The sequence below is a fragment of the Streptomyces sp. NPDC051133 genome, from assembly GCF_040682635.1.
Lineage (GTDB): Bacteria > Actinomycetota > Actinomycetes > Streptomycetales > Streptomycetaceae > Streptomyces.
In genome coordinates this window covers 1-56827 of the sequence record NZ_JBFBBK010000013.1, presented here as the reverse complement: position 1 = coordinate 56827, position 56827 = coordinate 1, and the positions used below count along the sequence as shown (strand labels likewise).

48 protein-coding genes and 2 pseudogenes (1 of these 50 cut by a window edge) are annotated in these 56827 nt (G+C 73.0%); 29 read left to right on the top strand and 21 right to left on the bottom strand.

Translation table 11 applies throughout. The features are described 5' to 3' along the window. The 3 genes from AB0N17_RS15695 to AB0N17_RS15685 all read left to right on the top strand — a co-directional run. On the top strand, positions 1-430 hold the 3' portion of the coding sequence (locus AB0N17_RS15695) for a peptidase C39 family protein (RefSeq protein WP_366011864.1). The gene continues 938 nt to the left of window position 1, outside the view; 430 of the gene's 1368 nt are visible here — the last part of the coding sequence; its start codon lies off the left edge, out of view; its stop codon occupies positions 428-430. A 108-nt stretch (positions 431-538) separates the two neighbouring features. Next, positions 539-679: an SCO1431 family membrane protein gene (locus AB0N17_RS15690; protein ID WP_366011863.1), complete on the top strand. Its 141-nt coding sequence runs from the start codon at positions 539-541 to the stop codon at positions 677-679. Between the two features lie 74 nt (positions 680-753). Continuing rightward, positions 754-1413, top strand: a complete 660-nt coding sequence (locus AB0N17_RS15685) for a TetR/AcrR family transcriptional regulator (RefSeq protein WP_366011862.1) — start codon at positions 754-756, stop codon at positions 1411-1413. Positions 1414-1468: 55 nt separating this feature from the next. Here AB0N17_RS15685 and AB0N17_RS15680 read toward each other — a convergent pair whose 3' ends face one another. Continuing rightward, positions 1469-2701 carry a glycoside hydrolase family 18 protein gene (locus AB0N17_RS15680; RefSeq protein ID WP_366011861.1) on the bottom strand — a complete coding sequence of 411 codons (1233 nt, stop codon included), beginning with the start codon at positions 2699-2701 and terminating at the stop codon, positions 1469-1471. A 352-nt stretch (positions 2702-3053) separates the two neighbouring features. Here AB0N17_RS15680 and AB0N17_RS15675 point away from each other — a divergent pair, with 352 nt between their 5' ends. Further along, on the top strand, positions 3054-4226 hold the full coding sequence (locus tag AB0N17_RS15675) for an acyl-CoA dehydrogenase (RefSeq protein ID WP_366011860.1): 1173 nt from the start codon (positions 3054-3056) through the stop codon (positions 4224-4226). Here the strand turns inward: AB0N17_RS15675 and AB0N17_RS15670 are convergent. Next, positions 4189-4431 carry a hypothetical protein gene (locus AB0N17_RS15670; RefSeq protein ID WP_366011859.1) on the bottom strand — a complete coding sequence of 81 codons (243 nt, stop codon included), beginning with the start codon at positions 4429-4431 and terminating at the stop codon, positions 4189-4191. The genes AB0N17_RS15675 and AB0N17_RS15670 overlap by 38 nt on opposite strands. Before the next feature lie 137 nt (positions 4432-4568). Between AB0N17_RS15670 and AB0N17_RS15665 the strand changes: the two genes are divergently transcribed. Beyond that, on the top strand, positions 4569-5669 hold the full coding sequence (locus AB0N17_RS15665) for a hypothetical protein (RefSeq protein ID WP_366011858.1): 1101 nt from the start codon (positions 4569-4571) through the stop codon (positions 5667-5669). 23 nt (positions 5670-5692) lie between these two features. Continuing rightward, positions 5693-6796 (top strand): phosphotransferase family protein, encoded by a 1104-nt coding sequence (locus AB0N17_RS15660; RefSeq protein ID WP_366011857.1) that lies wholly within the window; start codon positions 5693-5695, stop codon positions 6794-6796. Position 6797: 1 nt separating this feature from the next. On the opposite strand, the gene AB0N17_RS15655 is transcribed toward AB0N17_RS15660, so the two are convergent. Next, positions 6798-7232, bottom strand: a complete 435-nt coding sequence (locus AB0N17_RS15655) for a hypothetical protein (RefSeq protein ID WP_366011856.1) — start codon at positions 7230-7232, stop codon at positions 6798-6800. Between the two features lie 243 nt (positions 7233-7475). Here AB0N17_RS15655 and AB0N17_RS15650 point away from each other — a divergent pair, with 243 nt between their 5' ends. The 4 genes from AB0N17_RS15650 (at position 7476) to fxsA (ending at position 11607) form a co-directional block, all read left to right on the top strand. Beyond that, positions 7476-7916, top strand: coding sequence for an Lrp/AsnC family transcriptional regulator (locus AB0N17_RS15650; RefSeq protein ID WP_189951680.1), 441 nt, complete (start codon positions 7476-7478; stop codon positions 7914-7916). Positions 7917-8016: 100 nt separating this feature from the next. Then, positions 8017-9621, top strand: a complete 1605-nt coding sequence (locus AB0N17_RS15645; protein WP_366011855.1) for an amidohydrolase — start codon at positions 8017-8019, stop codon at positions 9619-9621. Between the two features lie 535 nt (positions 9622-10156). Beyond that, positions 10157-10954 (top strand): polyprenol monophosphomannose synthase, encoded by a 798-nt coding sequence (locus AB0N17_RS15640; RefSeq protein ID WP_366011854.1) that lies wholly within the window; start codon positions 10157-10159, stop codon positions 10952-10954. 77 nt (positions 10955-11031) lie between these two features. Further along, complete coding sequence (gene fxsA, locus AB0N17_RS15635) at positions 11032-11607, top strand: FxsA family membrane protein (RefSeq protein ID WP_366011853.1); 576 nt, start codon at positions 11032-11034, stop codon at positions 11605-11607. A gap of 100 nt (positions 11608-11707) precedes the next feature. Here fxsA and AB0N17_RS15630 read toward each other — a convergent pair whose 3' ends face one another. The 4 genes from AB0N17_RS15630 to AB0N17_RS15615 all read right to left on the bottom strand — a co-directional run bounded on the left by AB0N17_RS15630 (position 11708) and on the right by AB0N17_RS15615 (position 15178). Next, a complete protein-coding gene (locus AB0N17_RS15630) occupies positions 11708-12082 on the bottom strand; it encodes an RNA polymerase-binding protein RbpA (protein WP_009187548.1) in 375 nt (124 codons plus the stop codon). Between the two features lie 266 nt (positions 12083-12348). Then, the gene (locus tag AB0N17_RS15625; protein WP_366011969.1) at positions 12349-13695 is read right to left on the bottom strand and encodes an MFS transporter; all 1347 of its coding nucleotides are present in this window, start codon (positions 13693-13695) and stop codon (positions 12349-12351) included. 56 nt (positions 13696-13751) lie between these two features. Beyond that, complete coding sequence (locus AB0N17_RS15620; RefSeq protein ID WP_366011852.1) at positions 13752-14528, bottom strand: glycerophosphodiester phosphodiesterase; 777 nt, start codon at positions 14526-14528, stop codon at positions 13752-13754. Beyond that, entirely contained in the window at positions 14525-15178 is a 654-nt protein-coding gene (locus AB0N17_RS15615) for a hypothetical protein (protein ID WP_366011851.1), read from the bottom strand. The genes AB0N17_RS15620 and AB0N17_RS15615 overlap by 4 nt, the downstream gene beginning before the upstream one ends. 101 nt (positions 15179-15279) lie before the next feature. Here AB0N17_RS15615 and AB0N17_RS15610 point away from each other — a divergent pair, with 101 nt between their 5' ends. Continuing rightward, the gene (locus tag AB0N17_RS15610; RefSeq protein ID WP_366011850.1) at positions 15280-16788 is read left to right on the top strand and encodes a PLP-dependent aminotransferase family protein; all 1509 of its coding nucleotides are present in this window, start codon (positions 15280-15282) and stop codon (positions 16786-16788) included. Positions 16789-16832: 44 nt separating this feature from the next. On the opposite strand, the gene AB0N17_RS15605 is transcribed toward AB0N17_RS15610, so the two are convergent. Beyond that, positions 16833-18446: a hypothetical protein gene (locus tag AB0N17_RS15605; RefSeq protein WP_366011849.1), complete on the bottom strand. Its 1614-nt coding sequence runs from the start codon at positions 18444-18446 to the stop codon at positions 16833-16835. 40 nt (positions 18447-18486) lie between these two features. Further along, positions 18487-18681, bottom strand: a complete 195-nt coding sequence (locus AB0N17_RS15600; RefSeq protein ID WP_073899278.1) for a hypothetical protein — start codon at positions 18679-18681, stop codon at positions 18487-18489. Positions 18682-19011: 330 nt separating this feature from the next. Here AB0N17_RS15600 and AB0N17_RS15595 point away from each other — a divergent pair. From AB0N17_RS15595 to AB0N17_RS15575, 5 genes and pseudogenes are all read left to right on the top strand, one after another. Beyond that, a pseudogene (locus tag AB0N17_RS15595) lies at positions 19012-19405 on the top strand (ankyrin repeat domain-containing protein). Positions 19406-19704: 299 nt separating this feature from the next. Beyond that, the gene (locus AB0N17_RS15590) at positions 19705-21123 is read left to right on the top strand and encodes a HEAT repeat domain-containing protein (RefSeq protein WP_366011848.1); all 1419 of its coding nucleotides are present in this window, start codon (positions 19705-19707) and stop codon (positions 21121-21123) included. Between the two features lie 186 nt (positions 21124-21309). Beyond that, positions 21310-22437 (top strand): glycosyltransferase family 1 protein, encoded by a 1128-nt coding sequence (locus AB0N17_RS15585; protein WP_366011847.1) that lies wholly within the window; start codon positions 21310-21312, stop codon positions 22435-22437. After that, a complete protein-coding gene (locus tag AB0N17_RS15580) occupies positions 22434-23603 on the top strand; it encodes a glycosyltransferase (RefSeq protein WP_366011846.1) in 1170 nt (389 codons plus the stop codon). The genes AB0N17_RS15585 and AB0N17_RS15580 overlap by 4 nt, the downstream gene beginning before the upstream one ends. Then, positions 23600-24568 (top strand): SGNH/GDSL hydrolase family protein, encoded by a 969-nt coding sequence (locus AB0N17_RS15575; RefSeq protein WP_366011845.1) that lies wholly within the window; start codon positions 23600-23602, stop codon positions 24566-24568. Before AB0N17_RS15580 ends, AB0N17_RS15575 begins: the two co-directional genes overlap by 4 nt. Before the next feature lie 153 nt (positions 24569-24721). On the opposite strand, the gene AB0N17_RS15570 is transcribed toward AB0N17_RS15575, so the two are convergent. Further along, a complete protein-coding gene (locus AB0N17_RS15570) occupies positions 24722-25561 on the bottom strand; it encodes a putative hydro-lyase (RefSeq protein WP_366011844.1) in 840 nt (279 codons plus the stop codon). Further along, positions 25558-26877 (bottom strand): MFS transporter, encoded by a 1320-nt coding sequence (locus tag AB0N17_RS15565; protein WP_366011843.1) that lies wholly within the window; start codon positions 26875-26877, stop codon positions 25558-25560. Before AB0N17_RS15565 ends, AB0N17_RS15570 begins: the two co-directional genes overlap by 4 nt. A 127-nt stretch (positions 26878-27004) precedes the next feature. On the opposite strand from AB0N17_RS15565, the gene AB0N17_RS15560 reads away from it, so the two are divergent. The 5 genes from AB0N17_RS15560 to AB0N17_RS15540 all read left to right on the top strand — a co-directional run bounded on the left by AB0N17_RS15560 (position 27005) and on the right by AB0N17_RS15540 (position 35274). Then, positions 27005-27706 (top strand): GntR family transcriptional regulator, encoded by a 702-nt coding sequence (locus AB0N17_RS15560; protein WP_366011842.1) that lies wholly within the window; start codon positions 27005-27007, stop codon positions 27704-27706. A 90-nt stretch (positions 27707-27796) separates the two neighbouring features. Next, a complete protein-coding gene (locus AB0N17_RS15555; protein ID WP_366011841.1) occupies positions 27797-29326 on the top strand; it encodes a hypothetical protein in 1530 nt (509 codons plus the stop codon). 105 nt (positions 29327-29431) lie between these two features. Continuing rightward, positions 29432-30310 (top strand): hypothetical protein, encoded by an 879-nt coding sequence (locus AB0N17_RS15550; RefSeq protein ID WP_366011840.1) that lies wholly within the window; start codon positions 29432-29434, stop codon positions 30308-30310. Between the two features lie 39 nt (positions 30311-30349). Continuing rightward, positions 30350-35005, top strand: coding sequence for a hypothetical protein (locus tag AB0N17_RS15545; protein ID WP_366011839.1), 4656 nt, complete (start codon positions 30350-30352; stop codon positions 35003-35005). Between the two features lie 113 nt (positions 35006-35118). Then, positions 35119-35274, top strand: a complete 156-nt coding sequence (locus AB0N17_RS15540; protein WP_366011838.1) for a hypothetical protein — start codon at positions 35119-35121, stop codon at positions 35272-35274. A 135-nt stretch (positions 35275-35409) separates the two neighbouring features. Here AB0N17_RS15540 and AB0N17_RS15535 read toward each other — a convergent pair whose 3' ends face one another. Next, positions 35410-35943 carry a hypothetical protein gene (locus tag AB0N17_RS15535; protein WP_366011837.1) on the bottom strand — a complete coding sequence of 178 codons (534 nt, stop codon included), beginning with the start codon at positions 35941-35943 and terminating at the stop codon, positions 35410-35412. Between the two features lie 420 nt (positions 35944-36363). Between AB0N17_RS15535 and AB0N17_RS15530 the strand changes: the two genes are divergently transcribed. The 4 genes from AB0N17_RS15530 to AB0N17_RS15515 are packed head-to-tail and all read left to right on the top strand — an operon-like array spanning position 36364 to position 40666. Then, complete coding sequence (locus tag AB0N17_RS15530) at positions 36364-39180, top strand: nitrate- and nitrite sensing domain-containing protein (RefSeq protein WP_366011968.1); 2817 nt, start codon at positions 36364-36366, stop codon at positions 39178-39180. Next, positions 39177-39611, top strand: coding sequence for a roadblock/LC7 domain-containing protein (locus tag AB0N17_RS15525; RefSeq protein WP_366011836.1), 435 nt, complete (start codon positions 39177-39179; stop codon positions 39609-39611). Before AB0N17_RS15530 ends, AB0N17_RS15525 begins: the two co-directional genes overlap by 4 nt. A 9-nt stretch (positions 39612-39620) precedes the next feature. Beyond that, positions 39621-40016, top strand: a complete 396-nt coding sequence (locus tag AB0N17_RS15520) for a DUF742 domain-containing protein (protein ID WP_366011835.1) — start codon at positions 39621-39623, stop codon at positions 40014-40016. A 44-nt stretch (positions 40017-40060) separates the two neighbouring features. Next, complete coding sequence (locus AB0N17_RS15515; RefSeq protein WP_366011834.1) at positions 40061-40666, top strand: ATP/GTP-binding protein; 606 nt, start codon at positions 40061-40063, stop codon at positions 40664-40666. Positions 40667-40758: 92 nt separating this feature from the next. On the opposite strand, the gene glpK is transcribed toward AB0N17_RS15515, so the two are convergent. The 5 genes and pseudogenes from glpK to AB0N17_RS15490 all read right to left on the bottom strand — a co-directional run bounded on the left by glpK (position 40759) and on the right by AB0N17_RS15490 (position 46858). Continuing rightward, positions 40759-42279: a glycerol kinase GlpK gene (gene glpK, locus AB0N17_RS15510; protein WP_366011833.1), complete on the bottom strand. Its 1521-nt coding sequence runs from the start codon at positions 42277-42279 to the stop codon at positions 40759-40761. A 62-nt stretch (positions 42280-42341) separates the two neighbouring features. Then, positions 42342-43091: an MIP/aquaporin family protein gene (locus AB0N17_RS15505; protein ID WP_366011832.1), complete on the bottom strand. Its 750-nt coding sequence runs from the start codon at positions 43089-43091 to the stop codon at positions 42342-42344. 346 nt (positions 43092-43437) lie between these two features. Continuing rightward, positions 43438-45090, bottom strand: coding sequence for a GGDEF domain-containing protein (locus AB0N17_RS15500; protein WP_366011831.1), 1653 nt, complete (start codon positions 45088-45090; stop codon positions 43438-43440). A 134-nt stretch (positions 45091-45224) separates the two neighbouring features. Next, positions 45225-46415, bottom strand: coding sequence for a lipid-transfer protein (locus tag AB0N17_RS15495; RefSeq protein ID WP_366011830.1), 1191 nt, complete (start codon positions 46413-46415; stop codon positions 45225-45227). Then, a pseudogene (locus AB0N17_RS15490) lies at positions 46412-46858 on the bottom strand (zinc ribbon domain-containing protein). The gene AB0N17_RS15495 and the pseudogene AB0N17_RS15490 overlap by 4 nt, the downstream one beginning before the upstream one ends. A gap of 222 nt (positions 46859-47080) precedes the next feature. Here AB0N17_RS15490 and AB0N17_RS15485 point away from each other — a divergent pair. Both AB0N17_RS15485 and AB0N17_RS15480 read left to right on the top strand, forming a co-directional pair. After that, a complete protein-coding gene (locus AB0N17_RS15485; RefSeq protein WP_366011829.1) occupies positions 47081-47890 on the top strand; it encodes a M15 family metallopeptidase in 810 nt (269 codons plus the stop codon). 46 nt (positions 47891-47936) lie between these two features. Next, positions 47937-48470: an NUDIX domain-containing protein gene (locus AB0N17_RS15480; RefSeq protein ID WP_366011828.1), complete on the top strand. Its 534-nt coding sequence runs from the start codon at positions 47937-47939 to the stop codon at positions 48468-48470. Between the two features lie 10 nt (positions 48471-48480). Here the strand turns inward: AB0N17_RS15480 and AB0N17_RS15475 are convergent, their stop codons facing one another. After that, positions 48481-50841 carry a glycoside hydrolase family 31 protein gene (locus AB0N17_RS15475; protein WP_366011827.1) on the bottom strand — a complete coding sequence of 787 codons (2361 nt, stop codon included), beginning with the start codon at positions 50839-50841 and terminating at the stop codon, positions 48481-48483. A gap of 212 nt (positions 50842-51053) precedes the next feature. On the opposite strand from AB0N17_RS15475, the gene AB0N17_RS15470 reads away from it, so the two are divergent. After that, positions 51054-53021 carry an acetoacetate--CoA ligase gene (locus AB0N17_RS15470; RefSeq protein ID WP_366011826.1) on the top strand — a complete coding sequence of 656 codons (1968 nt, stop codon included), beginning with the start codon at positions 51054-51056 and terminating at the stop codon, positions 53019-53021. Positions 53022-53203: 182 nt separating this feature from the next. Then, entirely contained in the window at positions 53204-54100 is an 897-nt protein-coding gene (locus AB0N17_RS15465) for a hypothetical protein (RefSeq protein ID WP_366011825.1), read from the top strand. A gap of 104 nt (positions 54101-54204) precedes the next feature. On the opposite strand, the gene ptsP is transcribed toward AB0N17_RS15465, so the two are convergent. The 3 genes from ptsP to AB0N17_RS15450 all read right to left on the bottom strand — a co-directional run. Further along, positions 54205-55875: a phosphoenolpyruvate--protein phosphotransferase gene (gene ptsP, locus AB0N17_RS15460; protein ID WP_366011824.1), complete on the bottom strand. Its 1671-nt coding sequence runs from the start codon at positions 55873-55875 to the stop codon at positions 54205-54207. A 79-nt stretch (positions 55876-55954) separates the two neighbouring features. Then, a complete protein-coding gene (locus AB0N17_RS15455; protein WP_366011823.1) occupies positions 55955-56404 on the bottom strand; it encodes a PTS glucose transporter subunit IIA in 450 nt (149 codons plus the stop codon). Positions 56405-56646: 242 nt separating this feature from the next. Further along, positions 56647-56827, bottom strand: a 181-nt coding sequence (locus AB0N17_RS15450) for a hypothetical protein (protein ID WP_366011822.1), incomplete at its 5' end; no start/stop codon positions are given.

Genomic DNA, 56827 nt, shown 5'->3' with positions numbered 1-56827 from the left:
CTGCGGCAACTGGCCCTTCAACGCCGCCTACGCGGCCACCTACCACGGCCTGCAGGGCGTGGTCACCCGCCTCGCCTCGCTCGGCGACCTGGAGACGCTGATCGCGGCCGGCATCCCGGCCATAACGTCACAGTCGTTCCTGAAGACAGAGCTGACCGGCGCCGGCTACGGCACCTCCGGTCATCTGATGACGGTCATCGGCTTCACCGCGGACGGCGACGTGATCGCCAACGACCCCGCCTCGCCGGGCGACGACGCGGTGCGGCGGGTCTATCTGCGCCGGGAGTTCGAGAACATCTGGCTCAGGACCAAGCGGTACAACGCCTCCGGCAACGTCGCCTCCGGCACCGGAGGGGTCTGCTACCTGTACTTCCCGGCCCATCCGAGCCCGCGCCAGCGCAAGGCGCTCGCCGCGGTGGGCGTGCGCTGACCTGACCGTGTGAGCAAGCTCATCGCCGCGAACGCCGTCGCGGGTGGCACAGTGGACGGACGAAAAGGGGGGAATCCACGTGTACGTCCGACCTCTGCGAGAACCAGCATGACCGCACACCCGGCCACCGCCACCCGCGCCCGCACCGGCGGGCCCCAGGAAGACGGCCCGAAGATCCTCGAGCACCTCATGGGCTGGGTCCTCGTCGCGGTCGTCGCGATGTTCGTGACCCAGCTCGGCCTGCTCTGAACCGACGCCCTACGCGCGCGGCATGTTCTGACATACTGCGGAGGTCCCGCCGACCGCCTGGAACAGGGCCGACCTTGAACATGCCGCAGCAGCGTGCCGCCACCGGTCCCCGGGTGCGCGGCACCGAGCGCTCCGTCGCGCGTCGCGCCGAACTCATCGCCATCGGGCGGACGTTGTTCGCCGACACGTCCTACGACGCGCTGTCCATGGACGACATCGCCCGCCAGGCGCACGTCGCCAAGGGGCTGATCTACTACTACTTCGGGTCCAAGCGCGGCTACTACCTGGCCATCATCCAGGACTCCGTCGCCGGACTGGTCACCTTCGCCGCGAGCTCGTCCGAACTGCCCGCCGTGGACCGCGTCCACCGGACCATCGACAGCTACCTGCGCTACGCCGAGCACCACCAGGCCGCCTACCGCGCCATCGTCAGCGGCGGCGTCGGCTTCGACGCCGAGGTGCACGCCATCCGGGACGGCGTCCGCGAGGCGATCATCGACACCATCGCCGCGGGGGCCTACGGCCGCAGCGACATCTCCCCGCTGGCCCGGATGGGCCTGCTGTCGTGGGTGTGCGGCGTGGAAGGCGCGACCCTGGACTGGATCGACCGGCCCGGGCTGCCCCGTGACATCCTGCGCGAGCTGCTGGTGAAGACGCTCGGCGGAGCCCTGCGCGCCGTCGAGGAGCTGGACCCGGCCCACCCGGCCCCGCAGCCGGCCCGCCGGGACGCCTGAACGCGAGGGAGCGGAGGCTCGTGGTCCTCCGCTCCCGACCCCCCGTTTCCAGGGGCTACTTGATGGCCTTGATCAGCTCACCGTTCGCGGTGTCGCCGCTCAGCTCCCAGAGGAAGGTGCCGCCGAGGGCCTGCTGGTTCTTGTACGCCGTCTTCGTGGCGATCGTCGCCGGGGTGTCGTAACTCCACCAGTCGCTGCCGCACTTGGCGTAGGCGGTGCCGCCCACCGTGCCGGTCGCCGGGCACTTGGTCTTGAGCACCTTGTAGTCGTCGATGCCCTGCTCGTACGTGCCCGCCGCCGGGCCGGTCGCGGTGCCGCCGGGCGCCGCCTGCGTGACGCCGGTCCAGCCGCGCCCGTAGAAGCCGATGCCGAGCAGCAGCTTGGACGCCGGGATACCGAGTCCCTTGAGCTTGGCGATGGTCGCGGAGGTGTCGAAGCCCGCCTTGGGGATGCCCGGGTAGGAGGTCAGCGGGGAGTGCGGCGCGGTCGGGCCGGTGGCGTCCCAGGCGCCGAAGTAGTCGTAGGTCATGGGGTCGTACCAGTCGACGTACGCAGCGGCGCCCGCGTAGTCCGCCGCGTCGATCTTGCCGCCGCCGGTGGCGTCCGCCGTGATCGCGGCGGTGACGAGCGAGCTGCCGCCGAACTTCGCGCGCAGCGCCGCCAGTACGTTCCTGAACGCCTCCCGGCCGCTGGTGTCGCAGCTGTTGCCGCAGGCGTTCGGGTACTCCCAGTCGATGTCGATGCCGTCGAACAGGCCCGCCCACTTGGGGTTCTTCACCAGGTCGTAGCAGGACCGGGCGAAGGCGGAGGGGTTCTTCGCCGCCTCGCCGAAGCCGCCCGACCAGGTCCAGCCGCCGAAGGACCACAGGACCTTCAGGCCCGGGTGCTTCTTCTTCAGCTTCAGCAGCTGGTTGAAGTTGCCGCGCAGTGGCTGGTCCCAGGTGTCGGCGGCGCCGTCCACCGACTCGGCCGCGGTGTAGGCACGGTCGGTCGCCGCGTAGGAGTCGCCCATGGCGCACTTGCCGCCGGTGACGTTGCCGAAGGCGTAGTCGATGTGGGTGAGGCGGGCCGCGGAGCCGGAGGTCTCGATGTTCCGCACGTAGTACTTGCGGTCGTAGGTGCCCCATTCGGTGAAGTAGCCGACGACCTTGGAACCGGCCTTGACCTGGGGTGCGGCCGGGGCGGCAGCGGTCGCGGTGTTCGCGCCGGCCAGCAGTCCGGCGCCGAGGACGGTGGTACACGCGGCCGACAGCAGGGCCCGCATCCGGGAGCGGTGGGGAGAGTGCATCGGGTGTCTCCTCGTGGGGGGAGGGGAACGCGCGCCGATTGGCATGAACGCGGTAAAGCGTTGGTCATGCACAGTAGGAGGACTAGACCAGTTGGGTCAATGGTGCGGACCAATTTCGGGATACCGGAACCCCGTATTCCGGCGGCCCGGGACGCTCCGGCCCGGATTCTTGAAGTAAGCGGTCGTTAACTGGTGACGGGAGGTCGCCGATCGGGCATACTCACAGCGCAGCCGCTGGTCAGCAGCTTCCGAGACCCGGGAGCGGCCCCTCCGGCGAACAGGAACGACGAGGCGGAGCCGCCCCCACCCCACGGGCCGCCGCAGCGCCCGAAACAGGGAGGAGACCGACGCCATGTCCGACCGCGACCCGCAGCCGGTGGAGCGTCAATTGCCGACGGAAGAGGCGCGAGACCTGCTCGCCCTCGTCCGCGAGATCGCCCAGCGCGAGATAGCGCCGAGGGCGGCCGAGGAGGAGGACGCGGGACGCTTCCCGCGCGAGGTCTTCACCCTGCTCTCGGAGTCCGGCCTGCTCGGCCTGCCCTACGACTCCGAGTACGGCGGCGGCGACCAGCCCTACGAGGTCTACCTCCAGGTCCTGGAGGAGCTGGCCGCGGCCCGGCTCACCGTGGGCCTCGGGGTCAGCGTGCACACCCTCGCCTCCTACGCCCTCGCCACCTACGGCACCAAGCAGCAGCAGGTCGAGCACCTGCCCGCGATGCTCGGCGGCGGGCTGCTCGGGGCGTACTGCCTCTCCGAGCCCTCCTCCGGCTCCGACGCGGCCTCCCTGCGCACCAAGGCGGTCCGGGACGGCGACCACTGGGTGATCACCGGGACGAAGGCCTGGATCACGCACGGCGGGATCGCCGACTTCTACACCGTGATGGCCCGCACCGGCGAGGACGGCCCGCGCGGGATCAGCGCCTTCCTCGTCCCCGGTGACGCGCCGGGCCTCAGCGCGGCGGTGCCCGAGAAGAAGATGGGCATGAAGGGCTCACCCACCGCCCAGGTGCACCTCGACGGTGTCCGGGTCCCCGACGACCGACGCATCGGTGAGGAGGGCCAGGGCTTCCCCATCGCCCTGTCCGCCCTCGACTCCGGGCGGCTCGGCATCGCGGCCTGCGCCATCGGCGTCGCCCAGGCGGCGCTGGACGAGGCGGTCGGCTACGCCACCGAGCGCAGGCAGTTCGGCCGGCCCGTCGGCGACTTCCAGGGCCTGCGCTTCATGCTCGCCGACATGGCCACCCAGATCGAGGCCGGCCGCGCGCTCTACCTGGCGGCGGCCCGGCTGCGCGACGCGGGCAGGCCGTTCGCCAAGCAGGCCGCCATGGCCAAGCTGCACTGCACCGACACGGCCATGAAGGTCACGACGGACGCCGTGCAGATACTCGGCGGCTACGGCTACACCGCCGACTTCCCGGCCGAGCGGTACATGCGCGAGGCCAAGGTGCTGCAGATCGTCGAGGGCACCAACCAGATCCAGCGCATGGTCATCGCCCGTCACGTGGCGGGACCCGAAGGTCGCTGAACTGTCCCGTGCGGACCGTCGGGGCCGCCAGCCTGATCCACTCCGGATCGTGGCGGCCCGGCAGGGTGCGGCCCCCGTCGGCCCACACGCGCATCAGGTCACGGTAGATCGGCGGGTCCTGCGGCGCAGGCGGCGGAACCGATTCTGCGGGGCGCGGCACGAAGATGCGCCGCTGACGCCCGGTGGCCGAGTACATGGGGGTCATGCCCGGGCAACGCGACAGCGGCCGGTCAGGTCACCGCCCGGCGGAATCGCGCGTCAGTCCATACCCGTCCGGTCCCCCCTCTGGCCACCTGCGTCCGCCTGACGTACCGTCAGCTGACCGTCCAGCAGGGGGTGCCCGTGGCCGACGACCGTCCCGTACCGCTCGACGAGTACCCCGTGCACCAGGTGCCGCTGTCCATGAAGCACGTGGCGACCGGGGACCGCAACGCCTACGACCGCTGCATCTTCCACGTCCTCGACCACACCGGCCGCGCCCTGCTCATCCTCGGTCTCGGCGTCTACCCCAACCTGGGCGTGATCGACGCCTACGCCACCCTGCGCACCGGCGACACCCTGCACGCCGTCCGCGCCTCGGACGCCCTCGGCGAGGACCGCATGCGGCTCACCGTCGGCCCGCTGCACATCGAGGTCCAGGAGCCGCTGCGACGCCTGCGCCTGAGATGCGCGGACGACCGTCTCGCCTACGACCTCAGCTGGACGGCCGCCTTCCCCGCCCTGTGGGAGCCGCACCACCTCCAGCGCAGGGGCGACCGGCTCACCCTGGAGGGCCGCCGCTTCGTGCAGGCCGGCACGGTCGAGGGCCTGATCCGGGCCGGGGGAGAGGAGTTCCGGGTCTCCCCGCGGGACTGGACCGGCACCCGGGACCGCAGCTGGGGCGTGCGGCCGGTCCCCGGCGAGGACGGCGGACGGCTCGCCGCGGACCACCCCGCCGAGGGCTTCCACTGGATCTGGTGCCCGGTCCGCTTCGAGGACCGCTTCCTGATGGTCGTCGTCCAGGAGGACGCCGACGGCTATCGCTCCCTGAACGACGCCACCCTGGTCCGTCCCGGCCACCGCGACCGCCAACTCGGCTGGCCCCGGACCGAGATCGGCTACCGCTCCGGCACCCGGCACCCCGAACGCGCCGTCATCCACCTCGGCGACGCGCGCACGCCACAGGAGCTGGAGGTGGAGATCCTCGCGTCCTCCCCCCTCGCCGTCGGCGCCGGCTACCCACCGGCCGACGACTGGCAGCACGGGACCTGGCTGGGGCCGGGCTGGGTGGACCGCCGTACCTACGACATGACGGCGCCCCACCCGCTCGCCGGCTACGGAGTCACCGACCACTCCGCCCGCTTCCGCCTCGACGGCCGGACGGGTCACGGCATCTTCGAGCACGGCTCCTTCGGCCGGCACGACCCGAGCGGCTTCACCGGCTTCGACTCGGTGGCGCCCTGAACCGCGACCCCGAGGAGGGCGAGATGGCCACGGCACCGCGTCCCCGCACCACCACCCGCGACCCCGAGGAACTGGCCCGGCGCCTCACGGCCTGGCTCGGCACCCGGCTGCCCGGCGCCCGGGCGGCCGGCGTCACCGTCCCGGCCTCCAACGGCATGTCCAGTGAGACCCTGCTCTTCGATCTGGACCACCCCCGGCCGCCGGTGCGCTCCTGCGCCCTGCGACTGGCGGCGGACCCCGCGGCGTACACCGTCTTCCCGGAGTACGACATGGCCCGCCAGTACCGCACCCTGCGCCTGGTCGCCGAGCGCACGGACGTCCCCGTGCCCCGGGTGCTGTGGCTGGAGGAGGACCCCGGCCCGCTCGGCGCACCGTTCTTCATCATGGAACGGGTCACCGGACGCGTCCCTCCGGACGTCATGCCGTACACCTACGAGGGCAGTTGGCTGCACGCCGCGAGCGACGCCGAGCGCGAGCGCCTGGAGGCGGCCAGCGTCGGGTTGCTGGCGCGGCTGCACGACCAAGTTCCCTTGCCGGACGCCGAGTTCCTCGCGCTGCCCGGCGAAGGGGACGCCCTGCGCCGGCACGTGAGGGCCCAACGCGCCTACTACGCCTGGGTGGTGGACGGGCTGCCCCGCTCACCCCTCATCGAGGCCGCGTTCGACCGGCTGGAGCAGCTGTGGCCGCGCGAGCCCGGCGCACCCGTCCTCTCCTGGGGCGACGCACGCATCGGGAACGTCGTCTACGACGGGTTCGAGCCCGTCGCCGTCCTCGACTGGGAGATGGCGGCGCTCGCCCCGCGCGAGGTCGACCTCGGCTGGATGGTCTTCCTGCACCGCTTCTTCCACGACCTCACCGTCGGCTCCGGCCGTCCGGGCCTGCCCGGCCTGCTGCGCCGCGACCGCGTCGAGGCCCGCTACGCGCGCCTGACCGGGTACACCCCGCGGGACATGGACTTCTTCCTCCTCTACGCCGCCCTGCGGCACGCGATCGTCATGCTGCGCGTCGCCTACCGGCAGGTGCACTTCAAAGAGAGTGCCGTCCCGGCGGATCCGGACAGGCTGATCCTGCACCACGACACTCTGCGGGCCATGGTGCAGGGCAGTGACCGGGAAGCGGTGGGGTGACTCAGGCCGCCTGGTGGCGCATCGCCGGCACGCGCATCGGGCGCGAGCCCGGGCCGCCTGCGTGCGAGAAGGGCTGCGTCCGCCAGTCCAGACCCTGGGGGAGCGTCAGCAGCAGGGCGGTGTCCTGCTCCTGCGGCCCGGCCGACTCGTCCGCGGGGCGGGCGTCGGCCGCCGCACGGCCGGTGCCCGCACAGACCGTGAGTCCGAACGGGTTCCACGGCGAGGCGCACAGCGCGTGCTCCGGCAGGACCTCCTCGTCCGCCAGCAGCGCGATCGGCTGCGCGCAGTCCGGGCAGATCACCCGGTACATCTCGAAGGTGTCGTAGGCGTCCAGTTCGTCGTCGACGGCGTCGGGTTCGACGCCCTCCGGCTCGGGCTCGACGACCGGCTGCTGGCGCTTGGACGCGGATCGACCAGGGCGCTTGACACTCTGCATGGGACTCTCCCCCTAAGGCTGGGCCGAGAAGGCGCTGCGGCCTCGACCACACCAAGCACTTCCCGTCCGCTCTCGGGGGTAATCACGAGACCATCACGGAGCCTGTTCGAAACGTGTGGCATTCGTCACATGCCGTGCGCAGGTGCCCGTGGGGCCCCGCTGCGGTGCTTTTTGTATCGAACCGGCCATGACCTGCGGTCTCGGCTATCCGATGAGGTCAGACGCCCTGTAGGTTCTTGCGCCATGGAGGAGCTGGACCGTCAGATCGTGCAGCTGCTCGTCAAGGACGGGCGGATGAGCTACACAGACCTGGGCAAGGCCACGGGCCTGTCCACGTCGGCCGTGCACCAGCGGGTGCGCCGGCTCGAACAGCGTGGCGTCATCCGCGGCTACGCCGCGGTGGTCGACCCCGAGGCCGTCGGGCTGCCGCTCACCGCGTTCATCTCGGTGAAGCCGTTCGACCCCAGCGCGCCCGACGACATCGCGGACCGCCTCGCCGGCGTCCCCGAGATCGAGGCTTGCCACAGCGTCGCGGGCGACGAGAACTACATCCTCAAGGTCCGCGTGGCCACCCCGCACGAACTCGAGGAACTCCTGGCCCGGCTGCGCAGCCTGGCAGGGGTGTCCACCCGGACGACGGTGGCCCTGTCGACGCCGTACGAGGCACGACCGCCGCGGATCTGAGCCGGCGGGCGCCGCGGCCGCCCGGTGCCCGCACCGCCGGCCGCCGTTTCGAGGTGCCCCAGGTGCGGGTCCGCCCCCGTGGCAGGAGAAACTGTCGGCTATGAGTGAGCGCACCGCCGAGCCCCCCAAGACCGTCCTCCTGCGCCGCGGCGAGGTGCACAGCCCGGCCGACCCCTTCGCGACGGCGATGGTCGTCGAGGCGGGGCAAGTCGCCTGGGTCGGCTCCGAGGGCGCCGCCGACGCCTTCGCCGACGGCGTGGACGAGGTGGTCGACCTCGACGGCGCCCTGGTGACCCCCGCCTTCACCGACGCTCACGTGCACACCACCGCCACCGGACTCGCCCTGACCGGCCTCGACCTGTCCGCCGCCCCCTCTCTGGAGGCGGCCCTCGCGCTGGTCCGTGAGTTCGCCGCCGCCCGCCCGGACGACCGGGTGCTGCTGGGGCACGGCTGGGACGCCGCCCGCTGGCCCGGCGGTCGCCCGCCGACGCGGGCCGAGCTGGACGAGGCCTGCGGCGGACGCCCGCTGTACCTCTCGCGCATCGACGTGCACTCGGCCGTCGTGACCTCGGCACTCCTCGACCTCGTGCCCGCCCTGGGCCCGGTCGACGGTCCGCTCACCGCCGACGCCCACCACGCCGTGCGCGAGGCCGCCCTCGCCGCCGTCACCCCGGCCCAGCGCGCCGAGGCCCAGCGCACCGCCCTCGCCCACGCGGCCTCCCTCGGCATCGGCTCGGTCCACGAGTGCGGCGGCCCGCAGATCTCCTCCGAGGACGACTTCACCGGCCTGCTGAAGCTCGGCGCGCAGACACCCGGACCCCGGGTCGTCGGCTACTGGGCCGAACAGAACGCCGACAAGGCGCGGGACCTGGGTGCCGTGGGCGCCGCGGGCGACCTCTTCGCCGACGGCGCCCTCGGCTCGCACACCGCCTGCCTGCACGAGCCGTACGCCGACGCCGGCCACACCGGCACCGCCTACCTGGACGCCGACGCCGTCGCCGCCCACGTCGTCGCCTGCACCGAGACCGGCCTCCAGGCCGGCTTCCACGCCATCGGCGACGCCGCCCTGACCGCCGTCGTCGAAGGCGTGCGCGCCGCCGCCGAGAAGCTCGGCCTCGCCCGGATCCGTGCCGCCCGGCACCGGGTGGAGCACGCCGAGATGCTCACCCCCGAGACCGTCGCCGCCTTCGCCGAGCTGGGTCTGATCGCCTCCGTGCAGCCCGCCTTCGACGCGCTGTGGGGTGGCGAGGAGGGCATGTACGCCCGCCGTCTGGGTGCCGAGCGGGCCCGCACCCTCAACCCCTTCGCCGCCCTCCTGCGGGCCGGTGTGCCTCTCGCGTTCGGCTCCGACAGCCCCGTCACCCCGCTCGACCCGTGGGGCACGGTCCGCGCCGCCGCCTTCCACCACACGCCCGGGCACCGAATCTCCGTGCGCGCCGCCTTCACGGCGCACACGCGCGGTGGGTGGCGGGCGATCGGACGCGACGACGCGGGCGTCCTGGTCCCGGGCGCGCCCGCCGACTACGCCGTCTGGCGGACGGACGAGCTGGTCGTCCAGGCCCCCGACGACCGGGTGGCCCGCTGGTCGACCGACCCCCGCTCCGGCACCCCCGGCCTGCCCGATCTCACCCCGGGCCGCGACCTGCCGGTCTGCCTGCGCACCGTGGTGGGCGGACGGACGGTGTTCGTACGGCCGGGCGAGTGATCTCCCGGGGTGGCGCGGCGGCGATGATCACCGCCCGCCGCGTCGCCCGACCTGCACATCCTCCGGCCCCACCGCATCCGATGGGGTGTTTGTACAGGTCAGGCGACTGTTGACAGTCGACGGCCGGGGGCCGGTAGGTTCGGCCGAGTCCACCACCGGACGCCCGACCGGGGAGCGTTCACGCAACTCGTCGCGGCGCCGCTGGGTCAGGGACGGTGTGCCGCACCGGGGCACCGTCGCTGGGAGCCAGGCTCAGCGCCCGCGTCGACGAGGGAACGTTACGGCCGGTCGGCAAGGTGTGACCCGGGTGGGGCCCGGGCGCTCAGTAGACAACGGCTTTCGGTCGATCCGCAGCCAGCGGGTCCCAGGTCGGCCCGAAGGGCGCCGGGCCCCCATCCGCCGTGGCGCAATGGTGCCGAAAAGCGATTCTTACCCCACTCTTGTGGAATCGACACCACCGTCCGCACGAGCCGTCACGTCTTACCAGGCGGCGGCCACTATGGTGGACCCCTGCGTACGACCAGAAGGGGCAGCAGTGAACGACGGCGACGGGACCCTCGCGGCCGAGGTCCAGGGAAGGCAGTTCGGTCCCCTCGGCACAACCTTGGTGATCATTCCGACCTACAACGAGTCGGAGAACATCAAGGCCATCGTCGGCCGGGTGCGGTCGGCAGTGCCCGAGGCGCACATCCTCGTGGCCGACGACAACAGCCCCGACGGCACGGGCAAGCTCGCCGACGAGCTGGCCGCCGAGGACGAGCACGTCCACGTCATGCACCGCAAGGGCAAGGAGGGCCTGGGCGCCGCGTACATCGCGGGCTTCCGCTGGGGTCTGGAGCACGGCTACGGCGTCCTGGTGGAGATGGACGCCGACGGCTCCCACCAGCCCGAGGAGCTGCCGCGCCTGCTGACCGCGCTGAAGGGCGCCGACCTCGTGCTCGGCTCCCGCTGGGTGCCCGGCGGGCGGACCGTGAACTGGCCCAAGTCCCGCCAGTTCATCTCCCGAGGCGGCAGCCTCTACTCCCGCCTCGCCCTCGACCTGCCGCTGCGCGACATCACCGGCGGCTACCGCGCCTTCCGCCGGGAGACCCTCGAAGGCCTGGGCCTGGACGAGGTCGCCTCGCAGGGCTACTGCTTCCAGGTCGACCTGGCCCGCCGCGCGGTCAAGGCCGGCTACCACGTGGTCGAGGTGCCGATCACCTTCGTCGAGCGCGAACTCGGCGACTCCAAGATGAGCAAGGACATCCTCGTCGAGGCGCTGTGGCGGGTCACCGCCTGGGGCGTCGGGGACCGCGTCGGCAAGGTCACGGGCAAGGGCAGGCGGACCTCGTAACCTCCCGCCGGTGTCTTTCGTCGCCGGCTGATCATCCCCTTATCCCGCGCTGAGCCGTGCCCAGGCACACTGGGAGCATGACGACTGGCGTTCCGACCTCTCCGTACACCGCCCGGCAGCGACGCTCCCGGCTGCGCAGGTATCTGCCGCTGGGCTTCGCCGCGTGGCTGGTGCTGGAGATCTGGCTGCTGACCGTGGTCGCGGGCGCCGCGGGCGGCCTCACCGTCTTCCTGCTCCTGGTGGCGGGCGTCGTCGCCGGCTCCGTGGTCATCAAGCGGGCGGGCCGCCGCGCCTTCCAGAGCCTCAACGAGGCGCTCCAGCGGGGCGGCTCTCCCGAGCGCGGCGGGGGCAACGGCCTGATGATGCTGGCCGGCCTGCTGCTGATGATCCCGGGCCTGGTCTCCGACGCGGCCGGTCTCCTGCTGCTGCTCCCGCCGGTCCAGAAGATCGTGAGCCGCTTCGCCGAGAGTGCCCTGGACAAGAGGCTGCGCAGGGCCGCCCCGGGCAGCCTGGGTGACGCGTTCCAGCAGGCCCGCATGCACCGGCCCGACGGCAAGGTGGTGCAGGGCGAGGTCATCCGGCAGGACCGGGCCGGGTACGCGGACGGGTTCGGGGACGCACCGGGGGAGCAGCGGCCGCCGCTGACGCGCTGAACCGTCCGGGCGCGGACGGCTCAGCGTGCCGGACGGGTACGGAAAACACCGCGGGCGCCGTACGTGAGATCACGTACGGCGCCCGCGGTGTTGTGCAGCGTTATGCGGACTTGCGGCTGTCCCGAGGATGAACCGCGATGTTCATCGCCCCCGAGCGCAGAACCGCCAGGCGCTCCTCGAGGACCTCTTCGAGCTCCTCACGGGTGCGCCGCTCCATCAGCATGTCCCAATGGGTACGCGCGGGCTTGGCCTTCTTCTCCTCAGGGCCGTCGCCGTCGACCAGGAGTGCCGGGGCCCCGCAGACCTTGCACTCCCACTCCGGCGGGATCTCCGCCTCGACCGAGAAGGGCATCTCGAACCGGTGCCCCTTCTCGCATGCGTACTCCACGGCCTGGCGCGGAGCCAGGTCGATACCGCGGTCCGTCTCGTAGCTGGTCACCACGAGGCGCGTACCGCGAAGAGCTCGCTCACTCATGAATCGTGCCTCCCGGGCTTGTCGCCCACAGGACAGGTGTCGCTGTCGTCGTCATCCGGTCAACGTCCGGTCGGCGGTAAAGATTCCCGTTCCGGGTCATGCGTCGCCGTCGTAGCCGCCCCTTGTTCTACCCACAGGCGCCCGGTTTGTCACATCTGCTAGCAGATGTCACCCAGCGTTTCGGCATCTTTGACGCGCAGTAACGGTCCGCCTGGCAGGCCAAACGCGTACACTACCGCCCTTTCGCGTTGAACGCTAAATCGGTGCTAGATCTTCTCCGGAACCGGGTTGCCCGCCTGGCCGATGGCCATGCGCACCGGGACCCGGGCGAGCAGGGCGAAACCGATGACGAAGAAGGCCACCAGCGAGACGATCGCTGAGCGGTAGCTTCCGGTCAGCTGGTAGGTCAGGCCGAACAGCAGCGGCCCGAGCCAGCTCATCCCGCGGTCGCTCATCTCGTACGCAGAGAAGTACTCGGCCTCCTTCCCCGGCGGCACCAGATGGGAGAACAGCGACCGCGACAGCGCCTGGCTGCCGCCGAGGACCAGCCCGATCCCGCCGGCCAGCACGAAGAACCACACCGGAGCCCTCGCGGGCAGGAAGTAGCCGGCCGCCAGCGTGACGGTCCAGGCCACCAGCGAGCCCAGGATCGTCCGCTGGGCGCCGTAGACCCGGGCCAGTCGCCCCATGGCCAGCGCACCGGCCACCGCCAGCACCTGGACCAGCAGCACGGCCACGATCAGTGTCGACTGTCCGAGCCGCAGCTCCTCGGAGCCGTACACCGAGGCCTGGGAGATCACCGTCTGGATGCCGTCGTTGTAGACGAGGTACGCGAGCAGGAACGCCAGCGTCAGCGGATGCCGGCGCATGTCCCGGACCGTCGCCGCCAGCTGGCGCAGCCCGGGCGCCGTGCCGTGCGCCACGCGCGCGTGCCGGTCGCGCAGTCTGCGCAGCGGTACGAGTGTGAAGGCGCCCCACCACAGGCCGGCCGAGGCCAGGCAGATGCGCACCGCGGCCGTCTCGGACAGGCCGAAGGAGCCGTGCGCCGAGTACAGCACCAGGTTGGCGACGAGGACCGTGGAGCCCGCCGCGTAGCCGAAGGCCCAGCCCCGCGAGGAGACCGCGTCGCGCTCCTCGGGCGGGGCGATCTGCGGCAGGTAGGAGTTGTAGAGCATCATCCCGACGGATTGCGCCGCGTTCGCCACGATCAGCAGCACACCGCCGAGCAGATACCGGTCGCCGTCCAGGAAGAACAGGCCCGTGGTGGCCGCCGCGCCGGTGTACGCGGCCGCCGCGAGCAGCGGCTTCTTACGGCCCGTGCGGTCGGCCGCGCTGCCCACGAGCGGCATCACGACGACGGCCAGGACCACCGACAGGGACACCGAGTAGGCGAAGAAGGAGCCCGCCCGGACCGGGATGCCCAGCGGGTGCACATAGCCGTCGGCGTCCGCCGCGTGCTCGGCGACCGACGTGAGGTACGGACCGAGGAACACGGTCAGGACGGTCGTCGAATAGACCGAGCACGCCCAGTCGTAGAAGTACCAGCCGCGCTGCTCGCGCCGCAGACCGGCGCGCTCGTCCGCCGCCGGTGTCCGCACGGTGCCGGTGTCCACCCGCGCCCTCGCTTCCCCGCTCAACTGCGAAGGCTCGGCCGGGGCGCCCCGGGTGCTCAGACCCAGACGCCGCGCTCCTCCATGACCTTGCGCAACGTGTCGATGTGATCGGTCATGATGCCATCGACACCGAGGTCCAGGAGCCGGTGCATCCGCTCCGGATCGTTGACCGTCCACACGTGCACCTGCAGCCCGCGCGCGTGGGCGGCGCGGACGAAGCGGTGGTCGACCACCGGGACGCCGGACTGCGCCTCGGGCACCTGTGCGGCGACGGCGGAGCGGCGCACCGCGGCCGGCAGCCCCCAGGAGCGCAGCCGCAGGCTGAGCACCCCACGCGTGCCGAACGAGGTGGCCAGACGCGGCCCCGCCAGCCGCTGGGCACGCAGCACGCGCGCCTCGGAGAAGGAGCCCACGCAGACCCGGTCCCAGGCGTCCGTGCGCTCGACCAGCTCCAGCAGGGGCCGCAGCGCGGGCTCCGCCTTGATGTCGACGTTCCAGCGGACCCCGGGGAAGGTCTCCAGCAGTTCCTCGAACAGGGGCACCGGTTCCCGGCCGCCCACGCGCGCGTGCCGTACGTCGTCCCACGGCAGGTCGGCGATGCGGCCCGCCCCGTCCGTCACCCGGTCCAGGGTCGCGTCGTGGAAGGCCACGAGACGGCCGTCCGCCGTGGCGTGCACATCGGTCTCGATGTACCGGTAGCCCAGCTCCACGGCGCGCCGGAACTGCGCCACGGTGTTCTCCAGCCCGTCGGCGGCTCCGCCCCGGTGGGCGAAGGCGAGCGGGCCGGGGTGGTCGAGGTACGGGTGGCGTACGGGCGGCGTCGTGAGGGTCACCCCGGCAGTATCGCGCGCTCCGGTGTCGCGCCGGCAACGACCGTGCTGCCGACCGATGCCGCCGGGACGGCGAACACCCGCAGGAACAGTTGCGCCAGCGGGCCGATGGACACGGCGTACACCACGGTGCCCACCCCGATGGTCCCTCCCAGGGCGAAACCGGTGACCACGACGGCCACCTCGACCCCCGTGCGCATCAGGCGGATCGAACGGCCGGTGCGCCGGTGCAGGCCCGTCATCAGCCCGTCGCGCGGGCCCGGTCCGAAACTCGCCGCGATGTACAGCCCGGTGGCCGCGCCGTTCAGGACGATGCCCGCGAGCAGGAGCGGGACGCGCAGGGTGAGGGAGCGGGCGTCCGGGACGAGCGCGAGCGTGCCGTCCATGGCCAGGCCGACGACGAAGACGTTGGAGACCGTGCCCAGCCCGGGGCGCTGGCGCAGCGGGATCCACAGGAGCAGCACCGCCGCCCCGACGACGATCGAGACGACGCCGATGGTGAGTCCGGTCAGCTTCGCGATCCCCTGGTGCAGCACGTTCCAGGGCTCCAGGCCCAGGCCCGCCTCGACGAGCAGCGCGGAACTCGCGCCGTAGAGCGCGAGACCGGCGTACAGCTGGATCAGCCGTCGTCCGAGACGGTCCGGAGTGGACATGAAATACCCCCTGAGTGGTGGCGGTGGCCTGACGCATGACACTCTGTGGCTTGGGATGGAACGCCATCCATGGCCAATTCGGGGAAGGTGGACTGATCGTCATGGCGCAGTGGACCTCGGCGATGGGAGCCGCGCAGCTCGCCCGGCTCCTCAACTCCCAGCAGGACCGCCCGGCCGGTCCCGGCACCCGCCGTCCCCCCGCCTATCGCGCTCTCGCCGACGGCATCCGGCTGCTGGTCCTCGAAGGCCGTGTCCCGGTGGCCGCCCGGCTCCCCGCCGAGCGCGAACTCGCCCTCGCCCTCTCCGTGAGCCGCACCACCGTCGCCGCCGCCTACGAGGCACTGCGCGGCGAGGGCTTCCTGGAGTCGCGGCGCGGGGCCGGCAGCTGGACCGCCGTGCCCGCCGGGAACCCGGTCCCCGCCCGCGGCCTGGAGCCCCTGCCGCCGGAGGCCCTCGGCTCGGTCATCGATCTGGGCTGCGCGTCCCTCCCCGCCCCCGAGCCGTGGCTGACCCGCGCGGTGCAGGGCGCCCTGGAGGAGCTGCCTCCGTATGCCCACACGCACGGCGACTATCCGGCCGGACTCCCGGCGCTCCGCTCGATGATCGCCGAGCGCTACACCGCGCGCGGGATCCCCACGATGCCGGAGCAGATCATGGTGACGACCGGCGCGATGGGCGCCATCGACGCGATCTGTCACCTGTTCGCGGGCCGGGGCGAGCGCATCGCCGTGGAGTCCCCGTCCTACGCCAACATCCTCCAGCTGATGCGCGAGGCGGGGGCCCGGCTGGTCCCGGTCGCGATGGCCGAGGGGCTGTCCGGCTGGGACATGGACCGCTGGCGCCAGGTCCTGCGCGAGGCCGCGCCGCGCATGGCCTACGTGGTCGCCGACTTCCACAACCCCACCGGCGCGCTCGCCGACGAGGACCAGCGGCGCCGGCTGGTGGACGCGGCCCGTTCGGCGGGCACGGTGCTCGTCTCCGACGAGACGATGTCCGAACTGTGGCTGGACGACGCGTTCGCGGACGGTGGCATGCCGCGCCCGGTGTGCGCCTTCGACCCCGCGGGCTCGACCGTCATCACGGTCGGCTCGGCCAGCAAGGCGTTCTGGGCGGGCATGCGGATCGGTTGGGTGCGCGCGGCTCCGGACGTCGTACGCAGCCTGGTCGCGGCCCGCGCGTACGCCGACCTGGGCACGCCCGTGCTGGAGCAGCTCGCCGTGAACTGGCTGTTCAGCACCGGCGGCTGGGCGCAGGCGGTCGAGCAGCGCCGGGCCCAGGCCCGCGAGAACCGGGACGCGCTGGTGGCGTCGCTCCGCCGGGAGCTGCCCACGTGGGAGTTCGAGGTGCCGCAGGGCGGTCTGACCCTGTGGGTCCGCGCCGGCGGCCTCTCCGGCTCCCGTCTCGCCGAAGCGGGCGAGCGGACCGGCGTCCGCGTGCCGTCCGGGCCCCGCTTCGGCGTGGACGGCGCGTTCGAGGGGTACGTGCGCCTGCCGTTCACGGTCGGGGGAGCGGTGGCGGACGAGGCGGCGGTACGGCTCGCCGCCGCGGCTCGGCTGGTGGAGACGGGGGCCACCGGGGGTACGGAGGCGCCCCGCACGTTCGTGGCCTAGCAGACGCGGGGCGCTTCCCCGCACCCGTCCGGGGCACCGGCACCCTAGGAGGGCTCCGCGGCCAGGGCCTCCGCGGTCACCGGGGCCGCACCGACCGCCGGCTTCGTCAGATCCATCGGTGCGGTCTCCTCCGCGCTGCCCCGCGTCGGCAGCAGCGCCAGCACCGCCTGCCGGTCGGCGTCGCTCGTGGCGTCGTCGTACGGATCCGGCGTACGCGGCACCTGAAGCCGGTGGACGGGGCCGTTCCCGAGCCGGGCGTACCCCCGCCCGGGCGGCACGTGCCCGAGCGGCGTCGTGTGCGGCGGCTCCCCCAGGACCGACTCCACCTGCCGGGGCGCCGCGACCCCGAGGACGACACGCGCGCGCGTGTGCTGCCGCACCGCGTCGCTCAGCGCCTCCGCGCCGTCGAACTGCTCGGCGACGACGACGGTCACGTTGGCCGCGCGCCCGTGCCGCAGCGGCACCTGGAGCAGGGTCTGCGGATCCTTGCGGCCGTCGGTCACCGCGAGGTGGGCGAACACGCTCGGCCGGTCCACCAGGATCCACAGCGGGCGCCGGGTGTCCTCGGGCGGCGGGTCGCCCGCCTGCCGGGCCAGGGTGATGGCGATCAGCCGTCGCTCGGTCTCCTGCGCGGCCCACTCCAGGCTGGCCAGCGCCCCGGGCAGGGCGCACTCCACGGCCAGTACGCCGTCCCGGCCGGTCAGGCACGCGTACTCGCCGGTGCCGCCGCCGTCGACGATCAGGACGTCGCCGTACTGCAGGGCCTGCAGGGCGATGGAGCGCAGCAACGTCGACGTGCCGCTGCCCGGGTGGCCCATGGCCAGCAGGTGCGGCTCGGTGGAGCGCACGCCGGTGCGCCAGACGACCGGCGGGACGTCGATCTGTTCCTCGCCGTAGGCAAGGGGCAGCGTGCGCTGGACCTCGCTGGGGTCGGTGAAGCCGAGGACGGTCTCGCCCGGCGTGGTGACGAAGCGCTGGGCGGCGATGTCCGTGGGCAGCGGGGCGAGGACGGTGACCGCCAGCTGGTTGCCCGCCTCGTCCCAGGCGAAGTGGTACTCGCGGCCCCGCCCGGCCTTCGCGGTGAGGAGCTGTTCGATCCGGGCCCGGGCGTCGGGTTCGCCGTCGGGGAAGTAGGCGGGATAGCGGATCACGAGGTGACCGACGCGCCCGTCAGCGTCGAACTCGTGCGCCGTGAAGGCCTTCTCCCACTCCCCGCCGTGCGCGTACAGCGGCGCCGGGTCCTCGGGACCGGAGAAGTACGGCACCAGTGCCTCGTAGAGCGCCTGGAGCCGTTCGAGCTGGGACTCGTCGGGCCCCTCGGGGGCCGGCGCTTCCCGGTCGCGGCCGTGCCAGGCCGCTGCCGCCATCAGGGTGATGACGGCGAGCAGCGGTCCGTACGGCACCAGGGTCACGACCAGGATCACGGAGGCCGCCAGGAACAGCAGGGGCCCCCGTTTGTCCTTGGGCGTGTCCGCCCACCTGCGCCGCCCGGCCGAGGCCAGCCGGCGCATCCCGCGAGTGACGGTGATCAGCGGGTGGAGGACGTCGGTGGCACTGTCGGCCGCCGTCCGGGCCAGCTCCCTGCTCCGGGCGATCTGCATCCGGGCGATCTGGGCGCTGTCTTTGCTCAGAATGCGGGGGAGAGGGCGCCGGGCCACTGCTGTCTCCTGTGGGTGCGTGCGGGCGGGGCGTGCGGGGTCAGAACTTGAGGCCGCCGAGGAGGCTGGCCAGGCTCTCGCCGCCGGCCTTGATGCTCGGGGCGATGGCCGTGCTCGACAGGTAGAAGCCGAACAGGGCCGAGACCGTGGCGTGCGAGCCCTTCAGTCCGTCCTTGCGGAAGAAGAGGAAGACGATGACGCCGAGCAGGAACACGCCGGACAGGGAGAGGATCATTTCGGGCCTCCTGGTGTCGAAGGTGGGGGACAGTCACCATGAGTTCTTCCAGGATCACAGGATGTATCCATACGATTAAAGGTGCAACTGGGTGAAATCCGGTTGATTTCGCCCACTCGGTGGAGCCGTCCTGACCCGGTTGACCAGGTCTGTTCCCTCCGGCGGAGCCCGCAGCCGATCTTTACCTCGGGCGCATCGGGTCATGTGCCGTGGGAGCCAGTACGCTGGCGATTCACTCGTACGGCCGCCTTCCGCTCGGTGTCGTACGCTCCATCAGTCCCGAGAACCGGTCCCGGAGCCGGTCCGACATCCCAAGGAGAGGCGGTCCGGATGAGTGAAGCCCCCGACCCCGAGGTCGTGGAGCTGGCGACCAAGATCTTCGATCTGGCCCGGCAGGGGCAGACCGAGGCGCTGGTGGCGTACGTCGACGCCGGCGTTCCGGCCAACCTCACCAACGACCGGGGCCGACTCCCTGGTGATGCTCGCCGCCTACCACGGCCACGCCGACGCGGTGCGTGCGCTGCTCGCCCGCGGCGCGGAGGCGGACCGGATCAACGACCGGGGCCAGACCCCGCTCGCGGGGGCGGTCTTCAAGGGCGAGACGGACGTGATCAAGGCCCTGCTGGAAGGCGGAGCCGATCCCGCGGCGGGCACGCCGTCGGCCGTCGACACGGCACGCATGTTCGGCAAGACGGACCTCCTGGAGCTGTTCGGCGTGAGCTGACACGCCGTCCTGACCAGGTACGACACAGAAAACGGGGGAGGCGGTAAAGGGCCGCCGGAAATACGGTCGCGGCAGCACACACCGCGGGTCATCATGACGACGTGATTCACGGACGCGATGGCTGGGCAGGTGTTGCCGCACCGCGCGGGCCGTGATGCGGTCCGCATGGGCCACCGACGAGAGGCAGAGAGAGATGGTCTACAGCAAGCAAGAGACGGCGGGCGCTCCGACGTTGTGTCACGCGGCCAGGTAGTGCGTGTTCCCCGGTTGCGTCGACGCTTGATGTGAGGCTGTTTCCCATGTTCGATCCGGTCATAGCGCCCAGCGGTACGCTGCTCGGCCTGCTGCAGCGGGGCCGCGGCGACGGCACGCTGCACGCGCTCACCGCCCCCCGTGCGGAAGCGCTTGCCGCCCTGAACCACTGTGTCCTGCGCGATCCCCGCCACGACTGGCAGGTGGAGAACCGCTCCCTGTACTACGCCCGGCTCTATCTCGACCTGGACGGCGAGCTGGACGCCGTCGAGGCGCACCTCTTCGACCCCGAGGACGTGCTCGACACCGACGAGTCCCGCACCGGCCTCGCGCTGGCCGTCCTCGGGCACCTCGCCTCCTACGGCCGGCGGGACGCGCTCGAACTGCTGCGCAGGTACGCCGCCCACGGCTCCAACTGGGCCTGGGCCCTGGACGAGCTGGCCCTCAGGGACGACGACGCGGGCCTGCGCGCCCTCGCCGCCCCCGTCCTGACCCGCTTCCCCGCCGATCCCGAGGGCGAGGCCGAGCTGGCCGCCGCCGTCCGTGACGCCTTCGAACCGCGCCCCTGGCGGCTGTGGGCCGAGGATCCGCGCGAATCGATCGCCACGCGTGTGCGTGCCGCCCAGGAGACCGGCTGTTTCGACCGCTGGCAGCGGCAGATGCGGCCGACCGGCCCGCGTCCCGGCTGGAGCGTGCGCGCCGTCTTCGAGTGGGCGCAAGCGGGCATGGACCGCGGTGCCGCCCTGCATGTGCCGGCCGCCCGCTGCCTGGTCGCCGTGGCCGGCCCCGAGGACCGCCCGGAGATCCTCCAGGCCGCCCGGGGCGGCATCGACGGCGCCCGCTGCACAGCCCTGCGCTACCTCGCCGACGGCAACGATCCGGTGGCCCTCGACCTGATCGAGGCCGCGGTCGCCGACGGAACGGCCGTCGTCGTGGAGGCCGCCGTCGATGCCTTCGAACGCATGCGCAGTGTCACCGCCGTGGAACGTGCCCGACGCTGGGCCCAGCGCCCCGACGCGCTCGGCGCCGCCGCCGGACGCATCCTCGCCTGCCGGGGCGGGGCGCGGGACAGCGACCTCGTCCTCGGTGCCCTGCGCGAGGCCGTACGCGGCGAGGGCCCCGACGCGCCCACCCTGTGGACCCTCGTCGACGGCGCCGGACGCCTCGGCATCGCCTGCGCGGCGCCCGTGCTGCGCCACGTCTACCGCGAGACGGCCTCCTCCCATCTGCGGGGCCGCGCCGCCCGCGCGCTGGCCGCCACCGATCCCTCCTTCGCCACCGGCTTCGCCGTCGAGTGCCTGTGGGACTGCGAGGAGACCACCCGCGAACTCGCCGCCCGGCACGCCGAGACCGGCGACGCCCGGGTCGTGGAGCGACTGCGCCGCCTCGCCGCCGATCCGGCCGAGGAGGCCGAGGTGCAGACCGCGGTGCGCAGCCGCTTCGAACCGGACATCCCCACCGGGTGACCCCCACCCGCGCACACGGCCCGGGCGGACGACCGCCCGCCGGGTGAACACCCGGTGACCCACAGGTCAGGCGGCCATGACGGCCGCCTGACCTGCTCGGGTGTGCAGTCCAACGCTCATGGGACGTTCCCCGGGCGGAAAGATCGAAGTCGACGCGGCCACGTCCGGCGCGGCGACAACACCGGTATGCGTGTCGTCATCGTGACCGAATCCTTTCCCCCCGATGTGAACGGCGTGGCCCACTGCGCGCTCCAGACCGCCCGGCACCTCGTAGATCGCGGTCACTCCCCGCTCGTCGTCGCGCCGGCCCCGCCTCCCGGCAGCGCACCGGACACGGACGCCCCGTGCCCGGTCGTCCGCGTCCCCTCCCTCCCCCTGCCCGGCTACCCCCAGGTCCGTGTCGCCCTCCCCAGCAGGCGGCTCGCCGCGGCGCTCCTCGACCACCGCGCCGACCTGGTCCATCTCGCCAGCCCCTTCGTCCTGGGCGTCCGCGGCATGGCCGCCGCCGCCCGGCTCGGCATCCCCGCCGTCGCCGTCTACCAGACCGACCTCGCCGGTTACGCCCGCACGTACATGGGCGCCGGGGAGGCGGCGGCCTGGCGGCGGATCCGCTCGGTGCACTCCGCCGCCGACCGCACGCTGGCGCCGTCCAGCGCCGCCCTGAACGACCTGGAGACACACGGCGTGCCCCGGGTGCGGCTGTGGCCGCGGGGCGTGGACACCGTACGTTTCCGGCCAGAGCTGAGGGACGAGGCCCTGCGCCGCGAACTCGCGCCGAACGGCGAACTGATCGTCGGCTACGTCGGCCGGCTCGCCCCCGAGAAGCACGTCGAACTCCTCGCCGGCGTGTGCGGACTGGCGGGGGTGCGGGTCGTGGTCGTCGGTGACGGGCCCAGCCACGCCCACCTCACCGAGGCGCTGCCCGGCGCCGTCTTCCTCGGCCGCCGCACTGGCGACGACCTGGCCCGGATCTTCGCCTCGCTGGACGTGTTCGCGCACACCGGACCCTTCGAGACCTTCTGCCAGACCGTGCAGGAGGCCATGGCCGCCGGAGTCCCGGTGGTCGCCCCGGCCGCGGGCGGCCCGCTCGACCTGGTCGCCCACGGCCGCACCGGCCTGCTCGTGCCCCCGCGCGACGCCGACGCCGTACGGGAGGCGGTCCGCACCCTCGCCGCCGACCCCGGCCGGCGGGCCGCGTACGGCGCCGCCGCCCGCGCGACGGTGGAGGGCCGCACCTGGGCCGCCGTCGGCGACCGGCTGATCACCCACTACGACGACGTCCTCGCGGCGCGGAAGACGGCGGTGGCGGCATGACCGGCCCGTCCCTGCGCATCGTCCGGCTCGCCAACTTCGTCGCGCCCACCTCCGGCGGCCTGCGCACCGCCCTGCGCGAGCTGGGCAAGGGCTTCCGGGCGGCGGGCCACGAGCCGGTGCTGATCGTGCCCGGCGAACGGCACACCGACCGCGACACCGAGCAGGGCCGGGTCATCACCCTGCCCGGCCCGCTCCTCCCCGGCACCGGCGGCTACCGGGTCCTCACCGACAAGCGGCGCGTCGCCGCCCTCCTGGAGGACCTGGCCCCCGACCGGCTGGAGGTCTCCGACCGCACGACCCTGCGCTGGACCGGCCGCTGGGCCCGCCGCGCGCGCGTGCCCGCCGTGATGGTCTCCCACGAGACCGCCGACGGCGTCCTGCGCACCTGGGGCCTGCCCGAGAACCTCTCCCGACGCGCCGCCGACGCCCTCAACACCCGCACCGCGCACGTCTACTCGCGGGTGGTGTGCACCACCGAGTTCGCCGAGCGCGAGTTCGTCCGCATCGGCGCGCGCAACGTCGTACGCGCCCCGCTGGGCGTCGACCTGATGGAACGCCACCCGGTGCTGCGCGACCCGGGCCTGCGCGCACGGCACGCGCGCGAGAACGAGGCGCTGCTCGTGCTGTGCTCCCGGCTGTCGGTGGAGAAGCGGCCCGGCACGGCCCTGGACGCCCTGGAGGCGCTGCTGCGGCGCGGGCGGCCGGCGGTGCTGGTCGTGGCCGGGGACGGGCCGCTGCGGGCCCGGCTGGAGCAGCGCGCCCGGGAGCACGGGCTGCCGGTGACCTTCCTGGGGCACATCTCCGACCGGACCGCGCTCGGTGCGCTCCAGGCGTCCGCCGACGTGTGTCTCGCGCCCGGGCCCGCCGAGACCTTCGGGCTGGCCGCCCTGGAGGCCATGGCGTGCGGTACGCCCGTGGTGGCGAGCGCGTCGTCCGCGCTGCCCGAGGTCATCGGCTCCGCCGGGGCGACCGCGGCCGGCGGCGGCGAGGCGTTCGCGGACGCCGTGGAACTGCTCCTGGAGCGAGGTGAACCCGAGCGGCGGGAGGCGGCACGCGCGCGTGCGGAGTGCTTCGGCTGGGGTACGGCGGTGGAGGCGTTCCTCGCCGCGCACGACGCCCCGGTGACCGCTCCCCGGAGCGGTGCCGTCCCGGAGGGCGTGGCATGAGACCCGTCCGCTTCGTCGCCCTCGGGGACTCCCTGACCGAGGGCGTGGGGGACCCCACCGGGGACGGCTGGCGGGGCTGGGCCGCCCTGCTGGCCGCGTCACTCGGCGAGGGGACGGAGTTCACCAACCTCGCGGTCAGCGGGGCGCAGACGCTCGACGTGCTGGAGCGGCAGACTCCGGCCGCCCTCGACCTGCGGCCCGCCCTGGTGTCCGTGGTCATCGGCGTCAACGACACGCTGCGCTGCACCTTCGACATCCACGCCGTGGCCGCGCGGCTCGACCAGGTCTTCGCGTCCTTCGCCGGGCAGGGCGCCACCCTGCTCACCGCCTGCCTGCCCGACCCGGGCGCGATGCTCGGGCTGCCGGGCGCCCTGGCCCGCCCGCTGGCCCGTCGCCAGCGTGCGGTCAACACGGTCGTCCACGCCCTGTCCGACCGGTACGGCGCGGTCCACCTGCACGCGGCGGAGGGCGCCTGGGTCACCGACCGGGCCCTGTGGAGCGCGGACCGGCTGCATCCGGGCGAGCGGGGGCACCGGCGGCTCGCCCTCTGCTTCCACGCCCTGCTCGCCGAGGCCGGCCTGGCCACGGGACAGGCGCCGTCGCCGGAACCCGAGTTCGCCGCTCCGACCCGGACCGCACGCCTGCTGTGGCTCGCGACGGCCGGCACCGGCTGGGTGGCGCGGCGGTGCACGGACCTGCTGCCGCAGCTGCTGAGCCTCGCCGCCGACGAACTGGGCCACCGCGCCCGGGGCACCAGCGGCCGCCTCGACCTGCGGGCGTCGGCGGCGGTGGCCGCGGCGCTCGCGGCCCTGTCGGACGCGACGGCGGACGCCACCGCGGACGGCACCGGGGACGGCGCCGTGGCTCAGCGGCGCCGTCCGGGGGCGGGTTTCACCGGGGTGTCCGGCACCGCCGGTCCGGCTCCCGGGAGACCGGCGGTGCGGGCCACCGCGAGCACCGGGTAGCCGGCGGTCGCAGGCCGGCCGGGAGGACCGCGGGGAGGACCACCGGCCGGCCATGCCCTGGACGGAGCCGGCGTCCGGTCGACCGCGGTAGGCGGCGTTCTCACGCCTCCTGTCCTCGCCGTCCTCGCCGGACTGCCGTTCGGCTGGTTGGCCTCAGTCGATGCCGACCAGCCGGTACTGCTCGTCGCGGGCGTCGGTCAGGAACATCTGGCCCGGCGCATGGGTGATGGCGAACGGCGGCCGGGAGGCCATCACCGCCGCCTGCGGGGTCACTCCGCAGGCCCAGAACACCGGGATGTCGCCGTCGTCGGCCGCCACCGGGTCGCCGAAGTCGGGCCGGTCCAGGTCCTCGATGCCGAGCGCCGCGGGATCACCGCAGTGCACCGGCCCGCCGTGCACGGCCGGCAGCAGGCTGCTCTCCCGGATCGCGGCCCCGAGGCGCTCCGGCGGCACCGGGCGCATGGACACCACCATCGGCCCGCGCAGCCGGCCCGCCGGGCGGCACTGGCGACCGGTGACGTACATCGGCACGTTGCGGCCCTGCTCGACGTGCCGGATCGGCACGCCCGCCCGGGCCAGCGCCCACTCGAAGGTGAAGCTGCACCCGAGCAGGAACGACACCAGATCGTCCCGCCAGTGCGCGCGCACGTCCGTGGGCTCCTCGACCAGCTCGCCGTCCTGCCACACCCGGTAGCGCGGCAGGTCGGTGCGCAGATCGGCGCCTTCGGCGAGGACGGTCGCCGGCGAACCGGCGTCCGTGACGTCGAGCACCGGGCAGGGCTTGGGGTTGCGCTGGCAGAACAGCAGCATGTCGTAGGCCCAGTCGGCGGGCACCGTGATCAGGTTGGCCTGCGTGTGGCCCCGCGCCACCCCGGCCGTGGGACCGGCCAGGCCCTCCCGGAAGCGGGCCCGTGCGGTTTCCGGGCTCCACGCGTGCGCGTGGGCACTGGCCGTGGTGACGGGGCGGTCCTCCGTACGCTGTGTCTGGGTCATGCCAGCTCCGTTCCGCGGGTCTCCGGAAGTCCGAGCAGTGCGAGGGCCGCGAGGCCGTAGCCGATCGCGCCGAAGACCAGCGCCCCGCCCACGCCCCAGCTGTCGGCGAGGAAGCCCACCAGGGTCGGGAACACCGCGCCCACCGCGCGGCCCGTGTTGTACGTGAAGCCCTGCCCGGTGCCGCGCACCGCGGTCGGGTACAGCTCGCTCAGATAGGAGCCGAAGCCGCTGAAGATCGCCGACATGCAGAAGCCGAGCGGGAAACCGAGCACCAGCAGCAGGGTGTCGGCGCCGTGCGGGATGTGGGCGTACGCCAGGATGCACACCGCCGACAGCAGCGCGAACAGCCAGATGTTGGCGCGCCGGCCCAGCCGGTCGGTGAGGTGGCCGCCGGTCAGGTAGCCGAGGAAGGCGCCGGAGATCAGGAAGGTCAGATAGCCACCGGTGCCGACGACCGACAGACCGCGCTCGGACTTCAGGTACGTCGGCACCCAGGTCGCCAGCGTGTAGTAGCCGCCCTGCACGCCCGTGGACAGCAGGCTCGCGAAGACGGTGGTGCGCAGCAGACCCGGGGTGCCGTTCCGGCCCGGACGGAAGATCGCCGTGAACGAACCCCGCGCCGCGTCCTGTTCGCGTGCCGCCGTCGCCGTGGGCGCGTCGTGCACCCGGCGGCGCAGCCACACCACGAGCAGCGCGGGCAGCGCGCCGGTCCAGAACATGATCCGCCAGGCCCAGTCGTCACCGGCGAAGGAGAAGACCAGCGTGTAGACGATCGCCGCCAGCGCCCAGCCGACCGCCCAGGAGCTCTGGACCGCCCCGAGCGTACGGCCCCGGTGCCGGGCGGAGGAGTACTCGGCGACCAGGATCGCCCCGACCGCCCACTCGCCGCCGAAGCCGAGGCCCTGGAGGGCGCGGAAGACCAGCAGCGTCTCGTAGGTCGGCGCGAAGCCGCACGCGACGGTGAAGACGGCGTAGGCGGTCACCGTGATCATCAGCGCCCGGACCCGGCCGACCCGGTCCGCGACGACGCCCGCGACGGCGCCGCCGACCGCCGAGACCACCAGCGTGACGGTGGTGAACAGGCCGGTCTGGCCGCTGTCCAGGCCGAAGTACGCCGCGAGCGCGACCATGCTCAGCGGCAGCGTGAAGTAGTCGTAGGAATCCAGGGCGTATCCACCGAAAGCGCCGGCGAACGCGCGCCTGCCGCGCGGCCCGAGGGCACGCAGCCAGCCGAACGCGTCGTCCTCGGCGGTGTGTTCACCTCCGGCCGGCCGGACACGCGAGGGGACGGACCGGGGTGGTGGAGTCGTGCTCATGGGCACCTCGCAGAACGGGGACGGAGGGTGCTGGACAGTGAGCCGTGACGAGCACCGTAGAGGATCGTTCAACGATCCTTCAATACCCACGTTGTCTCGTTCTGTTGTCTGCGATTGAATTCCGGGCATGACAGAGCAGCTGACGGGACTCGCCGACGACCGTGCGCTCCTGGGGCGGACGAGTACGGCGGAGCGGGTTTCGGACATCCTCAGGAGCCGCATCGCGGAGGGCTACTTCCCGCCCGGCACCCGGCTGTCCGAGGACGGCATCGGCGGGGCCCTCGGCGTCTCCCGCAACACACTGCGCGAGGCGTTCCGGCTGCTCACGCACGAACGTCTGCTGGTGCACGAGCTCAACCGGGGCGTGTTCGTGCGGGTCCTGACCGTCGAGGACGTCGAGGACATCTACCGCACGCGCGCCCTCGTCGAGTGCGCCGTCGTCCGCGGGCTCGGCGAGCCGCCGTACCCGCTGGAGGGGCTGGCCGCGGCGGTCGCCGAGGGCAAGACGGCGGCGGCCGGCCATGACTGGAAAACGCTGGGCACCGCCAACATCCACTTCCACCGGGAACTGGTCGCCCTCGCCGGCAGCGAGCGCACCGACGAGCTGATGCGCAGCGTCTTCGCGGAGCTGCGGCTCGCCTTCCACGTCGTGGACGACCCGCGCCGGCTGCACGAGCCGTACCTCGCCCGCAACCGCCGGATCCTGCGGGCGCTGCAGACCGGCGACAGGCGCGAGGGAGAACGGCTGCTGGAGACCTACCTCGCGGACTCGCTGGAGCGGGTCGTCGAGGTGTACCGGCGCAGGGTCGGCGAGGAGAGCGCCTCGTAGGGGCCCGCGCGGAGCAGGGCCCCGCGCCGACCAAACCGGCGGAGCCGCTCGTTTGGGTCGATGTCAGACCTAGGACCTAGTCTGTGCACCGTGACTTCGCCTGCATCGACGGACAGCGTTCCGCCCCAGCTCAGCGCGGGGCCGCGCCCGGCTCCGGGCCCGGCCGCCGACGAGGGGCTGGCGCGTCGGCTGCGCGCGCTCGCCTGCACCGCGCCGCTGCACGACCTCGACGCGCGCAAGGCCAACCTGGCCGGCGAGTACTCGGTGTACGGCATGGCCGAGGTGGCCCTGGCCGCCATCGACCTGGTCACGCTCAACATGGACTTCGACACCGGCGCCGACCACGAGCAGATCGTCGCCCGGCTCGTCCCGCGCATCGCCGCCCAGGCTCCGCACCGGCCCGCCGCGGAGCACGAGCGCGTGGCCCGCTGGGTGCTGGAGAACCTGATCAACGTCGGCAGTGTCGACCGCGGCTTCCGCGCGGTGTACGGCACCTTCGCGCCGGACGGCACTTACGTCCGCCGTGACTACGACTTCAAGCTGATCGAGGAGGTCCCCGGCCCCGGTGGCACGGTGTACCTGCGGACGACGGACGAGGCGGTCAACGTCCTCGTCGGCGCCCTCGACACCGATGTCACCAGCGCGCAGATCGCCGCCGAGGTCAAGCTGGAGGTGCTGATCAACCGCGGGCGCCTCGCCGACGCCCAGCTCGCCGCCGAGCAGGCCCGCTACCGCACCGTGCAGTACTCCGAGACCCTGCGCCGCGCCCTCGACGCCACCCGGCGCAACGTCCGCGCGGTGGACTGGCTGGGCGCCGTGCCCGACATGATCGCCGAGGCCCTGGACCACGTGGCCGACCGCTACCGCCACGAGAACGCGATCCTCACCAACATCCGCAAGGCCCGCGACGAGACCGAGGACCCCGAGCACAAGCGCCGCGCCGCCGAACTCGTCGACATCGTCAAGGACTGCATCCGCCGGCACACCCAGCTCCAGTCGCGGCTGCTGGAGGCCGGCCCGCTGTTCCGCGCCGAACAGGACCGGCAGGCCTTCGCCACGCCGGTGACGACCTCCGGGATCGACCTGTACGGCCACCTGGTCGCCCCCGTCCTGACGCTGCCCCTGGAGCGGGCCACCCGGGTCACGGACGCGTTCTTCGCGAGCGGGACGGGGCTGCGGACGCCGGTGTCCGTGCGGGTGGCCGACCTCGTCGACATACTGCTGACCCCGCCCGTGGAGCGCGAGCACCTGGGCGCGGAGATGCCCGAGCCCGACCTGATCGCCACGCCGGACGACAGCCGGTTCAGCGAGGAGCAGCTGGCCGCCGCCCTGGAGCTGCTGGACCTGCCGGCGGACGCTCCGCGCAGGCTGTCCGGTCTGCTGGCCGAGGCCCGGCGCACCGGTGACCCCGATCTGGCCTACCTGGTCGCCCTCCTGGCCGTCCACGCGGCCAGCCCGGCCGTCGGCACCGCCTACCGGCAGGGCGAGGAGAAGCTGCTGTTCGCCGTGGACGACGGAACCGAGCTGGACGATCCCGAGTTCGGCGGGGCGGACCTGATCGTGGGGACCGCGCTGCTGGACGCCGCGGGGATGGCGGCGGACCGGACGGAAGCCGCATGAGTGAGCACGAGCCGCATGAGTGAGCACGGAAGCAGCATGAGTGAGCAAGCAGCATGAGTGAGCAAGCAGCATGAGTGAGCAAGGACGCGACAAGGAGCCCAAGCCGTGACCGAGCACGTCGACCGGAGTGAGCCCGAGCCTGCCGCCGCGCCGGCGGGCTCCGCCGTCACCCCCGCCGACGCCGCCGACGCGGCGCGGCTCGTCGCCTTCGGCCTGCAGCCCAAGCTGCAGCCCGCACGCGACCAGGAGTACACGGAGCTGCTGCGCCGCTACCGCGACGACCCGGCGTTCGCGCGCCTCGCGGACGCCGTCGCCGCCGGACTCGGGCTCGTCGTGCTGGAGGTGTCCCCGCGCGCGGGCATGGCCGTCACCGCCGCCGAGGACTCGGTGTTCGCCGTCCGCATGGGCGACTACGCGCGCCGCACCACCGCCGACTCCGGCGACCGCTTCCTGCACGGACTCGCCCACCTCGCCGTCGCCGCACTGGCGTTCCCGCGCCCGGAGGACCTGGCCGACGACACCTACATCGGCCGCGTCACGGTCAACGGCGTCGACGCCTTCGTACGCCAGGCCTGCCGGCGCCTGGAGGAACGCGCCGAGGAACAGGGCGAGAACACCGACCCGGCGACCGACGCGCCCGGCCTCGAGGCCGCCTGGCGGATCTGGGCCAGACGCAGCGCCACCGGCGCCACCAAGGACGCCCGCCGGCCCGCCTCCTCCACCACCGGCATCGTGGCCAAGGCCCTGGCCTTCCTCACCGACTCGGGCTTCCTGCAGCGCACCGGCGACGACAGCGGCGGCACCTACCGCACCACGGCCCGCTACCAGCTCCAGGTCCGCGACATGGCCGGCGCCGCCGCCATGGCCGAACTGCTCGAGCTGGGCGTCGTCCCGGTGACCGACGGCACGGCCACCCTGCTGCCCGCCGAGGACACCGACGACCTGGAGCTGGTGGCCGACGCCGGGCTGCCGTTCCACTCCTGAACCTCCCCCCACCTGCAAGAAGACTGACGAGAGTCCGCCATGTACGAGCTGTCCCGGGTCCGCCTCTACTCCATCGGGCCCGCCGGTGCGCGCTACGCCGACACCGTGCTTGACCTGCGGGGCGTGGGCGAGCCCGTGCCCGACCCGGCGCCCACGCAGGCGGAGTTCTTCGAGGAGGAGCCCGCCGGGCCGCCCCGCCGGCCGGCACCCGCGGGCGTGCTGTTCCTGGAGAACGGCGGCGGCAAGTCCGTCCTGCTCAAGCTGATCTTCTCGGTGATGCTGCCGGGCCACCGCAACACCCTCGGCGGCGCCAGCTCCGGCGTGCTGCGCAAGTTCCTGCTCGCCGACGACTGCGGACACGTGGCCCTGGAGTGGCAGCACGTGCAGACCGGTGAGTGCGTCGTCGTCGGCAAGGTCAGCGAGTGGCGCGGCCGGCAGGTCTCCAACGACCCGCGCAAGTTCGCCGAGGCCTGGTACTCCTTCCGGCCCGGCCCCGGACTCAGCCTGGACAACCTGCCCGTGGCCGAGTCCACGGCCGTACGGGCGCCCGTCGAGGGCAGCTCAGGTGCCCAGGGCCGCCGCCGCACCATGAAGGGCTTCCGCGACGCCCTCACGGAGGCCGGCAAGGCGTACCCGCACCTGGAGGTGCACTGGGAGGAGATCCACGACCGCTGGATCGAGCACCTCGGCGACCTCGGCCTCGACCCCGAACTCTTCCGCTACCAGCGGGAGATGAACGCCGACGAGGGCGAGGCGGCCGGTCTCTTCGCGGTCAAGAAGGACTCCGACTTCACCGACCTGCTGCTCCGCGCGGTCACCGACACCCGGGACACCGACGGCCTCGCCGACCTCGTCAGCGGCTTCGGCAACAAGCTCGGCCGGCGCGCCGAACTGATCGCCGAACGCGACTTCACCGCCGGCTCGGTCGACCTGCTCGGGCGCATCGTCGAGGCCGCCGACGCCCGCTCACGCGCGCGCGACATCCACACCGGCGCCGAGCGCCGCACCCGCACGCTGGTCCGGCGGCTGTCCGCCCGGGCCGTGCGCGAGCGGGTGCGGGCCGCCGACCTCGCACAGCGGGTCACGGCCGCCGCCTACGCCGTCACGCAGTCCGAGGGCGCGCGCGAGCGCAGCGCCCTGATCGCCGCCGAACTCGCCTACCGGCACGCCTCCCTGGCCCTCGCGGCCGCCGAGAAGGCCGCCGCCGCGCAGAAGCGCGAGCTGGCCGACGCCCGCACCCTGCACTCCGCCTGGCAGGCCGCCGAGGCCGTCCTGCGCCACCGCGCCGCCGCCGACCGCGTCGCGCGCGTCTCCGCCGCCATCCAGGAGGCCGAGCGGGACGCGGCCCCCGCGCTGGCCGCGCGCGCCAAGGCCGCCGTCGACCTCGTACGGGCCCTGCACGCCGCCGCGGAGAGCGCCGAGACCCTCGCCAACGAGGAGGAGGAGCGCTCCGCCGGCCTCCAGGAGGTCAGCGACTGCGCCTACCGGGACTCCACCACCGCCGCCACCGAGGCGCAGCGCGCCCGCAGCGAGGCCGGGCACCTGCGCCAGCGGCTCGCCGAGGTCGAGCAGGAGACCGCCGAGGCGGTCCGCGCCGGATGGCTCGACGACAGCGCCCCGGACGCCGACCCGGCCCGTGCGGCGCTCGCCGCCAGCGACGCCGAGAAGGCGGCCGTCGCCGCCTGGGACGCGGCCCGCGAGGCCGCCCGCAAGGCCAGCGAGCACGCGCGCGAGGCGGCCTCCGCCGAGTCCCGCGCCGAGCTGACCGCCGCCCGTGCCGCCGACGCGGCGACCGCGGCCGAGCGGGCCCACGAGGCCGAGCGGCGCCTGGCCGAGTCGCTGGCCGCCGAGGAGCGGCTCGCGGAACTGCTGAGCCTGCCGGGGGCCCCGAGCCGGCCGCGCGTGCCCGCCCCGCGGACGGAGGCGGACGACGCCCCGCGCGCGGACGCCGCCGCGGAGCCCGCAGGCCCTGCCGAGAGCCCGCTCAGCCCCGAGGAACTCGACCGCTTCGCCGACGAGTTGCGCGCACTCCTCGACGACGCCGTGTCGACCGCCGAGCGGCAGCTGTTCGAGCTGCGTACGGCCGCCGCCGACGACGCCCGGATCCTCGGCGCCCTCGGTGACGGCGGACTGCTGCCCCCGGGCCCGGACGTGCTGGCCACCGTCGAGTTCCTCGGCGAACACGGCATCCCCGCCCTGCCCGGCTGGCGCTACCTGGCGCAGTCCGTCGACCCCGCCGACCACGCGCGTGTGCTGGCCGCCCGCCCCGAACTGGTCGACGGCGTGATCATCACCGACCCGGACACGCACGCGCGTGCCCGCGAGGCGCTGAGCGACGCCGCCCTGCTGCCCCGCTCCGCCGTGGCCGTCGGCACGGCCGCCGCCCTGCTCGCCCCCACCCCCGCCGCGGACGCCACGCCGGCCGACGTCTTCCTCGTGCCGCCGAACCCGGCCATGCACGACGAGCACGCCGCCGACGAGGAACGACAGGCCCTGCGGGCCCGCGCCGGCGAGCGCGACGAGGAGATCCGCACCCTGGCCGCCCGCCTCGGCAAGGACCGCGAACTGGCCGCCCGGCTCGCCTCCTGGCGCACCGGCTGCCCGGCCGGTCGCCTCACCGAGCTGGCCGGGGCCGCCGAGGAGGCCCGCGCCTTCGCCGAGGAGTCCGAGGCCGAACTCGCCGAGGCGCGCACCGCGCGCGCGGAGACCGACGAGGCCGCCGCCGAGGCCGGCCAGGTCCGCGACGAACGGCAGGAGGCCGCACAGAAGGCCCGCCGTGCCGCCGACGCCCTCGCCGGCCTCGCCTTCCGGCTCCGCGAGCGCGCCGGCTGGCAGGTCAAGCTCCGTGAACTCGCCGACGAGGGCGCGGAGTCCGAGGCCCGCGCCCAGGCCTGCCTGGAGCGCGCCCGTGCCGCGGACGAGGACCGCCGCGGCGCCCAGCGCGCCGCCGACGACGCCCGCCGTACCGCACGCGCCCTGCGCGCCGAGCGCGCCGAGATCGCCGGCGCCCCCGACGACGTACCGGTCGAGGACACGGACGAGCCGAAGGCGTCCCTGCCCGCGCTCCGCGAGGCCTACCGTGCCGCCTCCCAGGTCTACGAGAAGGTCGGCGTCGGTGCCGACCTGCGCGCCGAGCAGGCCCGCGCCGAGAGCGACGAGAGCGCGGCACTCGCGGAGCTGGACCGGCTGAGCAACAAGGTCCGTACGCGCGCGGCGCAGCTGCTGCAGTCCCCCGACGGCTCGGACGGACCCAGCCGCCAGGCGGCCGCCGCCCGCGCCGAGGAACTGGTGCAGCTGCTGGAGACCCGCATGTCCAGCGCGAGCGAACAGCTCGGCCGGCTGCGCGGCGAGGCGGAGCGGCACGCACCGCAGGACGGCGAGGCGCACACCGAGCTGCCCGAGGAACTCCTCCCGCGCGACGCCGAGCACGCCCAGGCGCTGCTGCGCACCGCCACGGGCGAACTCGCGGCCCGTACCGGGGCATTGGCCGAGGCCCGGGACGCCCACGCGGAGCTGCTCGCGGCCCACCGTGCCGCGGATGACGCCGCCGGCGGCTTCGACGAGGTCGCGGCGATGCTCCGCGACCTGCTGCGCGAACACGCCCCCGAGGAGGACCAGGAGGAGCCGGAGCCGTACCCCGGCAGCCTGGAGGAGGCCCGGCACTCCGCCGCCGAGGCCCGCCGCTCGCTGCGCGGCTGCGCCGCCGACCTGTCGGCCGCCGAGGCTGCCGTGCGCGAGGCCGGCGACGTCCTGGTCCGGCACGCCAACTCCACGCGTTACGAGCAGGTCCGCACCCCCGCCCGGCAGCAGATCCGCGAACTGCCCGCGGCCACGCTGCCCGAGCACGCCCAGAAGTGGGCGGACGCCTTCGCACCCCGCCTGCGCGTGCTGACCGACGAACTGGCCCAGCTGGAGCGCAACCGCGACTCGATCGTGGACCGGCTGCGGGGCCTCGTGGAGTCGTCCCTGGCGACGCTGAGGTCCGCCCAGCGGCTCTCCCGGCTGCCCGAGGGGCTCGGCGAGTGGTCCGGGCAGGAGTTCCTGCGCATCCGCTTCGAGGAACCCGACCAGGCCACGCTCACCGAACGGCTCGGCGAGGTCATCGACGACGCCACGCGCGCGGCCGTCAAAAAGAACTCCGACCTGCGCCGCGACGGCATGTCCCTGCTGCTGCGGGGCGTCGCCGCGGCCCTGCAGCCCAAGGGCGTCGCCGTCGAGATCCTCAAGCCGGACGCCGTACTGCGTGCCGAGCGCGTCCCCGTCGGCCAGATGGGCGACGTCTTCTCCGGCGGCCAGCTCCTCACCGCCGCCATCGCCCTGTACTGCACGATGGCAGCGCTGCGCAGCAACGACCGGGGCCGCGACAAGCACCGGCACGCGGGCACGCTGTTCCTCGACAACCCGATCGGCCGCGCCAACGCGACGTATCTGCTGGAGCTCCAGCGGGCCGTGTCCGACGCGCTCGGCGTGCAGCTGCTGTACACCACGGGCCTGTTCGACACGACCGCACTGGCCGAGTTCCCGCTGGTCATCCGCCTGCGCAACGACGCCGACCTCAGGGCGGGCCTGAAGTACATCAGCGTGGAGGAACACCTCCGGCCCGGCCTGCCCCAGCAGCCCCGGGCCGGCGAGGCGGTGCACAGCGAGATCACGGCGACGCGCATGTTCAAGCGCCCGGCCTCCGCCACCTCCTGAACGGGAGGGCGCAGGACCGCTCCGGCAGGGAAATCAGTGCTGAACTCCCTTCACTCCGGGGTAAGTTCGGGCCCCCCGTTGTCCGAAGAGAGGAGTGCTGCCTTGCGCACGCCATGGCCGCGACCTCCGCGTCGCTGAGCGTCCTGGGGACCGCCCCGGCGCAGGCCGACGGCAACGTCTACCGGGCCTACAACGCACTCACCTCGCCGACCGCGGAAACCGAGTTCGCGCCGCGGACGGCGAGATCCTCACCGCCCTCGACCTGCTGAAGGACGGCCACGGCACCGCCGCCCAGTGGCGCTACAACTCGGGCTCGCCCACGCACTCGTACTACAACGGCAACGGCTACGCCGCCCCCAAGAACTGGAACCTGTCCTTCGCCTCCTTCGTGCGCGAGGCCGTCCTCAGGGGTGCGACAGCCGCCCGGCGCCGCCCGCCCGGCGTATCCGCTCCTGCTCCCGCAGGCCGGCCCGCTCCAGGCGCTGCTGGGCGCGCCGCTCCCGGCGCACGGCCCGGGCCGTGCTGCTCGGCTCGGAGACCACGCCGTACCGCTGGCTCCACACCTGGCGGGTCACCCACACGTCCACCACGGCCCAGGTGGCCACCACCGTGCTCGCCACACTGCTGATCACCATGGGGAACGCCAGCCACGACCCCGCCAGTGTGCACAGGAACGCCACCATCGCCTGGATCAGCGTCACCGCTGTGACCAGGACCGCCCGCACCGCCGCCGTACGCACCGGATCGGGCAGCGGGTGCCGGCGGGCGGGTTCCTCCACCCACAACGGCCGGTAGCCCTCCTGCTGTTCGTCGTCGACGGGCTCCGGGGCGCGCCCGGCCCCCGGAATGTCGCGATCCGGTGCCTCGGTGCCCCGCCGCGCCTCCACGCGCTCCCTCACACTCAGCTCGGGCGCCCCGCGCCGCTCCGCCGTCCGCATCACCGTGTCACTCCCCACCGCCGGCTGACCGCTCGCCTCGATGTCCGAAGACTTCGACTCCCCAGTGGCTGCCCGGCTTGCGCAGTTTTACGCCGCCGGGGTGCGGGATGCGGCTCCTGTGGCCCATTCCGCCCCCATCTCCCGAAGAGAAGGACGCACGAGATCGCGGGAAGATTCCCCATCGGCGAAAAAATCCAGCCAACCACCCGTCCGTGGGGACGAAATCGGGTCGTCCGCAGGTGAGCGGATCGCGGTGGCAATCTCCCGCAATGCCCGGACAGATCGCCATGTCTCGCCGCCGGTGCGGAAGTTCACCCTCCGGACATGTCTTCGAGTTATCTGTGGGGCGGTAGTAGGCTCGCGCCGTTTGTTGACGTACATGTGTACCCCCGGCCGGTGGGGGTCGAGCTGGGGGAGGCCATGCGCTTTCGCGGGAAGTCGATCCGCCGGAAGATCGTGGCGCTGCTTCTCGTGCCGCTGGTGTCCCTGACCGCCGTCTGGGGCTTCGCCACGGTACTCACGGGGCGTGACGTCGCCCAGCTGTTCCGCGTGACGCGCGTCGTGCAGGACATCGGATACCCCACCGAGGACACCGTCCGCGTGCTCCAGCAGGAGCGCCGCCAGACCCTCGTCTACCTCGCCGACCCACGGGCCGCCGACGCCCTCGCGGCGCTGCACCGCACCCGCACCGCCACCGACCGGGCGGTCGCCGAGATCCGCAAGAACGCCGGGCGCCACGACGTCGTCGATGGCATGGACGGCAGCGACAGCGAGCGTCTCACCACCGTCCTGGACGCGTTCGACGGCCTGGACACGCTGCGCCACGGTGTCGAGAACGGCACGATCACCCGCACCCAGGCCTTCGCCCAGTACAACCGCCTCGTCGACCCCTGCTACGCGCTGCTGGACGCCCTCGACGGCATCGACGACGTCGAGATGGACCAGCAGGGCCGCGCCCTGGTCAACATCACCCGCGCGCGTGAGCTGCTCTCCCGCGAGGACGCCCTGCTCGGCTCCTCCCTCGTCGTCGGCCGGCTCACGCGCGCCGAGACCCGCCAGATCTCCGACCTCGTCGCCCAGCGCACCCTCCTGTACGACATCAGCCTGCCGCTGCTGCCCGCCACGGAGCGCGGCCGCTACGAACGCTTCTGGAACGGCGCCACCACCGCCCCCCTGCGCACGGCCGAACAGGCCGCCGCCGGCGCGGACTCCGGGACTCCCCGCGGGGTGACGGCCCAGAGCTGGGACAGCGCCGCGGCGAACGCGCTCGACGAGCTCGGCACCCTCGACGACCAGGCGGGCGACCGCCTCCAGGAGCGCACGCGACCCGTCGCCATGAGCGTCATCGTCCAGGCGGCCGTCGCGGGCCTGCTCGGCCTGATCGCCCTCCTGCTCTCCATCGTCCTGTCCGTCCGGGTCGGCCGCACCCTGATCCGTGACCTGCGTCAGCTGCGCCTGGAGGCGCACGAGGCATCCGGAGTCCGCCTGCCCAGCGTGATGCGCCGCCTGTCCGTCGGCGAGCAGGTCGACGTCGAGACCGAGGTGCCCCGCCTGGAGTACGACAAGAACGAGATGGGCGAGGTCGGCCAGGCGCTCAACACCCTGCAGCGCGCCGCCGTCGAGGCCGCCGTCAAGCAGGCCGAACTGCGGGCGGGCGTCTCCGAGGTCTTCGTCAACCTCGCCCGCCGCAGCCAGGTCCTGCTGCACAAGCAGCTCACCCTGCTCGACACCATGGAACGCCGGACCGAGGACACCGACGAACTCGCCGACCTGTTCCGCCTGGACCACCTCACCACCCGCATGCGCCGGCACGCCGAGGGCCTGGTGATCCTCTCCGGCGCCGCCCCCTCCCGGCAGTGGCGCCGCCCGGTGCAGCTCATGGACATCGTCCGGGCCTCCGTCGCCGAGGTCGAGGACTACGAGCGCATCGAGGTACGCCGCCTGCCGCGGGTCGCCGTCACCGGGCCGGCCGTCGCCGACCTCACCCACCTCGTGGCCGAACTCCTGGAGAACGCCACCGTCTTCTCGCCCCCGCACACCGCCGTCCAGGTCCTCGGTGAGCGCGTGGCCAACGGCTTCACCCTGGAGATCCACGACCGGGGCCTCGGCATGACGGCCGAGGCGCTCCTGGACGCCAACCTGCGCCTGGCCGAGACGCCCGAGTTCGAACTGTCCGACACCGACCGGCTCGGACTGTTCGTGGTCAGCCGTCTCGCCCAGCGCCAGAACGTGCGGGTCTCCCTCCAGCCCTCGCCCTACGGCGGCACCACAGCCGTCGTGTTCATCCCGGACGCGCTGCTGTCCGACGACGTCCCGGACACCAACGGCATCGGCTTCCGCCTGGACCGGGACCGCCCGGCGCAGGACGGCGGGCGTCCGGCGAACCGCGCCGCCGGACGGTCCCCGGCCCCGGCGCAGCTGCCCGGCCTGCCCACCTCCGTGCTGGACGGCCCGGTCGAGCTGGAGGCACCCGTCGACCTCGACGCCCTCGACGACTTCCCCGGCGTCCTCGCCGACCAGGACAGCGAGCGCGGCGGACTGTTCCGCGCCCGCGGCTCCCTGACCCGCGCCGACGACCGGACGGCCGCCCCGCAAGCCGATCGCCCGCCACGGGACGAGACCGTCGAGCGCGGGCCCGTACCGCTGCCGCGGCGGCAGACGCCCAAGCTGGTCAGCTCGCACGGCAAGCCGGTCACCGACCAGCGCTCCCGTCGCGGCGAACCGGACGACGAGCAGCCCTCCGCCGCTCCGCGCCGCCCCGAGACGCAAGGACTGGCCCCGCTGCCCGCGCGCCGCCGCGGCGCCACCGGCCGGCGCCCCGCCGGAGTCGCCGAACGGGCAGGCGAGCGCGAGGCGGCCCCGGCCGCCGACGCCGGCGAGACACCCGGGGTACCGGCACTGCCCCGGCGGACCCGGCCGGCGGCACCCACCCGCGAGGGCGCCCCGGGCCCGTCCGGCGGACCCGCGGCCCTGCCCTCCGGCGGGGCGGGCGGAGACCCGGGCGCCGGGCCGCTGCCCCGCCGCATACGCCAGGCCAGCCTGGCCCCTCAGCTCAAGCAGGACTCCGAGCGGCGCGCCGGCAGCGCGGCGCCGCCCGCCGACCGTGACGCCGAGGAGGTCCGCAGCCGGATGGGCTCGCTGCAGCGCGGCTGGCAACGCGGCCGCAAGGAGAACGCCGCGGGCGACGGGGTCCACAACGGCACAGCACAAGGAACGACAGAGGGGGACGGTCGATGACCGCACCGAACGCGACCGGCCACACGGCGGCGAACAAGGGAGAGCTGAACTGGCTCCTGGACGACCTCGTCGACCGGGTCGCCAGCATCCGCAAGGCCGTCGTACTGTCCGGCGACGGCCTGGCCACGGGGGCGTCCAAGGACCTGACGCGGGAGGACAGCGAGCATCTGGCCGCCGTCGCGTCCGGCTTCCACAGCCTCGCCAAGGGCGTGGGCCGGCACTTCGAGGCGGGCAGCGTACGGCAGACCGTGGTGGAGCTGGACGACGCCTTCCTGTTCGTCACCGCCGCCGGCGACGGCAGCTGCCTGGCCGTCCTCTCGGACGCCGACTCCGACGTCGGACAGGTCGCCTACGAGATGACGCTGCTGGTCAAGCGGGTCGGCGTGCACCTGGGCAGCGCCCCGCGCACCGATCTGTCCGCCGGTGGGTAGTGGGATGGCATGAGCGGAGACGGTCAGGGAGCAAACCACTGGTTCGACGACGAGGCCGGACCGGTGGTCCGTCCGTACGCCATGACGCGCGGCCGTACCTCCGGTCCGGCCCAGCATCGCCTCGACCTGATCGCGGTGGTCGTCACGGAGCCCGGCACGGGCGACCCGGAAGCGGACCCGACACTGTCCCCTGAGCACGTGGAGATCGTCGGCCTGTGCCGGGACATTCCGCAGTCGGTCGCCGAACTCGCCGCGGAACTGGACCTGCCCATCGGTGTGGTGCGCGTCCTCATCGGCGACCTCGTGCACGCGGAATTCGTCCATGTGACACGCCCGGTGCCACCGGCCGAGCTGCCGGACGAGAGCATTCTGCGCGATGTGATCAACGGCCTCCGGGCGTTGTGACGGGCGCGGAAGCGGTAACCCTTACCTGGCAGGAGAAGAGATCGATGATCTTCGGGCGTTCTGAGCGCGGCAAGCCCCCGGTCGAGCCCGTCACGCTCAAGATCCTGGTGGCCGGCGGGTTCGGCGTGGGCAAGACGACCCTCGTCGGCGCGGTCAGTGAGATCAGGCCGCTGCGCACCGAGGAACTGCTCACCGAGGCCGGGCGGCCGGTCGACGACACCAGCGGTGTGGAGGGCAAACACACCACCACCGTGGCCATGGACTTCGGCCGCATCACGCTGCGCGAGGACCTGGTGCTCTACCTGTTCGGCACGCCCGGGCAGGAACGGTTCTGGTTCATGTGGGACGAGCTGTCCGAGGGCGCGCTCGGAGCCGTCGTGCTCGCCGACACGCGCCGCCTGGAGGACTGCTTCGCCGCCGTCGACTACTTCGAACGGCGGTCCATCCCCTTCGTCGTCGGCGTCAACTGCTTCGAGAACGCCGCCCGTTACCCGGTGGACTCCGTCCGCCAGGCCCTCGACCTGGATCCGGGCGTGCCCGTGCTGCTCTGTGACGCGCGCGACCGGGAGTCGGTGAAGGAGGTGCTCATCGGCGTCGTCCAGCACGCGATGGAGTACGCCGCCGAGCACCGCCAGGCCGTCCCCGGCTGACCGCGGACGCGCCGGCCCGCACGGCCCGTACCCCCGCCGACAGGGGTACGGGCCGTGGTCCGAAGGAGCCTCACGCGCGCGTGCGGCGACCCCTACACGCCGTCCTCCTTCAGCCAGCCGAAGCTCTTCTCCACGGCCCTGCGCCAGTTGCGGTACTCGCGGTCGCGCTCCGCCGCCTCCATGGCAGGTGTCCACTCGGCGTCCTTGCGCCAGTGGGACTTCAGCTCGTCCAGGTCGTGCCACACGCCCGTCGCCAGACCGGCGGCGTAGGCGGCGCCCAGACAGGTCGTCTCCGACACGCGGGGCCGGATCACCGGCACGCCGAGGACGTCCGCCTGGTGCTGCATCAGCAGGTTGTTCCCGGTCATGCCGCCGTCGACCTTCAGGGTGGTGATCCGCACCCCGGAGTCCTGGTGCATGGCGTCCACGACCTCCCGGGTCTGCCAGCTCGTCGCCTCCAGCACCGCGCGCGCGAGGTGCGCCTTCGTGACGTAGCGGGTCAGGCCGGTGACCACTCCGCGCGCGTCGGAGCGCCAGTAGGGCGCGAACAGGCCCGAGAACGCGGGCACGATGTACGCGCCGCCGTTGTCCTCGACGCTCGCCGCCAGGGGCTCGATCTCGTCGGCGGTGCGGATGATGCCGAGCTGGTCGCGGAACCACTGGACCAGCGCGCCCGTTATCGCTATGGATCCCTCCAGGCAGTACACCGGCGCCTCCCCGCCGATCTGGTAGCCCATCGTCGTCAGCAGCCCGCTCTTGGACGGCACCGGCCGGTTGCCGGTGTTCAGCAGCAGGAAGCTGCCGGTGCCGTAGGTGTTCTTCGCGGTGCCGACGTCGTAGCAGGCCTGCCCGAAGACGGCGGCCTGCTGGTCGCCCAGGGCGGAGGCCACGGGCACTCCGGCGAGCTGCCCGACCGCGGTGCCGTACACCTCGGCGGAGGACCTGATCTCGGGCAGGACCGCCTCGGGGATGTTCATGGCGGACAGGATGGAGGTGTCCCACTGGAGCGTGTCCAGGTTCATCAGCAGGGTGCGGCCGGCGTTGGTGACGTCGGTGACGTGCCGGCCGCCGTCGGTGCCGCCGGTGAGGTTCCAGATGAGCCAGGAGTCGATCGTGCCGAAGGCGATCTCGCCGCGTTCGGCGCGCTCCCTCAGCCCGGGCACGTTGTCCAGCAGCCAGGCGGCCTTGGGCCCGGAGAAGTAGCTGGCCAAGGGCAGCCCGGTCCGCTCGCGGAAGCGGTCCTGGCCGTCCGTGCCGCCCAGTTCGTTGCAGAGGGCGGCGGTCCGGGTGTCCTGCCAGACGATCGCGTTGTGCACGGGCTTGCCGGTGGCGCGGTCCCACAGGACCGTCGTCTCGCGCTGGTTGGTGATGCCGAGCGCGCTCAACTGGTCCGCGCGCAGCCCGGCCCTGGCGAGCGCTCCGGCCACCACGGCCTGCACCTTGGCCCAGATCTCGGTGGCGTCGTGCTCCACCCAGCCGGGCCTGGGGAAGATCTGGCGGTGCTCGCGCTGGTCCACGGCGACGACTGCGCCGCTGTGGTCGAAGACGATGCAGCGGCTGGACGTGGTGCCCTGGTCGATGGCGGCGACATACGTGCCGGCGGTGTCCGTCATGGCTGTCCCTGGGTCGCTGGGTCGGGAGGACACGTGCGGGAGAGACGGGGCGGCGTACGGGGTCAGAAGGCCACGTTGTACACGACCCCGGCGAGCACCCCGCCGATCAGCGGGCCGACGACCGGTATCCAGGCGTAACCCCAGTCGGACGTGCCCTTGTTCGGGATCGGCAGGAAGGTGTGCACGATGCGCGGCCCGAGGTCGCGGGCCGGGTTGATGGCATAGCCGGTGGGGCCGCCGAGGGAGAGCCCGATACCGACGACGAGCAGCGAGACGATCAGCACGGTGGTGCCGGACTCACCGAGCCCCTTGGTCAGACCGAAGGCGAGGACGGGCAGCACGAGCGCGACGGTCGCGATGATCTCGGTGATCAGATTGGCGAGCGGGTTCCGGATCTCCGGGATGGTCGAGAAGATGCCGAGGGTCGGCACCGGTTCGCCGGCCGTGCCCTCGGTGGTGCCTTCGGTGCGGCTGTTGGCCTGGAACTGGGCGAGGTACACCAGATAGGCCAGCACGGCGCCGAGCATCGCGCCCACGATCTGGCCCAGCAGATACACCCAGACCTTGCCCCACTTGCCGGTGTCCACGGCGATGCCGATGGTCACCGCGGGATTGAGCTGACCGCCGGAGAGGGGTGCGGCGGTGTACGCGCCCGCGAGCACGCCGAACCCCCAGCCGAACGCGATCACGACCCATCCCGCGGCCCGCGCCTTGGAATACCTGAGGGTGACGGCGGCGCAGACACCGGCACCGAACAGGATCAGGATCGCGGTGCCGATGACCTCGCCGACGAATATGTGTCCGTTGCTCATGGCGGCTCCCTTGGCGCCGTGGGGGCGACCGGCCCCCGGCCCTCCGTGCAGGACGGTTCCTTGGCGACTTCAGCCGAAGGCAGGGAGAGTCCCGCGCCCCGCCCGGCGTCCGTGACGAGCGTGCCGTGGCAGCCGGATCGCCAGGCAAGGGACGGGCCCGGAACTGGACAGACCCGTGGCACAGTGCCTGATAACGCCGAGAATGTACGGCGATGTCGGCTGACACCGGGAAGTGTTCACCGGCGTCCCGGGGCCGTCAAGGTTGCCGACGCCACCGGTGTCCCTGTCCCACCCCGGCGGCCCGTGCACCACGGCACGCGACAACGGACGTATGCCGTGAGGCCGTTCACCACCCAGGCTCGGCGGCCGCGTATCCCGCCTGCGCCGGTGCCGCCCCCGCACCGCCGCGCCGGACCTCGTGGCCGGGCAGCCCGGCGCGCCCCAGCACCCAGCTGGCGCCCCGCAGCGCCTTGGCCGCCTTCTTCAGCGGAGCGAGCTGGGCGGCGGCCTGGCGGTGGTCACCCACGCTGCCCGGGGCGCAGACGACCGTGGCGAGGGACAGCGTGACCGGCCGGCCGCCCGCCGACCAGTGCGCGTCGAGCACCGTCCCGACCAGCGGATCGAGCGCCTCCTCCTCGGCCAGCACCAGGAAGTCGTCACCGCCGATGTGCCCCACGCGCGCGTGCCCCACGACCGCCTGCTGCAGCGCCTGCCCGACCGACCGGATCAGCTCGTCGCCCGCGGCGAACCCGGCGCCGTCGTTGACCTGTTTGAAGTGATCGATGTCCAGCCAGCTGAGCGCGAACGGCCGACCGTCCTCGATCCACCGGTCCACCTCGCCCGTGATCGCGTCCGAACCGGGCAGCCGGGTCAGCGGATTCAGGCCCGCCGCCTCCTCGACCCGGCTCTCGGCCAGCGCCCGTACGAGGTCGGCGAGCCGCACCACGCCCACGCACCGGCCCTGTGCGTCGACCACCGCCACATCGTCCGAGGTCCGGTCCCGGCCGCCGACGGCGAGCACGTCCAGCACCTCCCAGGCCGTCGCGGCCACGCCGACCGCGCGGGGCGCGTCACCCAGCTTGACGGCCGGCCGGTCGGCGTACAGCGCGTGCCCGTAGCGGCCGGACATCGACAGCAGGAAGCGCGAGCGGTGCACCGACCGGACGGGCCGGCCGGCGTGGTCCACCAGCAGCACACCGGACACGTCCGGCGAGCCGGTCAGCAGCGCCCGCACCTGCCCTGCCGAAGCGGTCACCGGCAGGACGGCGGCGGGACGCACGAACTCCAGCACCGACGGCCCGGACCGGGGCACGGCCGGCACGCCGGGGGAGCGGGGCGGAACGTATACGTCCGCCGCGGGAATCCGGGCGGGCGGTGCGAACAGCTCGCCCTGGGCCAGCTGCGCGCCGGCCGACACGGCCACCGCGCACTGCAGTTCGGTCTCCACGCCCTCGACCGCCACCAGGGCACCCAGCTCCTCGCACAGCGTCCGCATGGCCCGCACCGCGGCCGGCCGCGCCAGCAGCGAGGCGTCGAGCTTGACCAGGTCGGGGGAGAGGTCGGTGAGCAGTCTGAGGGGCACGTCGCCGTCCCCGATGCCGTCCGCGCTGATCCGGAACCCCTGCGCGCGCAGCGAGGCCACGGCCTCCAGCAGGGCCGGCTGCGGCACGTGGGTGTAGGGCGGGACGACGTCGAGGGTCACCTCCCAGGGCATGCGTCCGGCCGCCCGCACGGCGTCGTACAGCGGTGTGAGACCGCCGAGGTCGGCGAGCGTGGCCGCGAACACGTTGAGATGCAGCGGCAGCATCGTCTCCTGGCGTGTCGCCGTACGAAGGGCCGACACGGCCAGGCGGGCGTCCAGTTCGGGGTCGCGGCGCGCCTCGGCCAGGATGTCCCCGGTCTCCGGGCGGGCGAGCGTCTCCAGAGCGGCGACCACGCCCGTCCTCAGATTGACCACCGGCTGGAAGGCGAAGCGGAGAGTGTCCGTCCAGGAGTGCACGGGAGCATGATGGCGCTGCCCGCGTACGCCCAGGCGCAGTTCATGAGACGTTCACGCAGGATTCCGGGCTGATCACAGAGCGTGGAAATCCCCTGCGTCCCCTGCGTCACACGGCCCCGGCTCCGGCCGGGCTCTCACCGCACCGCGACCACCGACGATCCGTGCCCGAACAGCCCCTGGTTGGCGGTGATGCCCACCCGCGCCCGCGCCACCTGGCGGTCGCCCGCCTCGCCCCTCAACTGCCAGGCCAGCTCGCACACCTGGGCGAGGGCCTGAGCCGGCACGGCCTCACCGAAAGAGGCGAGCCCGCCACTGGTGTTGACGGGTGTCCGGCCGCCCAGGGCCGTCACGCCCTCCCGCAACAGCTTCGCGCCCTCACCCTCGCCGCACAGCCCCAGGTCCTCGTACCACTGCAGCTCCAGCGCGGTGGACAGGTCGTACACCTCGGCAAGGGACAGGTCCTCGGGGCCTATGCCCGCCTCCTCGTAGGCGGTCCGGGCGATGGACGCACGGAAGTCCCCGCCCGCCGGCTCCACCGCCACCGCGGAGTCGGTGGCGATGTCCGGCAGGTCCAGCACCGTGTTCGGGAAGCGGGGGGTCACCGTCGACACCGCGCGGATCCGCACCGGCCGCGCCACGCCGTGCCGGTGGGCGAACTCCACGCTGGACAGCACCAGGGCCGCGCCGCCGTCGGAGGTGGCGCAGATGTCGAGCAGCCGCAGCGGATCGGCCACCAGCGCGGAGGCGGCCACCTCCTCGACGGTGACCCGGGTGCGGTAGCGGGCGTAGGGGTTCAGCGCTCCCAGCGCGGCGTTCTTCACCTTGACCAGTGCGAAGTCCTCCGGTGTGTCCCCGTGCACCGCCATCCGGCGGCGGGCGTACAGCCCGAAGTACGCCGGGTTCGTCGCCCCCAGCACACGGAAGCGCAGCCAGTCCGGATCGTCGGGGCGGTCCCCGCCGGCCGGCCGGAAGAATCCCTTCGGCGCGGCGTCCGCGCCCACCACGAGCACGACGTCCGCGAGCCCCGCCAGGATCTGCGCCCGGGCCGCGGCTATCGCCTGGGCCCCGGACGCGCAGGCCGCGTACACACTGGTGACCCGGGACCCCTGCCAGCCCAGGGCCCTGGCGAACGTGGCTCCCGCCACATACCCGGGGTATCCGCCACGCACCGTGTCCGCGCCCACGACGGAGTCGACGTCCCGCCAGTCCACTCCGGCGTCCGCGAGCGCCGCGCGGGCCGCCGCCGTCCCGTACTCGACGAAGCCGCGCCCCCACTTGCCCCAGGGATGCATGCCCACCCCGAGCACCGCCACGTCCGCCGTCATGCCGTCACCCCCGTCGGCCGCCAGTGCCAGGTCGTCCAGGCCGTCTCCGCCTCCTCGTACAGCACGCCGGGGACGACCTCCACCTCCATGCCCACCGCCAGACCGGCGACGGTGATTCCGGGAGCCGCCTGCCCCAGCACCACGATCCGCTCGGCCTCCAGCTCCACCGCGATCAACGCGTACGGCTCCCACGGAAGTTCCGGATCGCTCACATAGGGTGACGGCGGGCGGTACCGGCAGTCGGTGTAGGACCAGACGCGGCCCGTCCGCGACAGCGGGACTTCCTCCAGTGAGCCGCCCGCGCAGTGCGGATTGCGGCAGTGGACGTCCTCGCGGGGGAAGAACACCGAGGCGCAGGCCGAGCAGCGGGTGCCGAGGAGCCGGAAGCGGTCCCCCTCACCGGTGAACCAGCCGACGACCGCGGGTGTGCGTTAGTGCGGCAAGGGACCTCCCCAGGTATCTGACGGAGCGTCAGGAGTTTGCCACGGGCGGGCGGAAAAGGGCAGGGCGCGCCGCGGTGAACCGAACGCACGCCGCGGGCGTCGTGGTACAGGAGGGGCGACCGGAGCCGACGGGGGTGGTGCCGGCCGCCCCTCCACGCATCCAGGGGAAATCGAAGCCGATCGCTTCCCAGCCGGAACATCCACCTGATAGATGCAGGGGGCATGACACGACTCACCAGCGCAGTCCGCGGTCTCGTCACCGCCCTCACCGCCCTGTTGGCCGTGACCACCGCCTCCGCCACGGCCCAGGCGAAACCGGAGCCCAAGGCGCCGAAGGACTTCGTGGCCCTGTCCGCCGTGGACCCGACGATCATCCAGGAGATCCGCTACTTCACCCCGCACAACTTCGTCGGCGAGCGCATCGACGGCTACCGGCAGCCGGTCTGCATCCTCACCCGCCCCGCCGCACAGGCCCTCCACCAGGCCCAGCTGAAGCTGCTGAGCCAGGGCTACACCCTCAAGGTGTACGACTGCTACCGGCCGCAGCGGGCCGTGAACCACTTCGTCCGCTGGGCCGAGGACCTCGACGAACAGGAGATGAAGGGCGAGTTCTACCCGAACGTCGACAAGACCCGGCTGTTCGAGGACGGCTACATCGCGGAGAAATCAGGCCACAGCCGCGGCTCGACCATGGACCTCACGCTCGTGAAGCTCCCCGCGAGGCCGACCCGGCCCTACCGTCCCGGACAGCCGCTCGTGCCCTGCTACGCGCCCAAGAGTGAGCGCTTCCCGGACAACTCCGTCGACATGGGTACCGGATTCGACTGCTTCGACACCCTCGCCCACACCCTCGACCCGCGCGTCCAGGGCGCACAACGCGCCAACCGCCTGCTGCTCAAGAGCACCCTGGAAGGCCTCGGATTCGTGAACCTCGCCGAGGAATGGTGGCACTACACCTACAAGCCCGAGCCCTATCCGGACACCTACTTCGACTTCCCCGTCTCCCGGAAGTCGCTCGTCAGCGCGGACTGAACCGCCTGCGCAAGACGCCCCACTTCTGATCGGATACAGTCCGCGCGTGTCCGAAACTCAACACCCACATGACAACTCCGCACCGGACTCCCACTGTTCGAGCTGCGGAGCGCCCTATGGAGAGGGCGTCTCCGGCTGGCCCCGCACCTGCGCGTCCTGCGGGGCCGCCGCCTACCGCAACCCGCTCCCGGTCGCGATCGCGCTCCAGCCCGTGTACGACACCAAGGGCACCGCCCTGGTCGTCATCACCCGAACCATCGCCCCCGCGCGCGGAGGCACAGCCCTGCCCGGCGGCTACATCGACGACCGGGAGGACTGGAAGCAGGCCGTCGTACGCGAGCTCAAGGAGGAGACCGGCATCGACGCGGCCGCCCGCGACGTCCGGCTCGTCGACGCCATGAGCTCGCCCGACGGGCACCTGCTGCTGTTCGGACTCCTCCCGGAACGGCCGGCCGAGGGCCTCGCGCCCTCCGGCCCCACGGACGAGACCGAGGGCTGGCACCTGCTCCGCAGGCCCGAGGAGCTCGCCTTCCCGCTGCACACCCTGGCCGTACGGGCCTGGTTCGAGGGCCGGTACTGAACCGCGCGGTTCAGCCCAGCCCCCGTATGCGCACCGGGTGGGGCGGCTCGGCGGCGCCGTCCTCCCGCTCCCGGGAGACCACCACCCGCCGGCCCTGCCAGCGGGCGACGTAGCGTTCGATCTCCGGCTCGTCCCAGCCGTCGCCCGCGTCCGGCACCACCAGGCCGCCCCCCGTACGGCCACGAACGGGCGCCCACACCTCCAGCTCGACACCGCCGTCGTCCCCGCGCACGGGGATCACCGCCCCCGCGCGCGCGAACACCGGAGTACGGGACAGCGGCGCGTCCACCAGCACCCGCGCCGGCCCCTCGTACACCTCCTCCGTCGCCGTGTCGTACCAGCGGCCCCGCGGCAGCTGCACCGCCCGCCGGTCCGCACCCGGGTCCAGGACCGGTGCCACCAGAAGGCCGTCACCCAGCAGAAACGCGTCCTCACAGTCCCGCAGCGCCCGGTCCTCCGGCGCCCGCCACCACAGCGGCCGCACATAGGGCGCGCCGGTCCGCCGGGCCAGATGGGCCAGCGTCACGAAGTACGGCAGCAGCCGACGGCGCTCGAGCAGGGCCACGCGCGCGTGCTCCAGCACCTCGGGACCGAACTCCCACGGCTCCCGGCGCCCCGCCCGCAGACCCGCGTGGGTGCGGAACAGCGGCAGATACGCGCCGAGCTGGAACCACCGCAGATACAGCTCCGGCGACGGACTGCCGTCGAAACCGCCCACGTCCGGACCCGAGTACGGCACCCCGCACAACCCGAGCCCCAGCACCAGCGACAGCGACGCCCGGAGCCCCGGCCAGCCGGTCGCCACATCCCCCGACCACGTGCCCCCGTACCGCTGCATCCCCGCCCAGCCGGACCGGGAGAACAGGAAGGGCCGCTCCCCGGGCGACAGTTCACGCAGCCCCTCGTAACCGGCCCGCGCCATGCACAGCCCGTACACGTTGTGCGCCTCCCGGTGGTCGCCACCGCGCCCCTCCAGAGCGTGCCGGGCCGAGCGCGGCAGCGTCGGCTCGCCGAAGGCGTTGAACGACGTCGGCTCGTTCATGTCGTGCCAGAACCCCGCGAAACCCTGCCCGAGACGCTCCTCGTAGAGCCCGCCCCACCACTTGCGCACGCGCGCGTGCGTGAAATCCGGATAGACCGACTCGCCGGGCCACACCACCCCCCGCACCGTGCGCCCCGAGGCGTCCCGCACGAACGCGTCCACGGCCGAACCGCCGTCGTACACGGCGTTGCCCGGCTCCGCCTTCACGGCCGGATCGACGATCGACACCAGCCGGACGCCCTCCCGCCGCAGCTCCTCGGCCAGCACCGGCAGCTTGGGGAAACGGTCCTGGTCGACGGTGAACACCCGGTGGTCGTCGTAGTGGTCGATGTCCAGATGGACCGCGTCCAGCGGCAGACCGCGCTCCTGGTAGCCGGCGACGATCCGGCGAACCTCCTGCTCACCACCGAAGCCCCACCGCGCGTGATGATGACCGAGCGCCCACGCGGGCGGCAGCGCGGGCGCCCCGGTCAGCGAGGCCCACGTGTGCAGCACGCGCGTGGGCGTACCCACCATCACCCAGCAGCGCAGCGGACCGCCGTCCATCCGCACCTCACAGCGCCCCGCCCGGTCGTGCCCGGACCCCGCGCCCTCCTCGCCCTCCCGCAGGACCACCGTGCCGTCCCACGTGGTGTCGTGGAACACCAGATGCGTGCCGGCGTCGGCGACCACCAGCTGCACCGGCATGGTCAGGTACAGCGGATCGTCGCCCGGCCCGAACGCACGCCCCGGATCGGTGTTCCACAGCCGGTACGCGCCGTCCCGCAGCCGCGGCCCGGACGCCCGCCCGCCCAGACCGAAGAACCGGGCGTCGGCGGCCACCTCCGACCGCTGCATCCACCGTGCCGTACCCCCGCCCACCGGCTCCCACCAGCGCGGCGGCAGATCCCGGCGCAGGGTCACCCCGCCCGGCGTGCACACCTGAACGGCACCGTGCCGGGAGACGACGACCGTCACCCGCTCGGCGACCACCCGCCAGCCGCCGTCCTTGTCCGGCTCCAGCACCGCCCGCGGATCCGGCTCGGGACAGCTCCCGGCGAGCGCGTACGACGGCTGCGGACCCGCCCCGTCCCACCCCCAGAAGACCGCCCCGCTGGCCGCCACCGTGATCCGCAGCTCGGACCGGCCGAACCGGATCAGACCGCCCCCCGGACCCGGCTCCACGTCCCGCACCTGCCCGGGGACGCGCGCCCGCTCGGCCCCCCGCTGTGGCAGCCCCGCGGCGTCGATACGCCTCCGCCGCCATGCGGCCCGTACGGTACGCAACCCCCGTGCCGCCCTTCCCGAACCGACCCCACTCACCGAACGCACCAGGTCACGACCGTCCATGCTGTTCACCCTGCCACTGAGCGCCCCACGCGCGCGTGTCGTTCAATTGCCGTTCACCCAGGCCGGGACCACATCTTCACGACACGGACTATGTGGGGCGCACCCTGGTGCAGAAGTCGATCACATGGCATCGTCCCTGTCAGCCGCGTCACGCGCACACCCCAGCCCGTGCGCGGACCGACGCACACGACGCGCACAGTCCGGGAGCAGCCATGTCGACCGCGAACCCCCAGCCGCTCTGGCAGCCCGATCCCCAGCGGATCGCCCAGGCCCGCATCACCCGGTTCCAGGCATGGGCCGCCGACCACCACGGCGCCCCGGCCCAGGGAGGCTACCCGGCCCTGCGCCGGTGGTCCGTCGACCAGCTGGACACGTTCTGGAAAGCCGTCACGGAGTGGTTCGACGTCCGCTTCTCCACCCCCTACGCGCGCGTGCTCGGCGACCGCTCGATGCCCGGCGCCCAGTGGTTCCCCGGAGCCACCCTCAACTACGCCGAGCACGCCCTGCGCGCCGCGGCCGACCGCGCGGACGAGCCCGCCCTCCTCCATGTGGACGAGACCCACGAACCTCGCCCGGTGACCTGGTCCGAGCTGCGCCGCCAGGTCGGCTCCCTCGCCGCCGAACTACGCGCCCTCGGCGTACGCCCCGGCGACCGCGTCAGCGGCTACCTCCCCAACATCCCCCAGGCCGTCGTGGCCCTCCTCGCCACGGCCGCCGTGGGCGCCGTCTGGACCTCCTGCGCGCCCGACTTCGGCGCCCGCAGCGTCCTGGACCGCTTCCAGCAGGTCGAACCCGTCGTCCTGTTCACCGTCGACGGCTACCGCTACGGCGGCAAGGAACACGACCGCCGGGAGACCGTCGCCGAGCTGCGCCGCGAGCTGCCCACCCTGCGCGCCGTCGTCCACATCCCGGTCCTCGGCAGCGCGGCACCCGAGGGCGCCCTGGAGTGGGCGGAGCTGACCACGGCCGACGCCGAACCCGTCTTCGAGCAGGTGCCGTTCGACCACCCCCTGTGGGTGCTGTACTCCTCCGGTACGACCGGCCTGCCCAAGGCCATCGTCCAGTCCCAGGGCGGCATCCTGGTCGAGCACCTCAAGCAGCTCGGACTGCACTGCGACCTCGGTCCCGAGGATCGTTTCTTCTGGTACACGTCCACCGGCTGGATGATGTGGAACTTCCTCGTCTCCGGCCTGCTCACGGGTACCACGATCGTCCTGTACGACGGCAGCCCCGGCTACCCGGACACGGGCGCCCAGTGGCGCGTCGCCGAACGCACCGGAGCCACCCTCTACGGCACCTCGGCCGCCTACGTCATGGCCTGCCGCAAGGCCGGCGTGCACCCGTCCCGCGACTTCGACCTGTCCAAGGTCACGTGCGTGGCCACCACCGGCTCCCCGCTCCCGCCGGACGGCTTCCGCTGGCTGCACGACGAGGTCCGCGACGACCTGTGGATCGCCTCCGTCAGCGGCGGCACGGACGTCTGCTCCTGCTTCGCCGGAGCCGTCCCCACCCTCCCCGTGTACACCGGCGAACTCCAGGCCCCCGGCCTCGGCACCGACCTGCAGGCCTGGGACCCGAGCGGCAAGCCCCTGCTCGACGAGGTCGGCGAGCTGGTCGTCACCAACCCCATGCCGTCCATGCCGATCCACTTCTGGAACGACCCCGACGGCAGCCGCTACCACGACAGCTACTTCGACACCTACGCCGGCGTCTGGCGCCACGGCGACTGGATCACGCTCACCTCACGCGGCTCCGTGATCATCCACGGCCGCTCCGACTCCACCCTGAACCGGCAGGGCGTGCGCATGGGCTCGGCCGACATCTACGAGGTGGTCGAGCGCCTGCCCGAGATCAGGGAATCCCTGGTCATCGGCGTCGAACAGCCCGACGGCGGCTACTGGATGCCACTGTTCGTGCACCTCTCGCCCGGCGCCGTCCTCGACGAGGCACTGCTGAACCGGATCAAGCAGGCCATCCGCGAACAGCTCTCGCCGCGCCACGTGCCCGACGAGGTCATCGAGGTGCCCGGCATCCCGCACACCCTCACCGGCAAGCGCATCGAGGTCCCGGTGAAGCGGCTCCTGCAGGGCACCGCCATGGAGAAGGCGGTCAACCCGGGATCCATCGACGACCTCGCCCTCCTGGGGTTCTACGAGGAACTCGCCCGCAAACGCGCCTGACGCCGCAGGCCCTGACCACCCTCCGTGGATGGCCTCGGACTCGCCCGGCACGGCGGCGAAGTCCGAGGTCGGCCGCGCGGCATCGGCCCCCTCGTCGTCACCGCGGCCATCGCCACCGACCGCGTTGTCAGTGCCGCCGGTTACGGTGAGTGAGCATTGATCGACTGCGCACAGGGGGAAACATGGCGCACACCGACCACCAGACCATGCGACGCGTCCTGCGCCGCGAAATCGCCGGCACCATCGGTCTGCTCACCGACGAACACGACTTCCAAGCCATGCGGCGCTACCGCAGCTTCATCTTCGACGACCACACGACCTACCTCCGGCAGACCGAGGCCGTCCTCAAAGCACGCGCCGCCCAGGGCGGCCACACCACACTCGCCCTGTTCGACCCCGAGGAATACGCCGGCTTCTGCGCCGACACCGGCCTCGACCCCGACCTGCCCGCGAGCCGGGCCCGGTTCACCGCGGAACTCGCGGCCACCGGCGCCACGGTCCCCTACGACGGCCGCCCCCTCGCCACACTCCTCACGGCACTCGTGGACGAGGCCGTCCGACAGGCCACCTGGGACTACGCCGCCACGCTCCTGACCCGACTCGGTCCCTGCCCCACCTGCGGCGAGGACATCGGCCGGGCAGCCTTCACCCGCGCCTCCGAGCTCCTGGTCCGCATCCTCGACACCGCACCTCCCGGCGACCGGCACCTCGTCTGCAGCGTCTACGGCCCCCCTGACACCCTCGTCTCCGTCCTGCACGGCGACCAGGAACCGCAGGGCGACACCCGCCTGGACGAAGCCGAGACCCTGGAATTCACCAGCGTCCTCGCCCTCGGCCTCGCGACCCGCAGCCCCGGCGGACTCGTCATGCGCACCAGCGCCCCCGGCGCCACCACCGACCGCGTCTACGGCTGGCGCCTGCGCGGCGGCGGCCTCGAACCGCTCACCGCCGCCGAGGTCTTCGACGCCTACTGCACCGACGTCGAAACCGGCGACCTCATCCCGCCTGAGTCCGGCGTCGACTACTGCGAACCACCCGACCTCGGAGAGGAGGGCACCCCGCCCGGCCACCACCACTGACCCCACCCCGAGAGCGGACCGGACGCACCAGGGGCGCCCCACCCGAAGGCAGGACGCCCCTGAAACGGCACACCGCATGCGCCGGTACGACCACGCGCCGGGCCCTACTCGCCGGACAGCACCGCCTGAGCCGCGGCCCGCGCCTCCTCGGCGCTGTCCGCCGCACGCGCGGCCGCCGCGGCCCGCTCGCACTGCGCAAGCGTGTACTTCGCCAGCGTCGCCCGCACATACGGAATCGACGCCGCACCCATGGACAGGGAGGTGACACCCAGACCGGTCAGCACACAGGCCAGCAGCGGGTCGGACGCGGCCTCACCACAGACACCGCAGCTCTTGCCCTCGGCCAGGGCCGCCTCCGCGGACAGCGCCACCAGGTCGAGCAGCGCCGGCTGCCACGGGTCCTGCAGCCGCGACACCGCACCGACCTGGCGGTCCGCCGCGAACGTGTACTGCGCGAGGTCATTGGTGCCCAGCGACAGGAACTCGACCTCCTGCAGGATCGAACGAGCCCGCAGCGCGGCCGACGGGATCTCCACCATGGCCCCGAACTTCGCCTGCAGCCCCGCCTCACGGCAGGCGTCCGCGAACGCCTTCGCGTCCCTGCGGTCCGCCACCATCGGCGCCATCACCTCGAGGTACACAGGCAGGCCCTCGGCGGCCCTGGCCAGCGCGGTCAGCTGCGTCCGCAGCACCTCGGGGTGGTCGAGCAGCGTCCGCAGCCCCCGCACGCCCAGAGCGGGGTTCGGCTCGTCCGCCGGCGTCAGGAAGTCCAGAGGTTTGTCCGCACCCGCGTCCAGCACGCGCACGACCACTCGACCCTCGGGGAACGCCTCCAGCACCTGCCGGTAGGCCTCCACCTGCTTCTCCTCGGAAGGAGCGTTCTTACTGTCGTCCAGGAAAAGGAACTCGGTACGGAACAGACCGACACCCTCGGCACCGGCCTCCACCGACGCCGGTACATCCGCCGGGCCGCCCACGTTGGCCAGCAGGGGCACCTTGTGCCCGTCCGCCGTCGCACCCGGCCCGGTCGAGGCGGCCAGCGCGGCCTTGCGCTCGGCGGCCGCGGCCGCCAGCTGCGCCTTCTTCTCCTCGGTCGGGTTCACGAAGATGTCGCCGGTGCTGCCGTCCACCGCGATGACCGTGCCCTCGGCCAGCTCACCGGCGCCCGGCAGCGCCACCACGGCCGGCACACCGAGCGCGCGCGCCAGAATCGCGCTGTGGCTGGTCGGCCCGCCCTCCTCGGTCACGAAGCCGAGGACAAGAGAGGGGTCCAGCAGCGCCGTGTCGGCGGGAGCCAGGTCCCGCGCCACCAGTACATAGGGCTCGTCACTGTCCGGGACACCCGGCATCGGAACGCCCAGCAGCCGGGCGACGATACGATTCCGCACGTCATCCAGGTCGGCCACGCGACCGGCGAGGTACTCACCGGCACCGGCCAGTAGCTCCCGGTACGCCGCGAACGCGTCGTACACCGCACGCTCGGCCGTGCTGCCGACGGCGATCCGCCGGTCCACATCCGCCATCAGCTCCGGGTCCTGAGCCATCATGGCCTGCGCCTCGAGCACCGCCTGGGCCTCGCCCCCCGCCAGGTTGCCGCGCGCCATCAGATCGGCGGCCACCGCGTCCACGGCCTGGCGGGCGCGCCCCTGCTCCCGCTCCGCCTCCTCCGTGGGGATCTGCTTGGCCGGCGGCTCCAGCACCGCCGTGCCCATGTGCCGAACCTCGCCGATCGCCACGCCATGGCTCACGCCGACGCCTCGCAGCGTTGTCTCCATCTCACCCGTCTCCGAGTAGTGCGGCAGGTCCCGCCGCCGCAGTGGTTTTCCTGTGCGCCGTCGTAGGACGGCCTTGCCGTCAGTTCCAGGAGAAGAGGCTGTCGCCGGCCTTCACGTCCCCGCTCTCACGCACGTCGGAGAGGGACTCGGCCGTGGCTTCCAGCGCGACGACCGGGCACACCGGCGACTTACCGGCGGCCTCCACGGCGGCCGGGTTCCAGCGCACGATGACCTGGCCGCGGGTCACGGTGTCGCCCTTGTTCACCAGGAGCTCGAAGCCCTCGCCGTTGAGCTGCACGGTGTCGATGCCCAGATGCGTCAGCACGCCATGTCCGCTCTCGTCCACCACGACGAACGCGTGCGGGTGCAGGGAGACGATCACGCCGTCCACGGGGGCCACGGCCTCGGAGGGCTCACGCACGGGGTCGATCGCGGTGCCCGGGCCGACCATGGCCCCGGAGAAGACCGGATCCGGTACAGCGGCCAGTCCGATGGCCCGTCCGGCGAGCGGGGACGTCACGGTGGTCATGGGAAGCCTCCCAAGGAGTGGAGCTGCTTACGGGCCGTCACTGCCTGTCCCGGACGGCGCCTGAGCAGCAGGGTATGTCATATGAAGTGGCGGTTCCGTATAGAAGTTACCACTAAGTGGTCTAGACCACCAACCCCCCGGATTTGCACCCTCTTCGAGGCCCCGTGTACAGTCGTACTCCTGCTTGAGACGGAGTGACGTGCGAGCGTCGTCGCTCGAGCAGCATCCAAACTCGTCAGATCCTATCTCTGGGTCTCCTTCGGCATGTCCGCCGGGGGGTGGTCAGAGAGACGGAAAAAGCCTGATAGAGTTTGAAACACCGAAGGGAAGCCCGGAGGAAAGCCCGAGAGGGTGAGTACAAAGGAAGCGACCGTTCCTTGAGAACTCAACAGCGTGCCAAAAATCAACGCCAGATATGTTGAT

Excerpts from the sequence above, each read along its gene's own strand:
- AB0N17_RS15575 (WP_366011845.1), top strand. The coding sequence starts at position 23,600 with ATGAGACCCGTCCGCTTCGTCGCCCTCGGGGACTCCCTGACCGAGGGC.
- AB0N17_RS15455 (WP_366011823.1), bottom strand. The coding sequence starts at position 56,404 with ATGACCACCGTGACGTCCCCGCTCGCCGGACGGGCCATCGGACTGGCC.
- AB0N17_RS15610 (WP_366011850.1), top strand. The coding sequence starts at position 15,280 with ATGGCGCAGTGGACCTCGGCGATGGGAGCCGCGCAGCTCGCCCGGCTC.
- AB0N17_RS15655 (WP_366011856.1), bottom strand. The coding sequence starts at position 7,232 with ATGCAGAGTGTCAAGCGCCCTGGTCGATCCGCGTCCAAGCGCCAGCAG.
- AB0N17_RS15495 (WP_366011830.1), bottom strand. The coding sequence starts at position 46,415 with ATGACGGCGGACGTGGCGGTGCTCGGGGTGGGCATGCATCCCTGGGGC.
- AB0N17_RS15590 (WP_366011848.1), top strand. The coding sequence starts at position 19,705 with ATGTTCGATCCGGTCATAGCGCCCAGCGGTACGCTGCTCGGCCTGCTG.
- AB0N17_RS15535 (WP_366011837.1), bottom strand. The coding sequence starts at position 35,943 with ATGCGGACGGCGGAGCGGCGCGGGGCGCCCGAGCTGAGTGTGAGGGAG.
- AB0N17_RS15630 (WP_009187548.1), bottom strand. The coding sequence starts at position 12,082 with ATGAGTGAGCGAGCTCTTCGCGGTACGCGCCTCGTGGTGACCAGCTAC.
- AB0N17_RS15540 (WP_366011838.1), top strand. The coding sequence starts at position 35,119 with ATGGCCGCGACCTCCGCGTCGCTGAGCGTCCTGGGGACCGCCCCGGCG.
- AB0N17_RS15615 (WP_366011851.1), bottom strand. The coding sequence starts at position 15,178 with ATGTCCACTCCGGACCGTCTCGGACGACGGCTGATCCAGCTGTACGCC.
- AB0N17_RS15560 (WP_366011842.1), top strand. The coding sequence starts at position 27,005 with ATGACAGAGCAGCTGACGGGACTCGCCGACGACCGTGCGCTCCTGGGG.
- AB0N17_RS15465 (WP_366011825.1), top strand. The coding sequence starts at position 53,204 with ATGGCGCACACCGACCACCAGACCATGCGACGCGTCCTGCGCCGCGAA.
- AB0N17_RS15585 (WP_366011847.1), top strand. The coding sequence starts at position 21,310 with ATGCGTGTCGTCATCGTGACCGAATCCTTTCCCCCCGATGTGAACGGC.
- AB0N17_RS15515 (WP_366011834.1), top strand. The coding sequence starts at position 40,061 with ATGATCTTCGGGCGTTCTGAGCGCGGCAAGCCCCCGGTCGAGCCCGTC.
- AB0N17_RS15650 (WP_189951680.1), top strand. The coding sequence starts at position 7,476 with ATGGAGGAGCTGGACCGTCAGATCGTGCAGCTGCTCGTCAAGGACGGG.
- AB0N17_RS15545 (WP_366011839.1), top strand. The coding sequence starts at position 30,350 with ATGTACGAGCTGTCCCGGGTCCGCCTCTACTCCATCGGGCCCGCCGGT.
- AB0N17_RS15645 (WP_366011855.1), top strand. The coding sequence starts at position 8,017 with ATGAGTGAGCGCACCGCCGAGCCCCCCAAGACCGTCCTCCTGCGCCGC.
- AB0N17_RS15660 (WP_366011857.1), top strand. The coding sequence starts at position 5,693 with ATGGCCACGGCACCGCGTCCCCGCACCACCACCCGCGACCCCGAGGAA.
- AB0N17_RS15600 (WP_073899278.1), bottom strand. The coding sequence starts at position 18,681 with ATGATCCTCTCCCTGTCCGGCGTGTTCCTGCTCGGCGTCATCGTCTTC.
- AB0N17_RS15570 (WP_366011844.1), bottom strand. The coding sequence starts at position 25,561 with ATGACCCAGACACAGCGTACGGAGGACCGCCCCGTCACCACGGCCAGT.
- fxsA (WP_366011853.1), top strand. The coding sequence starts at position 11,032 with ATGACGACTGGCGTTCCGACCTCTCCGTACACCGCCCGGCAGCGACGC.
- AB0N17_RS15470 (WP_366011826.1), top strand. The coding sequence starts at position 51,054 with ATGTCGACCGCGAACCCCCAGCCGCTCTGGCAGCCCGATCCCCAGCGG.
- glpK (WP_366011833.1), bottom strand. The coding sequence starts at position 42,279 with ATGACGGACACCGCCGGCACGTATGTCGCCGCCATCGACCAGGGCACC.
- AB0N17_RS15670 (WP_366011859.1), bottom strand. The coding sequence starts at position 4,431 with ATGACCCCCATGTACTCGGCCACCGGGCGTCAGCGGCGCATCTTCGTG.
- AB0N17_RS15485 (WP_366011829.1), top strand. The coding sequence starts at position 47,081 with ATGACACGACTCACCAGCGCAGTCCGCGGTCTCGTCACCGCCCTCACC.
- AB0N17_RS15580 (WP_366011846.1), top strand. The coding sequence starts at position 22,434 with ATGACCGGCCCGTCCCTGCGCATCGTCCGGCTCGCCAACTTCGTCGCG.
- AB0N17_RS15690 (WP_366011863.1), top strand. The coding sequence starts at position 539 with ATGACCGCACACCCGGCCACCGCCACCCGCGCCCGCACCGGCGGGCCC.
- AB0N17_RS15525 (WP_366011836.1), top strand. The coding sequence starts at position 39,177 with ATGACCGCACCGAACGCGACCGGCCACACGGCGGCGAACAAGGGAGAG.
- AB0N17_RS15520 (WP_366011835.1), top strand. The coding sequence starts at position 39,621 with ATGAGCGGAGACGGTCAGGGAGCAAACCACTGGTTCGACGACGAGGCC.
- ptsP (WP_366011824.1), bottom strand. The coding sequence starts at position 55,875 with ATGGAGACAACGCTGCGAGGCGTCGGCGTGAGCCATGGCGTGGCGATC.
- AB0N17_RS15565 (WP_366011843.1), bottom strand. The coding sequence starts at position 26,877 with ATGAGCACGACTCCACCACCCCGGTCCGTCCCCTCGCGTGTCCGGCCG.
- AB0N17_RS15505 (WP_366011832.1), bottom strand. The coding sequence starts at position 43,091 with ATGAGCAACGGACACATATTCGTCGGCGAGGTCATCGGCACCGCGATC.
- AB0N17_RS15475 (WP_366011827.1), bottom strand. The coding sequence starts at position 50,841 with ATGGACGGTCGTGACCTGGTGCGTTCGGTGAGTGGGGTCGGTTCGGGA.
- AB0N17_RS15680 (WP_366011861.1), bottom strand. The coding sequence starts at position 2,701 with ATGCACTCTCCCCACCGCTCCCGGATGCGGGCCCTGCTGTCGGCCGCG.
- AB0N17_RS15675 (WP_366011860.1), top strand. The coding sequence starts at position 3,054 with ATGTCCGACCGCGACCCGCAGCCGGTGGAGCGTCAATTGCCGACGGAA.
- AB0N17_RS15530 (WP_366011968.1), top strand. The coding sequence starts at position 36,364 with ATGCGCTTTCGCGGGAAGTCGATCCGCCGGAAGATCGTGGCGCTGCTT.